Annotated in this window: 67 protein-coding genes and 1 pseudogene (2 of these 68 cut by a window edge); 23 read left to right on the forward strand and 45 right to left on the reverse strand. The window is 73.4% G+C overall.

Features of this window, described 5'->3' with window-relative positions; genetic code table 11:
* The 4 genes from FB558_RS40275 to FB558_RS43675 all read right to left on the reverse strand — a co-directional run.
* Positions 1-430, reverse strand: the 5' portion of a protein-coding gene (locus FB558_RS40275) for a RecB family exonuclease (RefSeq protein WP_142064112.1). Its footprint begins 410 nt before the window's first position; only the first 430 of its 840 coding nucleotides appear in the window; the start codon lies at positions 428-430; the stop codon falls past the left edge of the window.
* A 65-nt stretch (positions 431-495) separates the two neighbouring features.
* The gene (locus FB558_RS40280; protein ID WP_142064115.1) at positions 496-1368 is read right to left on the reverse strand and encodes a PHP domain-containing protein; all 873 of its coding nucleotides are present in this window, start codon (positions 1366-1368) and stop codon (positions 496-498) included.
* 35 nt (positions 1369-1403) lie between these two features.
* Positions 1404-1940: a PH domain-containing protein gene (locus FB558_RS40285; protein ID WP_142064118.1), complete on the reverse strand. Its 537-nt coding sequence runs from the start codon at positions 1938-1940 to the stop codon at positions 1404-1406.
* Between the two features lie 3 nt (positions 1941-1943).
* The gene (locus FB558_RS43675; protein ID WP_170231762.1) at positions 1944-2102 is read right to left on the reverse strand and encodes a hypothetical protein; all 159 of its coding nucleotides are present in this window, start codon (positions 2100-2102) and stop codon (positions 1944-1946) included.
* Between the two features lie 102 nt (positions 2103-2204).
* Between FB558_RS43675 and FB558_RS40290 the strand changes: the two genes are divergently transcribed.
* Both FB558_RS40290 and FB558_RS40295 read left to right on the forward strand, forming a co-directional pair.
* Entirely contained in the window at positions 2205-2600 is a 396-nt protein-coding gene (locus tag FB558_RS40290; RefSeq protein ID WP_142064121.1) for an NUDIX hydrolase, read from the forward strand.
* A 68-nt stretch (positions 2601-2668) separates the two neighbouring features.
* Positions 2669-3517 (forward strand): CPBP family intramembrane glutamic endopeptidase, encoded by an 849-nt coding sequence (locus tag FB558_RS40295; protein WP_142064124.1) that lies wholly within the window; start codon positions 2669-2671, stop codon positions 3515-3517.
* A 13-nt stretch (positions 3518-3530) separates the two neighbouring features.
* Here the strand turns inward: FB558_RS40295 and FB558_RS40300 are convergent, their stop codons facing one another.
* Complete coding sequence (locus FB558_RS40300) at positions 3531-4034, reverse strand: MaoC family dehydratase (RefSeq protein WP_142064127.1); 504 nt, start codon at positions 4032-4034, stop codon at positions 3531-3533.
* A gap of 283 nt (positions 4035-4317) precedes the next feature.
* Between FB558_RS40300 and FB558_RS40305 the strand changes: the two genes are divergently transcribed.
* Together FB558_RS40305 and FB558_RS40310 are read left to right on the forward strand one after the other, a co-directional pair.
* Positions 4318-5385 carry a magnesium and cobalt transport protein CorA gene (locus FB558_RS40305; RefSeq protein ID WP_425468167.1) on the forward strand — a complete coding sequence of 356 codons (1068 nt, stop codon included), beginning with the start codon at positions 4318-4320 and terminating at the stop codon, positions 5383-5385.
* A 139-nt stretch (positions 5386-5524) separates the two neighbouring features.
* Positions 5525-6505: a DUF5914 domain-containing protein gene (locus tag FB558_RS40310; protein ID WP_211367186.1), complete on the forward strand. Its 981-nt coding sequence runs from the start codon at positions 5525-5527 to the stop codon at positions 6503-6505.
* Here FB558_RS40310 and FB558_RS45035 read toward each other — a convergent pair.
* Positions 6481-6915: an EamA family transporter gene (locus FB558_RS45035; protein WP_246107114.1), complete on the reverse strand. Its 435-nt coding sequence runs from the start codon at positions 6913-6915 to the stop codon at positions 6481-6483. The genes FB558_RS40310 and FB558_RS45035 overlap by 25 nt on opposite strands.
* A 10-nt stretch (positions 6916-6925) precedes the next feature.
* Here FB558_RS45035 and FB558_RS45040 point away from each other — a divergent pair, with 10 nt between their 5' ends.
* A complete protein-coding gene (locus tag FB558_RS45040; protein ID WP_246107115.1) occupies positions 6926-7063 on the forward strand; it encodes a hypothetical protein in 138 nt (45 codons plus the stop codon).
* Here the strand turns inward: FB558_RS45040 and FB558_RS45045 are convergent.
* Together FB558_RS45045 and FB558_RS40320 are read right to left on the reverse strand one after the other, a co-directional pair.
* Positions 7031-7390, reverse strand: a pseudogene (locus tag FB558_RS45045) (EamA family transporter); the annotation flags it as partial. The gene FB558_RS45040 and the pseudogene FB558_RS45045 overlap by 33 nt on opposite strands.
* A gap of 201 nt (positions 7391-7591) precedes the next feature.
* Entirely contained in the window at positions 7592-8419 is an 828-nt protein-coding gene (locus tag FB558_RS40320) for a class I SAM-dependent methyltransferase (protein ID WP_142064133.1), read from the reverse strand.
* 47 nt (positions 8420-8466) lie between these two features.
* Here FB558_RS40320 and FB558_RS40325 point away from each other — a divergent pair, with 47 nt between their 5' ends.
* Positions 8467-9114, forward strand: coding sequence for a metallophosphoesterase family protein (locus FB558_RS40325; RefSeq protein ID WP_142064136.1), 648 nt, complete (start codon positions 8467-8469; stop codon positions 9112-9114).
* Complete coding sequence (locus FB558_RS40330) at positions 9114-9956, forward strand: ParB N-terminal domain-containing protein (protein WP_142064139.1); 843 nt, start codon at positions 9114-9116, stop codon at positions 9954-9956. The genes FB558_RS40325 and FB558_RS40330 overlap by 1 nt, the downstream gene beginning before the upstream one ends.
* Here FB558_RS40330 and FB558_RS40335 read toward each other — a convergent pair.
* Complete coding sequence (locus FB558_RS40335; protein ID WP_142064142.1) at positions 9950-10357, reverse strand: SRPBCC family protein; 408 nt, start codon at positions 10355-10357, stop codon at positions 9950-9952. The two genes, FB558_RS40330 and FB558_RS40335, sit on opposite strands and share 7 nt — an antisense overlap.
* A gap of 1 nt (position 10358) precedes the next feature.
* On the reverse strand, positions 10359-10730 hold the full coding sequence (locus FB558_RS40340) for a VOC family protein (RefSeq protein ID WP_142064145.1): 372 nt from the start codon (positions 10728-10730) through the stop codon (positions 10359-10361).
* Between the two features lie 88 nt (positions 10731-10818).
* Between FB558_RS40340 and FB558_RS40345 the strand changes: the two genes are divergently transcribed.
* Positions 10819-11652, forward strand: a complete 834-nt coding sequence (locus FB558_RS40345) for a helix-turn-helix domain-containing protein (protein WP_142064148.1) — start codon at positions 10819-10821, stop codon at positions 11650-11652.
* Here the strand turns inward: FB558_RS40345 and FB558_RS40350 are convergent.
* From FB558_RS40350 to FB558_RS40370, 5 genes are all read right to left on the reverse strand, one after another.
* Positions 11649-12857: an ABC transporter ATP-binding protein gene (locus FB558_RS40350; protein WP_142064151.1), complete on the reverse strand. Its 1209-nt coding sequence runs from the start codon at positions 12855-12857 to the stop codon at positions 11649-11651. The two genes, FB558_RS40345 and FB558_RS40350, sit on opposite strands and share 4 nt — an antisense overlap.
* Before the next feature lie 4 nt (positions 12858-12861).
* Positions 12862-13707: a carbohydrate ABC transporter permease gene (locus FB558_RS40355; protein WP_142064154.1), complete on the reverse strand. Its 846-nt coding sequence runs from the start codon at positions 13705-13707 to the stop codon at positions 12862-12864.
* Position 13708: 1 nt separating this feature from the next.
* On the reverse strand, positions 13709-14671 hold the full coding sequence (locus FB558_RS40360; RefSeq protein WP_142064157.1) for a carbohydrate ABC transporter permease: 963 nt from the start codon (positions 14669-14671) through the stop codon (positions 13709-13711).
* Entirely contained in the window at positions 14671-16029 is a 1359-nt protein-coding gene (locus FB558_RS40365) for an extracellular solute-binding protein (protein WP_142064160.1), read from the reverse strand. Before FB558_RS40365 ends, FB558_RS40360 begins: the two co-directional genes overlap by 1 nt.
* A gap of 151 nt (positions 16030-16180) precedes the next feature.
* Positions 16181-16699 carry a YflT domain-containing protein gene (locus tag FB558_RS40370; protein WP_142064163.1) on the reverse strand — a complete coding sequence of 173 codons (519 nt, stop codon included), beginning with the start codon at positions 16697-16699 and terminating at the stop codon, positions 16181-16183.
* A gap of 377 nt (positions 16700-17076) precedes the next feature.
* Here FB558_RS40370 and FB558_RS40375 point away from each other — a divergent pair, with 377 nt between their 5' ends.
* A complete protein-coding gene (locus tag FB558_RS40375) occupies positions 17077-17343 on the forward strand; it encodes a DnaJ-like cysteine-rich domain-containing protein (RefSeq protein WP_142064166.1) in 267 nt (88 codons plus the stop codon).
* A 571-nt stretch (positions 17344-17914) separates the two neighbouring features.
* Here the strand turns inward: FB558_RS40375 and FB558_RS40380 are convergent.
* The 3 genes from FB558_RS40380 to FB558_RS40390 form a co-directional block, all read right to left on the reverse strand.
* Complete coding sequence (locus tag FB558_RS40380) at positions 17915-19108, reverse strand: acyl-CoA dehydrogenase family protein (protein ID WP_142064169.1); 1194 nt, start codon at positions 19106-19108, stop codon at positions 17915-17917.
* 97 nt (positions 19109-19205) lie between these two features.
* Entirely contained in the window at positions 19206-20177 is a 972-nt protein-coding gene (locus FB558_RS40385; RefSeq protein WP_142064172.1) for an HpcH/HpaI aldolase/citrate lyase family protein, read from the reverse strand.
* A gap of 96 nt (positions 20178-20273) precedes the next feature.
* Positions 20274-21155 carry a PhzF family phenazine biosynthesis protein gene (locus FB558_RS40390; RefSeq protein WP_142064175.1) on the reverse strand — a complete coding sequence of 294 codons (882 nt, stop codon included), beginning with the start codon at positions 21153-21155 and terminating at the stop codon, positions 20274-20276.
* Positions 21156-21178: 23 nt separating this feature from the next.
* Here FB558_RS40390 and FB558_RS40395 point away from each other — a divergent pair, with 23 nt between their 5' ends.
* Both FB558_RS40395 and FB558_RS40400 read left to right on the forward strand, forming a co-directional pair.
* The gene (locus tag FB558_RS40395) at positions 21179-22444 is read left to right on the forward strand and encodes a magnesium transporter MgtE N-terminal domain-containing protein (protein WP_142064178.1); all 1266 of its coding nucleotides are present in this window, start codon (positions 21179-21181) and stop codon (positions 22442-22444) included.
* Positions 22437-22958 carry a DUF1003 domain-containing protein gene (locus FB558_RS40400; protein WP_142064181.1) on the forward strand — a complete coding sequence of 174 codons (522 nt, stop codon included), beginning with the start codon at positions 22437-22439 and terminating at the stop codon, positions 22956-22958. The genes FB558_RS40395 and FB558_RS40400 overlap by 8 nt, the downstream gene beginning before the upstream one ends.
* Here FB558_RS40400 and FB558_RS40405 read toward each other — a convergent pair.
* Positions 22936-23442: a MarR family winged helix-turn-helix transcriptional regulator gene (locus FB558_RS40405; protein WP_425468164.1), complete on the reverse strand. Its 507-nt coding sequence runs from the start codon at positions 23440-23442 to the stop codon at positions 22936-22938. The two genes, FB558_RS40400 and FB558_RS40405, sit on opposite strands and share 23 nt — an antisense overlap.
* A gap of 117 nt (positions 23443-23559) precedes the next feature.
* Between FB558_RS40405 and FB558_RS40410 the strand changes: the two genes are divergently transcribed.
* Positions 23560-24708, forward strand: coding sequence for an Mrp/NBP35 family ATP-binding protein (locus tag FB558_RS40410; protein ID WP_142064185.1), 1149 nt, complete (start codon positions 23560-23562; stop codon positions 24706-24708).
* Between the two features lie 81 nt (positions 24709-24789).
* On the opposite strand, the gene FB558_RS40415 is transcribed toward FB558_RS40410, so the two are convergent.
* Positions 24790-26037: an aspartate aminotransferase family protein gene (locus FB558_RS40415; protein WP_142064188.1), complete on the reverse strand. Its 1248-nt coding sequence runs from the start codon at positions 26035-26037 to the stop codon at positions 24790-24792.
* A gap of 202 nt (positions 26038-26239) precedes the next feature.
* Here FB558_RS40415 and FB558_RS40420 point away from each other — a divergent pair, with 202 nt between their 5' ends.
* Positions 26240-27172, forward strand: coding sequence for an NAD-dependent epimerase/dehydratase family protein (locus FB558_RS40420; RefSeq protein WP_142064191.1), 933 nt, complete (start codon positions 26240-26242; stop codon positions 27170-27172).
* A 62-nt stretch (positions 27173-27234) separates the two neighbouring features.
* Here the strand turns inward: FB558_RS40420 and FB558_RS40425 are convergent, their stop codons facing one another.
* Entirely contained in the window at positions 27235-27843 is a 609-nt protein-coding gene (locus tag FB558_RS40425) for a TetR/AcrR family transcriptional regulator (RefSeq protein WP_142064194.1), read from the reverse strand.
* A 148-nt stretch (positions 27844-27991) separates the two neighbouring features.
* Here FB558_RS40425 and FB558_RS40430 point away from each other — a divergent pair, with 148 nt between their 5' ends.
* Entirely contained in the window at positions 27992-28753 is a 762-nt protein-coding gene (locus tag FB558_RS40430; protein ID WP_142064197.1) for an SDR family NAD(P)-dependent oxidoreductase, read from the forward strand.
* Positions 28754-28917: 164 nt separating this feature from the next.
* The gene (locus FB558_RS40435) at positions 28918-29271 is read left to right on the forward strand and encodes a DoxX family protein (RefSeq protein WP_142064200.1); all 354 of its coding nucleotides are present in this window, start codon (positions 28918-28920) and stop codon (positions 29269-29271) included.
* Here the strand turns inward: FB558_RS40435 and FB558_RS40440 are convergent, their stop codons facing one another.
* The 5 genes from FB558_RS40440 to FB558_RS40460 form a co-directional block, all read right to left on the reverse strand.
* Positions 29272-29616: a cupin domain-containing protein gene (locus FB558_RS40440; protein ID WP_246107116.1), complete on the reverse strand. Its 345-nt coding sequence runs from the start codon at positions 29614-29616 to the stop codon at positions 29272-29274.
* An 88-nt stretch (positions 29617-29704) separates the two neighbouring features.
* Positions 29705-30388 carry a GntR family transcriptional regulator gene (locus FB558_RS40445; RefSeq protein WP_211367187.1) on the reverse strand — a complete coding sequence of 228 codons (684 nt, stop codon included), beginning with the start codon at positions 30386-30388 and terminating at the stop codon, positions 29705-29707.
* 12 nt (positions 30389-30400) lie between these two features.
* Positions 30401-31111, reverse strand: coding sequence for a maleate cis-trans isomerase family protein (locus tag FB558_RS40450; RefSeq protein WP_142064203.1), 711 nt, complete (start codon positions 31109-31111; stop codon positions 30401-30403).
* A complete protein-coding gene (locus tag FB558_RS40455) occupies positions 31108-31887 on the reverse strand; it encodes a maleate cis-trans isomerase family protein (RefSeq protein ID WP_142064206.1) in 780 nt (259 codons plus the stop codon). The genes FB558_RS40450 and FB558_RS40455 overlap by 4 nt, the downstream gene beginning before the upstream one ends.
* A gap of 6 nt (positions 31888-31893) precedes the next feature.
* A complete protein-coding gene (locus tag FB558_RS40460; protein WP_142064209.1) occupies positions 31894-32403 on the reverse strand; it encodes a DUF3830 family protein in 510 nt (169 codons plus the stop codon).
* Between the two features lie 154 nt (positions 32404-32557).
* Here FB558_RS40460 and FB558_RS40465 point away from each other — a divergent pair, with 154 nt between their 5' ends.
* A complete protein-coding gene (locus tag FB558_RS40465; RefSeq protein WP_425468165.1) occupies positions 32558-33466 on the forward strand; it encodes a D-2-hydroxyacid dehydrogenase in 909 nt (302 codons plus the stop codon).
* Positions 33463-34866, forward strand: a complete 1404-nt coding sequence (locus FB558_RS40470; protein WP_142064215.1) for an amidase — start codon at positions 33463-33465, stop codon at positions 34864-34866. The genes FB558_RS40465 and FB558_RS40470 overlap by 4 nt, the downstream gene beginning before the upstream one ends.
* Positions 34867-34950: 84 nt before the next feature.
* Here the strand turns inward: FB558_RS40470 and tatB are convergent, their stop codons facing one another.
* The 4 genes from tatB to sigE all read right to left on the reverse strand — a co-directional run bounded on the left by tatB (position 34951) and on the right by sigE (position 38266).
* Positions 34951-35346 (reverse strand): Sec-independent protein translocase protein TatB, encoded by a 396-nt coding sequence (tatB, locus tag FB558_RS40475; RefSeq protein ID WP_142064218.1) that lies wholly within the window; start codon positions 35344-35346, stop codon positions 34951-34953.
* 15 nt (positions 35347-35361) lie between these two features.
* On the reverse strand, positions 35362-36930 hold the full coding sequence (locus FB558_RS40480; protein ID WP_142064221.1) for a S1C family serine protease: 1569 nt from the start codon (positions 36928-36930) through the stop codon (positions 35362-35364).
* Between the two features lie 95 nt (positions 36931-37025).
* Complete coding sequence (locus FB558_RS40485) at positions 37026-37685, reverse strand: anti-sigma factor family protein (RefSeq protein ID WP_142064224.1); 660 nt, start codon at positions 37683-37685, stop codon at positions 37026-37028.
* Positions 37682-38266, reverse strand: a complete 585-nt coding sequence (sigE, locus tag FB558_RS40490; RefSeq protein ID WP_142064227.1) for an RNA polymerase sigma factor SigE — start codon at positions 38264-38266, stop codon at positions 37682-37684. The genes FB558_RS40485 and sigE overlap by 4 nt, the downstream gene beginning before the upstream one ends.
* Before the next feature lie 184 nt (positions 38267-38450).
* Between sigE and FB558_RS40495 the strand changes: the two genes are divergently transcribed.
* A complete protein-coding gene (locus tag FB558_RS40495; protein ID WP_142064230.1) occupies positions 38451-39098 on the forward strand; it encodes an O-methyltransferase in 648 nt (215 codons plus the stop codon).
* 16 nt (positions 39099-39114) lie between these two features.
* Here FB558_RS40495 and glgC read toward each other — a convergent pair whose 3' ends face one another.
* Positions 39115-40365 carry a glucose-1-phosphate adenylyltransferase gene (gene glgC / locus FB558_RS40500; RefSeq protein ID WP_246107118.1) on the reverse strand — a complete coding sequence of 417 codons (1251 nt, stop codon included), beginning with the start codon at positions 40363-40365 and terminating at the stop codon, positions 39115-39117.
* Between the two features lie 143 nt (positions 40366-40508).
* Here glgC and glgA point away from each other — a divergent pair, with 143 nt between their 5' ends.
* Positions 40509-41669 (forward strand): glycogen synthase, encoded by a 1161-nt coding sequence (glgA, locus tag FB558_RS40505; RefSeq protein ID WP_211367188.1) that lies wholly within the window; start codon positions 40509-40511, stop codon positions 41667-41669.
* On the opposite strand, the gene FB558_RS45385 is transcribed toward glgA, so the two are convergent.
* Positions 41651-42244 (reverse strand): CGNR zinc finger domain-containing protein, encoded by a 594-nt coding sequence (locus FB558_RS45385; RefSeq protein WP_142064236.1) that lies wholly within the window; start codon positions 42242-42244, stop codon positions 41651-41653. The two genes, glgA and FB558_RS45385, sit on opposite strands and share 19 nt — an antisense overlap.
* Positions 42245-42317: 73 nt before the next feature.
* Between FB558_RS45385 and FB558_RS43680 the strand changes: the two genes are divergently transcribed.
* Positions 42318-42494, forward strand: coding sequence for a hypothetical protein (locus FB558_RS43680; RefSeq protein ID WP_170231790.1), 177 nt, complete (start codon positions 42318-42320; stop codon positions 42492-42494).
* A gap of 107 nt (positions 42495-42601) precedes the next feature.
* On the opposite strand, the gene FB558_RS40515 is transcribed toward FB558_RS43680, so the two are convergent.
* The 8 genes from FB558_RS40515 to dapE all read right to left on the reverse strand — a co-directional run bounded on the left by FB558_RS40515 (position 42602) and on the right by dapE (position 47734).
* On the reverse strand, positions 42602-42769 hold the full coding sequence (locus FB558_RS40515; protein ID WP_142064239.1) for a DUF3117 domain-containing protein: 168 nt from the start codon (positions 42767-42769) through the stop codon (positions 42602-42604).
* A gap of 164 nt (positions 42770-42933) precedes the next feature.
* Positions 42934-43530 (reverse strand): DNA-3-methyladenine glycosylase I, encoded by a 597-nt coding sequence (locus tag FB558_RS40520; protein WP_142064242.1) that lies wholly within the window; start codon positions 43528-43530, stop codon positions 42934-42936.
* The gene (locus FB558_RS40525) at positions 43523-43987 is read right to left on the reverse strand and encodes an SRPBCC family protein (protein WP_142064245.1); all 465 of its coding nucleotides are present in this window, start codon (positions 43985-43987) and stop codon (positions 43523-43525) included. Before FB558_RS40525 ends, FB558_RS40520 begins: the two co-directional genes overlap by 8 nt.
* Positions 43984-44349 (reverse strand): DivIVA domain-containing protein, encoded by a 366-nt coding sequence (locus tag FB558_RS40530; RefSeq protein WP_142064248.1) that lies wholly within the window; start codon positions 44347-44349, stop codon positions 43984-43986. Before FB558_RS40530 ends, FB558_RS40525 begins: the two co-directional genes overlap by 4 nt.
* 27 nt (positions 44350-44376) lie before the next feature.
* Positions 44377-45306, reverse strand: coding sequence for a glucosyl-3-phosphoglycerate synthase (locus tag FB558_RS40540; protein WP_142064251.1), 930 nt, complete (start codon positions 45304-45306; stop codon positions 44377-44379).
* Between the two features lie 21 nt (positions 45307-45327).
* On the reverse strand, positions 45328-45882 hold the full coding sequence (locus FB558_RS40545; protein WP_142064254.1) for an LOG family protein: 555 nt from the start codon (positions 45880-45882) through the stop codon (positions 45328-45330).
* Positions 45882-46646, reverse strand: a complete 765-nt coding sequence (locus FB558_RS40550; protein ID WP_142064258.1) for an LOG family protein — start codon at positions 46644-46646, stop codon at positions 45882-45884. Before FB558_RS40550 ends, FB558_RS40545 begins: the two co-directional genes overlap by 1 nt.
* A gap of 26 nt (positions 46647-46672) precedes the next feature.
* Entirely contained in the window at positions 46673-47734 is a 1062-nt protein-coding gene (dapE, locus tag FB558_RS40555) for a succinyl-diaminopimelate desuccinylase (protein WP_142064261.1), read from the reverse strand.
* A gap of 84 nt (positions 47735-47818) precedes the next feature.
* Between dapE and dapD the strand changes: the two genes are divergently transcribed.
* A complete protein-coding gene (gene dapD, locus FB558_RS40560) occupies positions 47819-48763 on the forward strand; it encodes a 2,3,4,5-tetrahydropyridine-2,6-dicarboxylate N-succinyltransferase (RefSeq protein WP_425468166.1) in 945 nt (314 codons plus the stop codon).
* Entirely contained in the window at positions 48763-49677 is a 915-nt protein-coding gene (locus FB558_RS40565) for a CHAD domain-containing protein (RefSeq protein WP_142064264.1), read from the forward strand. The genes dapD and FB558_RS40565 overlap by 1 nt, the downstream gene beginning before the upstream one ends.
* 10 nt (positions 49678-49687) lie before the next feature.
* Here FB558_RS40565 and dapC read toward each other — a convergent pair whose 3' ends face one another.
* Both dapC and fdxA read right to left on the reverse strand, forming a co-directional pair.
* Positions 49688-50770, reverse strand: coding sequence for a succinyldiaminopimelate transaminase (gene dapC / locus FB558_RS40570; protein ID WP_142064267.1), 1083 nt, complete (start codon positions 50768-50770; stop codon positions 49688-49690).
* Positions 50767-51093, reverse strand: coding sequence for a ferredoxin (gene fdxA / locus FB558_RS40575; protein ID WP_075952372.1), 327 nt, complete (start codon positions 51091-51093; stop codon positions 50767-50769). Before fdxA ends, dapC begins: the two co-directional genes overlap by 4 nt.
* Before the next feature lie 140 nt (positions 51094-51233).
* On the opposite strand from fdxA, the gene FB558_RS40580 reads away from it, so the two are divergent.
* Complete coding sequence (locus FB558_RS40580) at positions 51234-52193, forward strand: GNAT family N-acetyltransferase (RefSeq protein ID WP_246107120.1); 960 nt, start codon at positions 51234-51236, stop codon at positions 52191-52193.
* Here the strand turns inward: FB558_RS40580 and FB558_RS40585 are convergent.
* The 3 genes in view from FB558_RS40585 to mshB are tightly spaced (each overlapping or abutting the next) and all read right to left on the reverse strand, a layout consistent with a single transcriptional unit that may run on beyond the window.
* Positions 52163-52936 (reverse strand): hypothetical protein, encoded by a 774-nt coding sequence (locus tag FB558_RS40585; RefSeq protein WP_142064269.1) that lies wholly within the window; start codon positions 52934-52936, stop codon positions 52163-52165. The two genes, FB558_RS40580 and FB558_RS40585, sit on opposite strands and share 31 nt — an antisense overlap.
* Positions 52929-53378 (reverse strand): DUF6113 family protein, encoded by a 450-nt coding sequence (locus FB558_RS40590; RefSeq protein WP_142064273.1) that lies wholly within the window; start codon positions 53376-53378, stop codon positions 52929-52931. The genes FB558_RS40585 and FB558_RS40590 overlap by 8 nt, the downstream gene beginning before the upstream one ends.
* Positions 53371-53664: the end of an N-acetyl-1-D-myo-inositol-2-amino-2-deoxy-alpha-D-glucopyranoside deacetylase gene (mshB, locus tag FB558_RS40595; RefSeq protein WP_246107121.1), read on the reverse strand. Its footprint extends 579 nt past the window's final position; 294 of the gene's 873 nt are visible here — the last part of the coding sequence; its start codon lies beyond the right edge, outside the window; its stop codon occupies positions 53371-53373. The genes FB558_RS40590 and mshB overlap by 8 nt, the downstream gene beginning before the upstream one ends.

The raw sequence follows: 53664 nt of genomic DNA on the forward strand, positions 1-53664 counted from the left end.
GGTCCGCCCGCCCCTCCGCGACGATCCGGTCGGTCGCCACCGAGACCCAGCGCTCCAGCCCGACGGTCTCCGCGTCCGGCTCGAGCTCCGCGGCGTAGTCGGCCAGCCAGCCGCGCGCCCGCTCCCGGTACTCGTCGGCCTGCGCGGCGTCGCGGAAGCCCTCGCTGCTCCAGTACCGGTCGACGAGCGCGGCCGCCGCCTCCGGCGTGCGCCGCGCGGGCGGGAGGTCGAACAGGGCCCGCAGGGCCAGGTGCACCACGGCCCCGAGGGTGCTGCCCGCCCGCGCGCCACCGCGGGACGGAGCCGGCCGGTCCAGGTAGGTGAGCCGGTAGCGGCGCGGGCAGTCGTCCCACGTGGCGAGCTTGGACGGCGTGACCCGCACGAGCCGGGTGGTCGGGAAGTCGAACCCGAGCTGCGTGCCACCGTCCACGCCGACGACGGTATCCGCCCCGGCCGACGGTCCCCTCGCCCGGGCGCCTTCGCCCACCGGGTGCCTCACCCGGTGAGGACGTCGACCCCGGTGGCGTTGTCGAGCAGCCGCTCGAGCGCCTCGGCCGCGGTCGTCTCCGCCGCGATCGGGGTGGTCTTGTTCGTGCCGTGGTAGTCGCTCGAGCCGGTGACCACCAGGCCGGTCTCGGCGGCGAGCCCCCGCAGGAGCTCGCGGTCCTCCGGTGCGTGGTCGGGGTGGTCGACCTCCACGCCGGTGAGCCCGGCCGCGGCCAGCTCGACGATGACGGACGGCTCCACGACCCGGCCCCGCTTGCGGGCGAGCGGGTGCGCGAACACGGCGACGCCGCCGGCCGCGCGGACCATCTCGATCGCCGTGCGCACCGGCGTGTCGGACTTCGGCACGTAGTAGGGGCTGCCGTTGTAGAGCAGCGTGGCGAAGGCCTCGGTGACCGACCCGACCACGCCCGCGGCCACGAGCGCACGCGCCAGATGGGGGCGTCCGGCGCTGGCACCCGCCGGGAGCTGCGCGAACACCGCGTCGGTGTCGACCGGGTACCCGTCGGCGGCCATCTTCTCGGTCATCCGGTGCAGCCGCTCCACGCGCTCGGCCCGCAGCCGCGCCTGCTCGGCGACGATCGCGGCGTGCTCGGGGTCGAACTGGTAGCCGAGCAGGTGCACGGCGACGTCACGGTCACCGCGCCCGGTGGGGCAGACGCACGAGAACTCCGCCCCCCGCAGCAGGCGCATCCCCGGAGGCAGGGCCGCCGCGGCCGCCGCCCAGCCGGACGTGGTGTCGTGGTCGGTGATCGCCAGGACGTCGATCTGCGCGGCCGCGGCGACCGTGACGAGCCGGGCGGGGTCGTCGGTGCCGTCCGACGCGGTGGAGTGGGTGTGCAGGTCGATGCGGGGGCGGGGCACGCCTGAGGTTAACCCCGGGTGGATTCCGGGCGGCTTCAGCGGCGCCAACGCGGGCGCGCCAGCATGCCGGTGGCGCGGGTCTTGCCCTTCTCCCCGAACACCAGCTCCGAGAGCGCCTCGTAGATCTCCTCGGGGCGGGGCAGGTAGTCGATCCGGTTGAGCGCCTGGATCTGGCCCGCCGACTCCACGACGATCGTGCCGTAGCCGAACAGGCGCCCGGACAGCGAGCGCCGGAACGTGAGGTCGGTGACCTTGCCCAGCGGCATCATGCCGACGTTGTGCGTGATGATGCCCTGCGCGAGCATCACCCGCTTGTCGGTGATGACGATGCGCTCGATCCACCACAGGATCGTGAGCACCGTGAACCGCAGCACCGCCACCAGCGCCAGGTAGAAGGCGAGGTTGTCGATGAGCACGCTGTCCGGCAGCATCCGCTCGCCGATGACGAGCACCAGCAGGAACAGCGCCGTGGACGTGACGTGGTTGAGCATGACGGCCCAGTGCTGCCGCACGCGGATCACCCTGCGCTCCGTGGGGAGCAGGTACTCGTCGATCTCGCGGGGGGCGAGCACGGCCTAGACGAGCTGTGTGAAGAAGCGGATGACGGAATCGGCACCGTTGCGGAGCGTGGTGCCGATGCTCTGCATCGACCCGGCGGCGCTGTCGGGCTGCGTGAAGACGAACCAGAGGAGCAGCGCGATCGCGAGCACTCCGACGATCTTCTTGACGTTCACCACAACCACCGTTCTGGACGTGACGGAGACCCGTGCACCTGATTTGTACCGCACCAGTGGTGTCCAGGGTATCCGGCACGCGGGCCCATATGATCACACCCGATGACCGAGCGTGAGCGGATCGTCCCCTGTGTGGGGGCGCTGACCTACGACCGGGGTGGACGGCTGCTCCTCGTCCGGCGGGCCAACGAACCCGGTCGCGGACTGTGGTCGCTCCCCGGCGGCCGCGTCGAGGAGGGCGAGGACGACGCCACCGCGCTCGCCCGGGAGATGGCCGAGGAGACCGGCCTGGTGGTCGTACCAGGTGCGCTGGTCGGCCGCGTCCGCCGCGGGCCCTACGACATCGCGGACTACCGGTGCCGCGTGGTCGGCGGCACCCTGCTCGCGGGGGACGACGCCGTGGACGCGCGGTGGTGCGACGCGGCCGCGATGGGAGAGCTCCCGTTGGTCCCCGACCTGTGGGAGACGCTGCGCGACTGGGACGCCCTCCCGCCCTGAGGCCGGGCGGGGATCTCCGTCCACCCCGCGGAGTTGTCGCACCGGCGCTGCCCGGCCATGCTGGCCCGGTGAGCGCCGGTGCCGCGACGACCGACAACGACGAGGGCCGGTTCGCCGCGCGGCCCGCCTGGAGCAGGCTGCTCGCTGCGGCACTGGTGTCGACCTCCGCGATCGCGCTGTTCGGCCTGCAGGAGCGCTGGATCGGGTACACGCTGATCGTCGCGGGCCTCGCCGTCGCAGCGGTCGTGGACCGCGCCCTGCTGCGGCACCTGCTCCTCATCGCCGCAGGGCTGGTGGTCATCAGCACGATGTCGCTGGAGGCGGACCTGAGCAACGCCGCGATGGCCCGGTTCGCGATCACCTTGTCGGCGGCGGTCGCCCTGCCCTACGCCATCTCCCGAATGTGGTATCGGGAAGACGTCATCAAGTTCCCGGTCCGTACCGGCAACAGGTGGAGCGGGTTCGAGTACGGCTACCTGGCGGTGGTGGTCGTCGCGGGCTACCTGATCCTGCCCGTGTACTTCCTCGGCTCGGGCGCCTACCGGAACTGGCCGGACATCGCCGGCGCCGATGAGATCGTCCGGCTGTTCATCGGGGTGAACGCGGTCGGGCTGTGGGACGAGCTGTTCTTCATCTGCGTCGTCTTCGCGCTGCTCCGCCACCACTTCCCGTTCTGGCAGGCGAACGTCCTGCAGGCCGTCGTCTTCGTGTCGTTCCTCTGGGAACTGGGATATCGCGGCTGGGGACCGCTGCTCACCGTGCCGTTCGCGCTGCTGCAGGGCTACATCTTCGCGCGCACGCGGTCGCTGCCCTACGTGGTCACCGTCCACCTGACCTTCGACCTCGTCATCTTCGGCATCCTCGTGCACGCCTACAACCCCGAGCTGGCGAACGTCTTCCTGACCGATCCGCGATAGGTCGGCTATTGCGTCAGAGCCGCGGTTCGGGACGGCCCGGCTGCTCGCCGCCACGGGTGTCGCCGTACGAACGCTTGGGCACCATCACCTTGCGGCGGAACGTGCAGACCACGGTGCCGTCCTGGTTGTAGCCGCGGGTCGCCACGTGCACGACGCCGCGGTCGTCCTTGGAGCGCGACTCCGTCTTGTCCAGCACCTCGGTCTCGCCGTAGATCGTGTCGCCGTGGAACGTCGGCGCCGTGTGCTTGAGCGACTCGACCTCGAGGTTGGCGATGGCCTTGCCGGAGACGTCGGGCACGGACATGCCCAGCAGCAGCGAGTAGATGTAGTTGCCCACCACGACGTTGCGACCGAAGTCGGTGGTCTCCCCCGCGTAATGCGCATCCATGTGCAGCGGGTGGTGGTTCATCGTGAGCAGGCAGAACAGGTGGTCGTCGTACTCGGTGACCGTTTTGCCCGGCCAGTGCTTGTAGACCGCACCGACCTCGAACTCCTCGTAGTACCGCCCGAACTGCAACGCTGCCGCCTCCCTCGCCGATGAACGGAGCAGGTGGGGGTAATCTAGCCCGTGGACCGGTCGTGGCCGCGCTGCGCGGACATGGCCCTGAACACACCGGAGGAGGTGAGCGCGGTGCAGAAGTCACCCGGATGCAGTAGTCGCCGCGTTCCCGACACGGCGATCGGCTGATCTCCCCGGTCGGGACGCGAGTTCCACACGCGCCACGAGCCCTGCTCGGCGCCGTCCCGACCGAACCCCTCGGAGGTATGCCGTGCCGCCCCTGTCCGCCCTCCGGCCTGTCATCCGCGCCCACCGCCCGTCGCTGCGGAGCCGCGACACCGTGCTGTCGAACACGCTGCGCGTCCCGATCTCGGCCTACGTCGTCGACTGCGCCGTCTACGTCGACGGCGAGCGCCTCCCCGGCCGCTGGTCGCACGAGGAGGCCCTCGCCGAGGTCCGGCTGCGCGACAACGCCTTCGTCTGGATCGGCCTCCACGAGCCCGCCGAGGAGCAGATCACCGGCATCGCCGACGTCTTCGGCCTGCACGAGCTCGCCGTCGAGGACGCCGTGCACGCCCACCAGCGCCCCAAGCTGGAACGCTACGACGACATGCTGTTCATGGTGCTCAAGACCGTCTGCTACCGCGGGCGGCCGGACCCGAGCGCCGAGCACGAGATCGTCGAGACCGGCGAGGTCATGGTGTTCCTCGGCGCCGACTTCGTCATCACGGTCCGGCACGGCGACCACTCGTCGCTGCGGGAGGTGCGCCGCACCCTGGAGTCCGACCCCGAGCAGCTCGCCCTCGGTCCCGCCGCGGTGCTGCACGCGATCGCCGACCACGTCGTCGACAGCTACCTCGACGTCACCACGGCCATCGAGGACGACATCGAGGACATGGAGACCCAGGTCTTCGCGCCGCGGTCGAGCGTCGACTCCGAGCAGATCTACGTGATGAAGCGCGAGGTGCTGGAGCTGCGCCGCGCCGTCGTCCCGCTGGGGGCGCCGGTGCGCAAGCTCACCGAGGGCTACAGCTCGCTCGTGCCGCACGACGTCCGCTCGTACTTCCGCGACGTCGACGACCACCTCGTCACCGTCACCGAGCGGATCGCCGGGTTCAACGAGCTGCTCACCACGCTGATCGACGCCGCACTGGCCAAGATCACGCTGCGGCAGAACAGTGACATGCGCAAGATCACCGCCTATGTCGCGATCATCTCGGTGCCCACGATGATCGCCGGGCTCTACGGGATGAACTTCGACGAGATGCCCGGGCTGCACTCGCCGCTCGGCTACCCGTTGACGCTCATCGCGATCGTCGCGACGTGTCTCGCGCTGTTCCGGGTGTTCCGCCGCAACGAGTGGCTCTGACCCCGCGAGTCCCCCATTCCGACAGCGCGAGTCTCCCGTTCCGACAGCGCGAGTCTCCCGTTCCGACAGCGGGAGTCTCCCGTTCCGACACGTCCGCGTCGGCGCGCGCGGCGGCCGGAGTGCTCTTACCCTTTCGCGGGTGAACGAACGCCGTCCGGTCAACCCGCTGCGGCTGCTGCACCGGCCGCGCTGGACCGAGCAGCAGCCGACGTGGGCCGACGCGAAGCCGGGTCTGATCCGAGCCGCGCTGCGGCGGGCCGAGCAACGGTCCACCGGCGGCTGGTACGTGCTCGCCGGCAGCCGCGAGGTCCGTCCGGGCCGCGCGTTCGGCCGTGTCGTGGCCGGTCAGGAGCTCGTGGCGTGGCGGGACGGCTCCGGCGGGCTGCACGTCGGCCCGGGCGCGTGCCCGCACCTGGGTGCCGCGCTGTGCGACGCCCCCGTCCACGACGGGCAGCTGGTCTGCCGCTGGCACGGGCTCGCGCTCGGTCCGGGCGGACGCCCCGGCTGGCGCACGCTGCCGGCGTACGACGACGGCGTGCTCGCGTGGGTCCGCCTCGATGACGCGGACGCCACGGCCGCCCCGGTGCTCGGGCCCCGGCCGCCCGCGGACCGCAGCCTCGCGGCCGTCGCCACCGTCATCGGCCGCTGCGAGCCCGAGGACGTCATCGCCAACCGGCTCGACCCGTGGCACGGCGCCTGGTTCCACCCCTACTCGTTCACGGCGCTGCGCGTGCTCAGCGCGCCGCCGATGGACTGCCCGCCCGCCGAGGACCGGTTCCTCGTCGAGGTGACGTTCACCGTCGGGTCCCGGTTCGGGGTGCCCGTGCGCGCCGAGTTCAGCTGCCCCGACGCCCGCACGATCACGATGGAGATCGTGGACGGCGAAGGCGCCGGCTCGGTCGTCGAGACCCATGCGACGCCCCTGCGGCCGGGCCAGGACGGCCTGCCCCGCACCGCCGTGATCGAGGCGGTGGTGGCGCACTCCGAGCGTCCGGGCTTCGCGCACGCGCAGCGCGTCGCCTCCGCCGTGCGGCCGCTCATGGGAGTGGCCGCACGGCGACTCTGGCGCGACGACATCGCCTACGCCGAGCGCCGCTACGCCCTGCGCGCCCGCTCCTGACCCCGCTCACCGCGTGCCGTCAGCACGAGCGCGACCCCGAGGAGCAGCCCGCCTGCGGTTCCGGAGGGCCCCAGCCGCTCCCCGAGCAGGACGGCGGCGAGCACGGCCGCGGTCAGCGGCTCGAGCAACGCCATCAGCACGCCCACCCCGGCCGGGGCGCTGCGCAGGCCGCGGAAGTAGCAGCTGTACGCCACTGCCGTCGGCACGAGGGCGAACGCGAGCAGCAGCCCCACCGAGGCCGGTGCCGGGGCGAACCCCACTCCGGACGTGCCCGCCGCCAGCGGCAGCAGGAGCGCTCCGCCGAGGGTGAACGCCGCGCCGGTGGTCGTCAGGGCGTCCAGCCCGGGGACGGGACGCGCGCCGAGCAGCGACATCGCTGTGAAGCCTGCGGCGGCGACCAGCGCGCACACCGTGCCGGTGATGGCCGCGCCGGTCGCCGGCCCGCCGTCCGCCGGAAACCCCGACGAGCAGCGCGAGGCCCAGCAGCGCCAGCCCGACGGCCAGCAGCCGGCGCCGGTCGACGCCGCGCGGGCGCGCGAGCAGCACGAGCACCGGTGAGGAGCCGATCGTCACGAGCGTCGCCACGCTCACCGAGGTCAGCGACACCGCGGTGAAGTAGGCGACCTGGAAGAGGGCCGCCAGCACGCCGGTCGCGGCGATGCGCGCCCACGCGGCCCGGCTCCGCGGCAGGGCGGAGCCCCTGACCAGCAGGAACCCGAGGATCAGCAGGCCGCCGACGGCGAGCCGGTAGGTGGCGACGGCGAGCGAGGACAGGCCGGCGGCGTCGCCGAAGAGGCGGCCGAGCAGGCCACCGCTCCCCCAGAGGACACCGGCGAGGACGAGGAAGGACACCCCGGAGGAGGGGGTGGTGCGAACGATGGACACGGGTGAACGCGCTCCTGCGACGAGGGGAAGGGGGTCGCGGAAGCGGGGCCGGTCACGGCCGGATTAGTGCGTCGACGGCCCCGCTAGGAGCGGGGCGGCGGGGTGATCGGGAACATCCGGTGCACGAGGCCACCCTACGCCGGCACCCATCCCGAACGAACGGCACATTCGTCGCCACCTAGCCGACGAAAGTGCCGTTCGTCACGCGGGACCGGGTTCCGGTGGGGGACCCTTTGTCATGTTGATGCCCTCTGCCGGGGTGTTCGCCTCCGGGTCGATCGCGGGCGTCGGGTCGGCGGGGCGCCTGCCCAGGAATGTGTGCACGATGTGCTGCTGCCAGCCGGGCACGGTCTGCACGCGCAGGTCCTCGAACCCGGCGGCGGCCAGGCGCTCGGTGAGCGCCGTGACGCCGTCGAAGCGCAGCGCGCTGCGCCACAGGTAGCGGTAGAGGTCACCCGAGCCGGCGCGCAGGCGTCCCATCGGGATGATCACGCCCCAGCAGACGGCCGTCCAGACGATGCGGCTGCGCAGCGAGTCGCGCACCGAGTACTCGTGGATCGCGATGGGCGCCCCGGGGCGCAGCAGGCGGTGGAACTGGCGCAACGCGGCGTCCTTGTGCACGAGGTTGCGCAGCAGGTATGCGGCCAGTATCCCGTCGAAGGGACCGACGATGCCGCTCATCGCCAGGTTCTCGGCGTTGCCGTGCACGAACCGGACGCCCCGCGGCCAGGTCTTGCGCTGCGCCTGCCCGATCATCTCGGTGGACGCGTCGACGGCGATGATCTGCGCTTCGGGGGCGGCGTCGAGCAGCGCGGCGGTGGACGCCCCGGTGCCGCACCCGACGTCCAGCAGGCGCAGGCCTGCGCCGCGGTCGGGCAGCCCCATCCGCTTCGCCGACAACCGCAGGTGCTCGTGGTAACCCGGGTTGGACCCGACGAGCTTGTCGTAGCTACGGGCGTGCGCGTCGAACGAGCGTGCCACCCCGCCACGCTCGATCGGTCCGGGTTTCGACGGAGTCACACACCGCATCCTGACGCATCCGCGGCCTCCCGTCGCGTGCCCGTACGCTGAACCGGGTGGTCCGGGCGTTGGCGGTGAGCGACGAGGTGTCGGCAGGCCTGCCCGCGGGCGGCGCCCGCCGGTGGGGTGTCGACCTCGTCATCGGCGCGGGTGACCTCCCGTTCGACTACCTGGCGGAGATCTCCGACAGCGTCGACCGACCGGGTGTCCTCGTCCCCGGCAACCACGATCCCGACATCTCCGGCTACTCCCAGCGCTCCGGGCTGTGGCTGCGCGCGGGCATGCCCGCGTCCTGGCCCGGCCCGGCCGGTTTCACCGACGCCGACGGACGCGTCGTGGACGTGGCCGGGCTGCGGTTCGCCGGGCTCGGCGGGTGCGTGCGCTACCGGCCCGGCCCGAACCAGTGGACGCAGGCGCAGCAGGCGCGGCGGGCCCGGCGGCTGGTGCGCGCGGCGCGGCGCCGTACCCGGGCCGACGGCAGGCCCGTCGACGTCCTGCTCACCCACGCCCCACCACGGCACTGCGGGGATCGCGCCGACCCGCCGCACCACGGCTTCGAGTGCCTGCACGACGTGGTCGCCGCGCTGCGCCCGCGGCTGCTGGTGCACGGCCACATCCATCCCCACGGCGAGGCGGTTCCGGACCGGATGATCGGGAACACCCGGGTCGTGAACGTCGTGGGCCGGCGCGTCCTGGAGCTCTAGTGGCGGACACGGGGTTCCCCGCCGCCGACGCGGAGCACGACTTCCTGCGGATCCGGCGCAAGCAGGTGCTCTCGCGGCTGGCGGGCTGGCTGCGTCGCGAACCGGACGACGTCTCCGAGGTGCTGCCGTTCGACGAGGTCGTGGCCGCTCTGGGCCAGACCGGCGAGCGGCGGCGGGGGCTGCAGGTGATCCCGCTGGACTCGATCGTGGGCAGCGTCGACCGCACCCGCGACTTCGACCGCTGGTTCCGCCCCCGCTCGGGCCGCAGCCGGGAGCGGTGGGAGCGGCTGGCCCGGGCGCAGCGCCGAGGCGAGGCCATCCCGCCGATCGACGTCTACCGGGTGGGCGACCTGCACTTCGTCCGCGACGGCCACCACCGCGTCTCCGTGGCGCACGCGCTCGGGTTCCGCTCGATCGACGCCTACGTCACCGAGGTCACCACGAAGATCGACGCCACCGGCATCGCGCGCCGCGGCGACCTCATCACCAAGGACCTGCGGCGGGTGTTCCTCGACCGGGTGCCGTTGCCCGGCCCGGCGCTGGCGACGATCCTCGTCACCCGCGCCTGGTCCTACGCCGTGCTCAGCGAGGTCGTCGAGGCGTGGGGGTTCCGGCTCATGCAGCAGGAGGGGCGCTTCCTCGACCGCCCGACGGTGGCGCGCCGCTGGTACGCCGAGGAGTTCCGGCCGGTCGTGCGGATGCTCGCGCAGGCCGACCTCATCGGCGACCGCACCGAGGCCGAGGCCTACCTGCACCTCGCCGGGCAGCGCTACCGCCTGATGCGCACCCACCGCTGGGACGACGAGGTGATCGACCGCCTGCGCAGCGATCCCGGTCAGTGATCACCGGGCACGGGGAACACCCGGCGCATCGCCGCGGCCCCCTCCTCGACCAGTGCGTTCACGGCGGGCGCCACCTCGTCGGGCAGCAGGTCGGTGACCCAGACCAGCCGGCATCCCGCCTCGGCGGGGAGCACCTGCATCGACGCCTGGTGGTGGGCGAACGGGAACGGGCTCTCCGCGACCGCGTAGACGAGGCGCCGCTCCTCGGGCTCGACGGCCACCAACGTCTCGCGGACGACCGGTCCGGCGGCGAACGTCACCACGCGCCCCCCTGGACCCGGGCGGGAGTCGACGAGGACGCCGGGGCAGAGCCGCTGGTGCACGGCGGTGAAGTCGCGCAGGGCCTCCCATACGTCGGCGGCGTCCGCTCCGAGCACGACGTCCTTGCGCACGGTCGCCACGTCAGACCTCCGCCGCGATGCAGCAGGGGTGGCCCTCCGGGTCCAACAGCACGATCCACTCGCCGCCACCCGGCTGGAAATCCGGCACCCGGGCACCGAGCTCGACGAGCCGTGCGCGGGCAGCGTCGAGGTCCGGCACCGCGACGTCGAGGTGCAGTCGTCGTCCCCCGTGCGGCCACGCGGGTGGGCCCCCGTCGGCCACGACCTGGAACGCGAGTGCCACCCCGTCGGCGGCGAGGGCCACGTAATCGTCACCGCTCTCGGTGATCTCACCGCCGAGAACGCTGCGGTAGAACTCGGCCAGGGCGGCCGGCCGTTCGCTGTCGAGCACGACCGCCTGGACGCGGCCTGGGGATGTGTGGTTCGTCGTCATGGCGCCTACGCTGCCCGCCGCGGCCGCGCCGGTCTTGATGATCCTTGCGCCCCGGGAACCGTCGGTGTGCCGCCGTAGCCTGCGGCGCATGCTCTCCGCGGTCACGCTCGCCGATGGTGGCTCCTTCACGCTCACCGCCGTGGCGTGCGCCCAGGAGCACCGCGATTGGTCCGAGGTCGAGGTCCAGCAGGACGTCCGGCTGGTCCTGGTCCGGCGGGGGCGGTTCCGGCGGCAGGCCGACGGGCTACTCACCGATGTCGACCCCACCGTGGCCTACCTCGGCTCACCCGGCGAGGAGGAGAGGTTCGCCCATCCCACAGGGGGCGACCGGTGCACCTCGATCAGCATCGTGCCGACCCTCTGGCGCACGCTCGCCGGCGAGCAGGCCGCACCCGTGCAGGCAGGGGTGTACGTCGACGCCCGGCTGGAGCTGGCTCACCGGCGCCTCCTCGCTGCGGCGCGAACCGGCGACACCGCTTTCGAAGTGGCCGAGGAGTTGCTCGGCATGATCGCTTCGACGGTCGCCCGGGTCGTCGACCGGACCACGCCCGCCGCCGGGGCGGCTCGCGCCGGGCGCGCGGCGCTCGTTGCACGGGCCCGGGAGGCGATCGTCGCCGGGCACCCCGCAGCCGAGGGACTGCTCCCCCTCGCCGCGCTGCTCGGCGTGTCGCCATACCGGCTGAGCAGGGCGTTCACGGCCGATCTCGGGGTATCGCTCACCTGGTACCGCAATCGGGTGCGCGTGGGGCAGGCGCTCGGGCGTCTGGCGGACGGCGAGGACAGCCTGGCCGTGCTCGCCGCCGACCTCGGCTTCGCCGACCAGGCCCACTTCACCCGCACGATCCGCGCCCATCTGGGACACACGCCCACAGCCGTGCGCCGGCTGCTGCATGCGCGGCAGCCGGCGCAGGCTCGCGGCTAGCGGGCGGCCGCGGCGGGAGCCGCCTCCCGCGCCGTGAGGTTCCGACCGCTCGAGGGGTCGAACACCTGGATCTTGCCGGTGTCCACCCACACCTCGGAGCGCTCGCCCTCGCGCACCCCGGACTCCGCCGACAGGCGGGTGACCAGCGTCCCCGAGTCGCCGCCGGGCACGTCCGCGGTGCCGGCGTCGGCGGCCAGGTCGGCCAGGTCGTCGGACATGGCCTGCTCGCCCTCCACGCTGAAGTAGGCGAACTTGTCCGACCCCATCGACTCCAGCACGTCGACCTGCGCGGTGAACAGGGCGCCCCGGGACTTCTGGTGCTCCTCCACGAGCGCGGCGTCCTCGAAGTGCTCCGGCCGGATGCCGATGATCACCTCGCGGGGCGCGTCGCCGCCCTCGAGGGCGCGGCGCAGCTCGTCGGAGAGCGGCAGGTCGCCCAGCGGGGTGCGGAACGTCCCCTCCTCCGCCTTCGCCGGCAGGAAGTTCATGGCGGGCGAGCCGATGAACCCGGCGACGAACAGGTTGGCCGGGGTGTCGTAGAGGACCTCGGGCGAGCCGATCTGCTGGATCTTCCCGCCGCGCATCACGACGATGCGGTCGCCCAGCGTCATGGCCTCGGTCTGGTCGTGGGTGACGTAGACCGTGGTGGTCTGCAGCCGCTGCTGCAGCTTCGACACCATCGTGCGCATCTGCACGCGCAGCTTGGCGTCGAGGTTGGACAGCGGCTCGTCCATGAGGAACGCCTTGGGGCTGCGGACGATCGCGCGTCCCATCGCCACCCGCTGCCGCTGGCCGCCGGACATGTTGGCCGGCTTGCGGTCCAGGTGCTGGGTGAGGTCGAGGATCTTCGCCGCGTCCTCGACCTTGCGGTTGATCTCCGCCTTGTCGACCTTGGCGAGCTTGAGCGGGAAGCCCATGTTCTCCCGCACCGTCATGTGCGGGTAGAGCGCGTAGGACTGGAACACCATCGCGATGTCGCGGTCCTTCGGCGCCTTCTCGTTGACGCGCTCGCCGCCGATGCGCAGCTCGCCGTCCGAGATGTCCTCGAGCCCGGCGATCATGTTGAGCGTCGTCGACTTCCCGCAGCCGGACGGGCCGACCAGGATGATGAACTCGCCGTCGGCGATCTCGAAGTTCGCGTCGTCCACGCCGACGGTTCCGTCGGGGTAGCGCTTGGTGATGTGGTCCAGGACGATGTCAGCCATTGGTTCAGCCCTTCACTGCGCCGGAGGTCAGGCCGGCGACGATGCGCCGCTGGAAGAACAGCACGAAGATGATGATGGGAATCGTGAGCAGCACGGCGGCCGCGGCGATCGAGCCGGTCGGCTCGGCGAACTCGCTCGCCCCGGTGAAGTTCGCGATCGCGACGGGAGCCGTCTGCGAACGCTCGGTCGAGGTCAACGAGATCGCGAAGAGGAAGTCGTTCCAGCAGAAGATGAACACGAGGATGGCCGTCGTGAACACGCCGGGCGCGGCCAGCGGCACGATCACCGAGCGGAACGCCTGCAACGGCGTGGCGCCGTCCATCTTCGCGGCCTTCTCCAACTCCCACGGGATCTCGCGGAAGAACGCCGAGAGCGTGTAGATCGCCAGCGGCAGCGAGAACGTGATGTAGGGCAGGATCAGGCCCGGCCAGGTGTCGAACAGCCCGATGCTGCGCTCGATGTCGAACAGCGGGCTCACCAGCGAGATCGGCGGGAACATCGCGATCAGCAGCGAGACGCCCACCAGCAGGCCCTTGCCGGGGAACCGCAGCCGGGCGATCGCGTAGGCCGCCATCGTGCCGATGACGACGGCGAGCACGGTGGCGATGATCGCGATCCCGATCGAGTTGATCAGGGCGCTGGTGAACAGGCTGACCCCGAACACCTGCGTGTAGTTCTCGAGCGTCCACTCGCGCGGGATGAAGTTGCCGTCGGTGATGCTGCTCGCCGGCTTGAACGACAGGCTGACGATCCACAGCACCGGCACGAGGGCGTAGATCAGCACGAGGGCGTTGGCCACCGCCCACTTGCTCTTCCCCGCGGTGCCGGTGGTGCCGGGTTGACCCGCCATGTCAGCGCCTCCCCTCGGTGTCCGAGCCCGGCGCCGCGGCGCCGAACAGCTTGATGAAGATGAAGGCGATCAGTGCGACGGAGATGAAGATGAGCACGCTGATCGCCGACCCGATGCCGAGGTTGAACGCCCGGAACAGGTTGTTGTAGCCCAGCATCGAGACCGAGCCGGTGCCGTTCGAGCCGCCGGTCAGGATGTAGATGTTGTCGAAGATGCGGAACGCGTCGAGCGTGCGGAACAGCAGCGCCACGAGGATCGCGGGCTTCATCATCGGCAGGATGATCTGCGTGAGCCGCTCCCACGGCCCCGCGCCGTCCACCTGGGCGGCCTTGAGCAGGTCGTCGGGCACCAGCGCGAGGCCGGCCAGCAGCAGCAGCGCCATGAACGGCGTGGTCTTCCACACCTCGGCGATGATGATCAGCGTGATCGCCGATGCCTGCCCGGTGAGCGGGGCGCTGCCCTCCGAGAGCATGTTGGCCAGGTAGCCGGTGTCCGGCGTCCAGGCGAACTGCCAGCTGAACGCCGCGACGACGGTGACGATGCCGTACGGGATCAGCACCACCGTGCGGGTGAGCCCACGCCCGATGATCGTGCGGTGCATCACCAGCGCCAACGCGAGACCGAGCACGAACTCGATCGCCACCGAGATCACGGTGATCAACAGCGTGATGCCGAACGCGCTCCACCAGTACCCCGACGTCAGCACGACGATGTAGTTGGAGAGGCCGATGAACGCCTGATCGTCCGGGAAGCGCAGGTCGTAGCGCTGCAGCGACAGCCAGACGGCGTAGCCGATGGGGTAGGCCGTGACCGCGATCATGATGATCACGGCCGGGGCGCAGAGCAGGAACGCGAGCTTGCGCTCGGCCCGCGCCCCCTCCGACAGCGGCGGCTTGCCGCGGTGCTTCGGCGCCTGCGCCGAGGTCTCGACCTCAGCGGCAGGGGCCGTGCTCGAGACGGACATCAGGGCACCAGTCCTTCCGAGTTCACGGCCCGTTCGACCTCTTCGGCCATCCGCGGGACGATCGCGTCCGGGTTGATCTGCGCGGGCGGGTTGAGCAGGTCGGCGAGCACGATCGAGATGCTCGTGTACGCCGGGGTCTTCGGCCGCACGCTCGCGTTCTGCAGGGAGTCGCGGATGGCCTCCCACGCCGGGTACTCCTGCTGGAACGCGGGGTCGTCGTAGAGCCCGGCGAGCGTCGGCGGGACGCCGGCCTCGGTGGCGTTGGTCAGCTGGTTCTCCCGGTTGCGCAGGCACTGTGCCGCCTCGAACGCGAGGTCGGTGTCGCCGCCGGTGGTGCTGACACCGATGTTGAAGCCACCGATCGTCACGCTCGCAGGCCGGTCCGGGTCGACCCGCGGGTACGGCGCCCAGGCGAAGACGTCCACGATCCGGCGCCCGGTGTCCTCTGCGGTCGGGCGGCCCTGCTCGTCGATGAAGGTGCCGCCCCCTCCGCCGTCCGGCGGCGGGGTGTTGATCGAGGCGTTCACGAAGGGGTAGTTCACCTGGAACGCCGCCAGCCCGGCCTCCATCTGCAGGCGGCCGTCGTTCTCCTGGGCCACCGACAGCGACGGGTCGCTGGCGGGCGAGGACGCGACGCGCTGCATGATCGACGTCGCCTGGTGGGCGGCGTCGCCGTCGTCGACGAGCACCTCGCCGTCCTCCGAGACGAGCTGGCCGCCGGCGCTGGTGAGCAGCGTGTTGAACCACACCGAGATGCCCTCGTACTGCGCGGCCTGGGTCTCGATGTAGGACGGTAGGCCCTGCTCGTGCAGCGCCTCCGACATCTGGATCATCTCGTCCCATGTCTGCGGCGGCTGCGGCGCGAGGTCCGTGCGGTACCAGAGCAGCTGGGTGTTCGTGTTGAGCGGCGCTCCCCAGAGCTGCCCCTGGTAGCGGGCCGTCTCGAGCGGGCCCTCGAGGGTGCCCTCGGCGACCTGCGCCGCGCGGTCCTCCGGCCACGGCTCGATCCACCCGGCCTCCGCGAACTCCGCGGTCCAGGTGACGTCCATGGTCATGAGGTCGACCTCGGAGTCGCCCGCGACGAGCCGGCGGGCGAGCTGCAGCCGCTGGTCGTCCGCGGCCTTCGGCAGCGTCTGCTGCACGACCGTGTAGCGGCCGTTCGCCGCTTCGGTGCAGGCCGCGGCACCGGCCGCGTAGGCGCTGGCGCCGTCGGCCGCCGTGTAGAAGTTGATCACTGGCGGCCCGGGCGGGGCCGAGCTGCACCCGGCCACCGCGGCGGCGGCGAGTAGCCCGCAGGCCGCCACGGCGAGCGGTCGTCCGCGTCGCCGCCGGAGCGTCGAATGGACCGGCTCCCCCATGTAATTCTCCGTCCCGAGAGCGCGGACGACCAGGCGACGGCGCCCGCAGGTGTGACACTGATCACGGCCAGTGGCCGGTGATCAGAACCTATGCGCGTCGGGGTACCGCCGCAATCGCTGACGGGCGGAATGGGGGAACCGCAAGCCCGATTTAGGCCGGGCTTGAGCCCATGGCCAACTTCGCGAGGAGCTCGCGCGCCTTCTCGGCGTTGCGGGGCTGGCAGAGCACGTCGTACCGGCCTGCGACGAGCTGGCTCACCGACTGGAAGTCGCGCCGGCCGCGCGAGAGCCGGTAGGTGACCGCGGCGAAGATCAGACCGAAGACGAGACCGAAGCCCAGGCCGAGCAGGATCGGGGCGAACGAGGTGCCGCCCTGGCTGACGAGGCTGAGCAGCAGACCCACGAAGAGGCCGAACCAGGCGCCGGACGCGGCGCCGGACGCGAGGACGCGACCCCAGGTGAGCCGGCCGATCACCCGCTCGACGAGCATCAGGTCGACACCGACGATGGTGACGTCCCGGACCTGGAAGTTGGAGTCGGCGAGGTGGTCGACGGCCCGCTGCGCCTCCTCGTAGGTGGCGTAGGACCCGACCGGCCACCCGGTGGGCGGCGTGGGCAGGTTGGGCAGTCCGGGCGCGGTGCGCGCGGGGCCGCCGAACGGTGTGGTCACGGGGCCTCCTCTTCCTCGAATGTCGGGACTCCAGGCCTTGACGGCGTCCCCATCATGTCAACGCGGAGACCCGGGACGAAGTGCCCATACCGACGATCATCACACCGATGTCCCGCCGCCGCCGGGCGCGGGACACCGCACGAGACCGCTGACCGGCGCACACGGGACTGCGCAACCGCCGCCGCCGCGGCTCCGACCGGGCGGCACACGCCCGTTCGGCCGCCTGCCGGTTGGGGTTTGTTGCGCCGTTCGGTCGCCGGATTCATAGCCTGTTCAGCGGCTCACGTTGGTGCTACTGCTCCGTAACCTGATCAGTGGCCGGGGACGGACGGCAGGGGCCGCAAGGGGGCGCTCCCGGGGATCGGAGGTGTCTCGCCATGCCGTTCCTGCCCACCACCGCGCTGCTCGCCACAGCTGCCGACCTGTCCGGGACGGGCATCCTCACCCTCGCCGGGGCCGGCCTGCTCGTGGCCTGGATCCTGTCGCTCCTCCTGCACCCGTTCACGGCATGCTCGTCGTGCAAGGGCACTCCGCGGTCGTACGGCGCGATCGCCACGCGCTCGTTCCGGCTCTGCCCGGCATGCGGGGGCTCGGGGCGGCAGCTCCGGATCGGAGCGCGGATCTGGCCGCAGAACCGCGACTGAAGCGGTGGCCACGAACCCCGACCGGGTCCTCTGCCGGCGGTGCGACGGCCCGCACCCACTCACGCACCCCTTCTGCCGCCATACGGGGGCGTGAGCACGCGTTGCGGGGACCTGAGCTGCACCCTGCAGCACATGTCCCGATCCCGCCGATCACGAGCGCCTGGACGGCCGCGGACCGGTCCGATGATCACCAGGAGGGGGTGCAGCGGGACCACCGCAAGGTGCGCACGCACCCGACAGGGACGCGCTCGTCCAGAGCAGGCCTGGGCCCGGTCGGGGACGGCCGCCCACCCAGCCACAACATTCGGTAGTTGACCCAACCCGGCCACCTCGCCGACGGGTGGAGGCAGGGGAGCGGCCGACTGCGCCGAGGACCGCGCCGAGGCGGGCGGCAGTGGCCTCGAGCCGGGAACGGCGCGCCCACAGGAGGTTTCCATGATCAGCAGAAGTGGTACCAGAGCGACAGATCTGTCGCCCTCCCACCACTTCTGGCGATCACCCTCGGCGAGAAGCACGAGAGCGCGGTCGCAAGGCCTCCGACGCGCGCCTCGCACCGATCACGGCCGCCATCTCAGCGCAGCTTGTACTCCTTCAGCAGCCCCCGACTGATGATCGTCTTCTGGATCTCCGAGGTGCCCTCGCCGATCAGCAGGAACGGCGCCTCGCGCATGAGCCGCTCGATCTCGTACTCCTTGGAGTAGCCGTAGCCACCGTGGATGCGGAAGGACTCCTGCGTGACCTCGGCGCAGTACTCGCTGGCCAGCAGCTTCGCCATGCCCGCCTCGACGTCGAAGCGCTCACCCGAGTCCTTCATCCGGGCGGCGTTGACCATCATCAGGTGGGCCGCCTCCACCTTCGTGGCCATCTCGGCGAGCTTGAACGCGATGGCCTGGTGCTGGGCGATGGGCTTGCCGAACGTCTTGCGCTGCTGCGCGTACTCCACCGCGAGCTCGAAGGCCCGGATGGCGATCCCGCAGGCCCGGGCGGCGACGTTGACCCGCCCGACCTCGACGCCGTCCATCATCTGGGCGAACCCGCCGCCCCGCCGGTCGCCGAGGATCTGGGTGGCGGGCACCCGGTGGCCGGAGAACACCAGCTCCGTGGTGTCGACGCCCTTGTAGCCCATCTTGTCGATCTTGCCGGGGACCGTGAGCCCGGGCGCGACCTCGCCGTAGCCCTCCGGCTTGTCCACGAGGAAGCACGTGAGGTTCTGGTGCGCCCGCTCCGCGCCCTCGTCGGTGCGCACGAGCACCGCGGTCAGGTTGGAGGTGCCGCCGTTGGTCAGCCACATCTTCGCGCCGTCGATCACGAAGTCGTCCCCGTCGGCGACCGCCTTCGTGGAGATCGCGGCGACGTCCGAGCCCAGGTCCGGCTCCGACATCGAGAACGACCCGCGCACCTCCCCCGCCGCCATCCGCGGCAGGTAGCGCTGCTTCTGCTCGTCGGTGCCGTGATGGGTGATCATGTGCGCCACGATGAAGTGGGTGTTGATCACGCCGGAGACGCTCATCCAGCCCCGCGCGATCTGCTCGACGACGAGCGCGTAGGTCAGCAGCGACTCCCCGAGCCCGCCGAACTCCTCCGGGATGGTGAGCCCGAACAGGCCCATCTCCTTCATCCCGTCGACGATGTCCTGCGGGTAGGTGTCCTCGTGCTCCAGCGCGGTGGCGTGGGGGAGGATCTCCTTGTCCACGAACGAGCGGACCGTCGACAGGATCTCCTGCTGGATCTCCGTGAGACCGGCGGTCTGGGCGAGCTTGGCCATCGGACGTCCTCCCGACGCTGGGCGAGTTACCGGGCAGTATCCCCCGCGCTCGGTGATGCACGCTGTGAACGTCCGCACACGGTGAGCGCGACGCGCGTCACCCCTCCGGGGGCGTCCAGCGGTCGGAGCGCTGCATCCCCGCGGCCCGGCCCTTACCGGAGATCACCAGCGCCATCTTGCGGCTGGCCTCGTCGATCATCTCGTCGCCGATCATCGCCGCGCCGCGCTTCCCACCCGCCTCGGAGGTGTAGTACTCGTAGGCGTCGAGGATGTTCTCGGCGTGGTCGTAGTCCTCCTGGCGCGGGCTGAAGGTCTCGTTGGCCGCGTCGATCTGGCCCGGGTGCAGCACCCACTTGCCGTCGAAGCCCAGCGCGGCCGAGCGGCCGGCGACCCGGCGGAACCCGTCGACGTCCTTGATCTGCAGATACGGGCCGTCGATGGCCTGCTTGTCGTGGGCGCGGGCGGCCATGAGGATGCTCATCAGGATGTGGTGGTAGGCGTCGCCGACGTCGTAGCCCGGGGGCTGCTCCCCCACCACCAGGGACTTCATGTTGATCGAGGCCATGAAGTCGGCAGGGCCGAAGATGATCGTCTCGACACGCGGGGACGCCGTCGCGATCGCGTTGACGTTCGTCAGGCCGAGGGCGTTCTCGATCTGCGCCTCGATACCGATCTTCCCGACCTCGTACCCCATGGCCTTCTCGATCTGCGTGATCAGCAGGTCGAGGGCGACGACCTGCTCCGCGGTCTGCACCTTGGGCAGCATGATCGCGTCGAGGTTCGCGCCCGCGCCCTCGACGACCTCGGTGACGTCGCGGTAGGTCCATTCCGTGGTCCAGTCGTTCACCCGGACCACGCGGATCCGCTCGCCCCAGCCGCCCTCGTTCAGCGCCTCGACGATCGTCTTGCGGGCCCCGGGCTTGGCCAGCGGCGCGCAGGCGTCCTCGAGGTCGAGGAAGACCTGGTCGGCGGGCAGCGTGCGGGCCTTGTCGATGAACTTCTGGCTCGATCCCGGGACGGCGAGGCAGGAGCGGCGGGCACGCAGCTGGGTCGTCTGGGTCGTGGTCACGGGCGGACTCCTCGTCGAGTGCGGCACGGGGCGTTGGGCCGATGCTGGCACGCGACCCCGCCCGCGGCCGTGCGAGGTGAGGAGGTTCTCAGCCCCTCAGGGGAGGGCGAGCAGCTCGCCGCGGGCCACCCGCGACACCCCGCCCTGCACCGAGGTGGCGACCGCCGCGCCACCGCGCGCGGTGACGACGACTGCGAGCTGGGACGGGCGCCCCATCTCCGCGCCCTGCGCGACCACGAACCCCGTCTGCCCGTCGGCGGCCAGCAGGCCCCGATCGGCCAGGAAGACGCCGAGCGCGACGGCGGCCGAGCCGGTGGCGGGGTCCTCGACCACGCCGGCCTCCGGCGCGAACATCCGCAGGTGCGCCCGCCAGGCGGCCCGGTCGAAGGCGACCACGGCGATGCCGACGAGGTCGGGTACCCGGGACAGCTCACGGCCGAGTGCCACCGGGTCGACCTGGACCCGCGCGACCGCGTCCGGGCGCACCGGCAGGAACGCGAACGGCACGCCCGCCGCGGCGACCCCGGCCGGCACGTCCGCGTCCGGGTCGGCGGCGCCGAGCCCGACGGCGGCCGCGAGCGCCGCGCCGTCCAGCACGGGTCCGACCTCGGGCCGGCCCCCGTCGACGCGCGCCCCGTGGGCGTTCACCTGCACGGGCAGCAGCCCCGCCCCGCACTCCTGCACGACCTCGCCGGTGCGGATCAGTCCCGCCTGCGCCAGCACCCACGCGGCCCCGACGCTCGGGTGCCCGGCGAAGGGCAGCTCGCGCGCAGGGGTGAAGATCCGCAGTCTGTAATCAGCATCCGGGGTCGTCGGCGGCAGCGGGAACGCGGTCTCGGAGAGCCCGAACTCCGCCGCGATCGCCTGCATCTGCGCGGTCTCGAGCACGGTCGCCCCGTGCACGACGGCCAGCGGGTTGCCGGTGTAGGCGCCGTCCGCGGTGAACACGTCCACCACGTCGTACCGGAGGGGATCCACAGCGGCACCTTAGGCTTCCGCGCATGGGCGTCGAACGGGTCTACGTCGCACGGCTGGTGGGCCTCGCCGTGTTCGGGCCCGACGGCGAGCGCATCGGGAAGGTGCGCGACCTCGTCGCCACCCTGCGGGTCGACGCGAGCCCGCCGCGGGTGCTCGGCGTGGTCGTCGAGCTCGCCACCCGGCGGCGCATCTTCGTGCCGATGCTGCGGGTCACCGCGATCGACCCCGGCGCCGTCACCCTCGCCACCGGCTCGGTGAGCCTGCGGGGTTTCGCGCAGCGCCCGAACGAGGCGCTGCTGGTGGGGCAGATGCTCGACGCCCCCGTCCGGATCGTCGAGAGCGGGGAGGACGCGGTGGTCGTCGACGCGGCGATCGAGCCGACGCGCTCCCGGGACTGGGTCGTCGGCCGGCTGGCCGTGCGCGTCCGCCGCCACCGGATCGGGCGGCGTGAGCCCGTGCAGGTGCTGCCCTGGCGCGCGGTCACCGGCCTCTCGCTCACCGACCGGCAGGGCACCGAGGGCCTGCTGTCGGTGTTCGAGACCATGCGACCGGCCGACGTCGCCGCCGCGCTGTCGGAGCTGCCCGAGAAGCGCCAGTTCGAGGTGGTCGACGGCCTCGACGACGAGCGGCTCGCCGACGTGTTCGAGGAGCTGTCCGAGGCCGACCAGCGCAACCTGCTCGCCCACCTGTCGCCCGAGCGGGCCGCGGACGTCCTCGAGGCGATGTCCCCCGACGACGCGGCCGACCTGCTGCACGAGCTGCCCGACGCCGAGTCCGACGCGCTGCTCGCGCTGATGCAGCCTGAGGAGTCGGCACCGGTGCGCCGGCTGATGACCTACTCGTCGGACACCGCGGGCGGTCTGATGACCCCGGAGCCGGTGATCCTGCGCCCGGACGCCACCGTGGCCGAGGCGCTCGCCCGCATCCGCAACCCCGACATCCCACCCGCGCTGGCCAGCATGGTGTTCGTCTGCCGGCCCCCGTCGGAGACCCCGACGGGGCGCTACCTCGGGTGCGCGCACGCGCAGCGGCTGCTGCGGGCGGCGCCGTTCGAGCTGGTGGCGGGCGTCGTCGACAGCGAGCTCGCGCGCCTGTCCCCGCACGCCAGGCTCGGTGAGATCACCCGGTACTTCGCGGCCTACAACCTGGTGGCCGGCCCCGTGGTCGACAGCGAGGACCACCTGCTCGGCGCCGTCACCGTGGACGACGTCCTCGACCACCTCCTCCCGCCGGACTGGCGCGACCGCCTGACCGACCCCGACCAGACCAGCGAGGTGTCGGATGCCTGAGAACACCACCTACCGACGGCTCGACCAGCCGCTCCTGGGCCGCGCCCGGTTCGAGGTCGACCCCGAGTGGTTCGCCCGCTTCTCCGAGCGGATCGCCCGGTTCCTGGGCACCGGCCGGTTCCTCGCGATCCAGACCGTGATCGTCATCGTGTGGATCGCGCTGAACCTCACCGCGTGGTTCGGCAGCTGGGACCCCTACCCCTTCATCCTGCTCAACCTGGCCTTCTCCACGCAGGCCGCCTACGCCGCGCCGCTGATCCTGCTCGCGCAGAACCGCCAGGACGACCGCGACCGGGTCTCGCTCGAGGAGGACCGCGCCCGCGCCGAGCGGACGAAGGCCGACACCGAGTACCTGGCCCGCGAGCTCGCCGCGCTGCGCATCGCGGTGGGCGAGGTGGCCACCCGGGACTACCTGCGCGGCGAGCTCGACAAGCTCTGCGAGCGGCTCGGCGCCGAGCCGGACCCGGCCACCGAGCGGGCTCGGGCGAGGCTCAGTCGGCGAGGCGACGGCTGATCCGGTCCAGCACGTGCAGGTCGGCGTCGTCCAGCCGCGCCACGAAGTGCTGCGCCACCCCGCGCAGGTGGGTGCGCGACGCCGTGCGCAGGCGGCCGAGCCCGGCCTCGGTGAGCAGGGCGGCGACCCCGCGCCCGTCGCCCTCGACCCGGCAGCGGGACACGAGCCCGGCCTTCTCCAGCCGGTCGACCAGGCGCGTGACGCCGGAGCGGGACAGCAGCACCGCCTCCGCGAGCTCGGTCATCCGCAGCCGCCGCCCCGGCGCCTCGGCCAGCTGGACGAGCACGTCGTAGGAGGCGAGCGAGAGGTCCTGCTCACCCACGAGCTCCGCCTCGAGCGCCCGCGTGATCGCGGCGTGCGCCCGCAGGAACGACCGCCACGCCGCCAGCTGCTCGCGCGTCGGCCCGGACCGCTGGCGCGGTGCGGCGGGCTCGGCATCTCCGTGCCCCTGCGTGGGCGCGCTGGGAGCGGCGGTGTCCGTCACGGGCCACGATGCTACGGACGCGGGGCGACGAGGGCACGGACGTACAGTGGGTGGAGGGTGTGGGCAGCCGCACCCGGCAGCGTCGCGCCGTCGATGGAAGGTCCAGCGGAACCCCTGATGTCCACCACCGAGAGCACCAGCACCGTCGAGCAGGCCGTGCGGGCCGCGCTCGCCACCGTCGACGACCCCGAGATCCACAAGCCGATCACCGACCTGGGGATGGTCAAGGGCGTCGCGGTGTCGCCGGAGGGGCGCGCCCACGTGGGCGTGTACCTCACCGTCGCCGGGTGCCCCATGCGCGAGACGATCACCGCGCGGGTCACCGAGGCCGTCTCGAAGGTCTCCGGGATCACCGCGGTCGAGGTCGAGCTCGACGTCATGAGCGACGAGCAGCGCACGGAGCTGCGCCGCAGCCTGCGCGGCGACGCGGCGGAACCGGTGATCCCGTTCGCCCAGCCCGGCTCGCTCACCCGCGTCTACTGCGTGGCGTCGGGCAAGGGCGGCGTCGGCAAGTCGTCGATCACCGTGAACCTGGCCGCCGCGATGGCGGAGAAGGGCCTCTCGGTGGGCGTGGTGGATGCCGACATCTACGGCCACTCGGTGCCCCGCATGCTCGGCACCACCGACCGGCCCACCAAGGTCGAGAACATGATCATGCCGCCGCAGGCGCACGGTGTGAAGGTCATCTCGATCGGGATGTTCACCCCGGGCAACGACGCCGTCGTGTGGCGCGGCCCGATGCTGCACCGGGCGCTGCAGCAGTTCCTCGCCGACGTGTACTGGGGCGACCTGGACGTCCTGCTGCTCGACCTGCCCCCCGGCACCGGCGACATCGCGATCTCCACCGCGCAGCTCGTGCCCAACGCCGAACTGCTGGTGGTCACCACCCCGCAGACCGCGGCGGCCGAGGTGGCCGAGCGGGCAGGCTCGATCGCGCTGCAGACCCGTCAGCGCCTCGCCGGCGTCGTCGAGAACATGTCGTGGATGGAGATGCCCGACGGCACCCGCATGGAGGTGTTCGGCTCCGGCGGCGGCCAGACCGTGGCCGACTCCCTCACCCGCACCATCGGCGCCCCGGTCCCGCTGCTCGGGCAGGTGCCGCTGGAGCCCCGGCTTCGCGAGTGCGGCGACTCCGGCAACCCGATCGTGCTGGCCGAGCCGGAGAGCGCGTCGGCGCAGGCCCTGCGCGCGGTGGCGGAGAAGCTGACGGTCCGCTCCCGCGGCCTGGCCGGCATGAGCCTGAACATCAGCCCCGTTCGCAAGTAGCGAACCAGGGCGCACGTTGGAGCCATCCTGCAGGTTGTGAGCGTTCTCAACGCGCAGGATGGCTCCAAGGTGCGGGGGGGCCTATGCGCGCACCGCCTCCGCCCAGATCGCCACGGCCTCGTCCACCTGCTCGGCCTTCACGATCAGCGGCGGGATCATCCGCACGACGTTGCCGTGCGGGCCGCAGGTGAGCAGCAGCAGGCCCTTCTCCGCCGCGGCGGCGTGGGCGCGGGTGGCCGCGGCCGTGTCCGGCGCGCCGTCGGGGGTGCAGAACTCGTTGCCGACCATCAGCCCGAGCCCGCGGACGTCGGCGATGCCCGGGTGGTCGGCCGCCACCTTCTGCAGACCGTCCCGCAGGCGCAGGCCCTGCTCCGCGGCGTTGGCGACCAGGCCCTCCTCCTCGATGACGTCGAGGGTGGCGAGCGCGGCGGCGCAGGCCACCGCGTTGCCGCCGTAGGTGCCGCCCTGCGACCCGGGCCACGCCTTGGCCATGAGCTCCTCGCTCGCCGCGATGCCGGACAGCGGGAAGCCGCTGGCCAGGCCCTTCGCCGTGATCAGGATGTCCGGGGTGGCACCCTCGGCGTGCTGGTGGCCCCAGAACTTGCCCGTGCGACCGAACCCGGTCTGCACCTCGTCGGCGATCAGCAGGATCCCGTGGGCGTCGGCGCGCTCCCGCAGCCCGGCGAGGAACGCGGGCGGCGTGGGCACGTAGCCGCCCTCGCCCAGCACGGGCTCGATGATGAACGCGGCGACGTCCGCGGCCGGCGCGGCGGTGATGAGCAGGCGGTCGAGCTCCCGGAGGGAGAACGCCACGGCCTCGTCCTCGCTCCAGCCGTAGCGGAACGCGTACGGGAACGGCGCGAACGCGACGCCGCCCATCAGCGGTCCGATCCCGGCGCGGATCTTCGACCCGGACGTCGTGAGCGCCGCGGCACCCATCGTCCGGCCGTGGAACCCGCCGTCGAACGCCACGACCATCGAGCGGCCGGTGGCCTGGCGGGCCAGCCGCACCGACGCCTCGACGGCCTCGCTGCCGGAGTTGAGGAAGAAGACGCGGTCCAGGGCGGGCGGCAGCACGTCGCCGAGCCGCTCGGCCAGGCGCAGGAGCGGCTGGTGCATCACCGTCGTGTACTGGCCGTGGATGAGCGTGGCCACCTGCTCCTGCGCGGCCGCCACGACCTTCGGGTGGCAGTGCCCGGTGCTCGTGACGCCGATGCCGGCGGTGAAGTCGAGATAGCGCCTCCCCGCGGTGTCGACGACGTGGACGCCCTCGCCGCGCGCCACCTGCACGGGCGTGGCCTGCTTCAGGGCCGGGGACAGCTGCGCCATGACGCTCCTTGCCTTGTCGTCTCGCTTGTCAGATTGTCGACAATCCCTGTCGATGGAAGCACGCGAGGCCGCCGCGGGGCAAGGGCGTCGCCCCGCCCGCCCCGCGGACCGTACCCCGGGTATGACGTGGGCCACTGCTGCGCGTGTCACGCCAACGCCCGGCGCGTCGTCCCTGGGGGAGGAACGAACCGAGGAGGAGATCGTGGACGTCGTCGTCGCGGGGGCGAGCGGTGCGCTGGGCACCGTGCTCGTCCCACAGCTGGTCGCCGCGGGGCACGCCGTGACCGGGCTGAGCCGCTCACCGTCGGGGCTGGCCCGGATCCGGGCGGCCGGGGCCCGCGCCGTGCGCGCCGACCTCCTCGACGAGCCGGGGCTCCTGCGCGCGCTCGCGGACGTGCGCGCCGATGCCGTGGTGCACCAGGCCACCGCGCTCGAGCGCACCCCCACCCGCCACCGGCACCTGCACGCGACGAACGCGCTGCGCGACCGGGGCACCGCGCACCTGCTGCGCTGCGCGGCGCAGATCGGCGCGCGCCGGTTCGTCACGCAGTCGTTCTTCCTCGGGTACGGCTACCGCGACCACGGCAGCGCCCCCGTGACCGAGGACCGGCCGTTCGGGGAGCTCACGGGCGACGCCTTCGACGTCCACCTCCGCTCGATGCGCGCCAACGAGGACCAGGTCCTCGGCGCGACCGGCGTCGAGGGGATCGCGCTGCGCTACGGCCTGTTCTACGGCTCCGACCGCAGCACGGCGGCACTGCTGGACCTCGCTCGCCGCAGGCGCCTCCCGGCGCCGGCTCCCGCGGGCGTCACCTCGCCGGTCCACCTCGAGGACGCCGCTGCCGCGACCGTCGCCGCACTGGAGCGGGGCAGGCCGGGTCAGGCCTACAACGTGGTGGACGACCACCCGGTCGGCTTCGACGAGTTCGTGGACGCTCTCGCGGCCGCGGTGGGCGCCCCACCCCCGCGCCGAGTGCCCGCCTGGGTCCTGCGGCCGCTGCCCTACCTGCATGCGCTGATGGCCCGCACCCGGATCCGGGTCTCCAACGCCAAGGCGCGCGAGGAGCTCGACTGGGCCCCGCGGCACCCGTCCTGCCACGAGGGACTGGCCGAGGTGGCCGCGGCGCGGGCCTGAGGGTCGCGCGTCAGGTCGCGGCGGGCGCGAGGTGGGCGAGCCCGTCCGCGCCGGTGATGACCTCAGTCATGGTGAGCTCCTTCTGGTCGCTGTCGGGTCAGGTCGGTGCTGCCTGGTTGCACGATGCGCGTCACGGCGGTGATGACGGCGTCCCGGTGCGCCGCGATCCGTTCCGGAGCCTGCGGGTCACCACCGTCGGCCTTCAGCAGGCCGACGGGTGTCAGGTACCAGGCTTGTGAGACGGCGTAGATGAAGACGAGAAGGTCGACGGCGGTCAGCGGGGCACTGTCCGTGCCGGCGACCGCGGTGGTCTTCGCGAGGTAGCTCTCCAGCGGCTCGGACGCCGCCTGGGGGCGTTCGAGCTGTGCCCACATGTTGATCCGGAGGGCCGCGGGTTCGCGCTGGTGGTAGTCGAACAGCTCGCCCGCCCAGGCGGGTAGATCGTCCGGTCGGGGTGGGACCCTCGCGGCCATGGACTGGATCGCGCTGGTGAGCGCGGCGTCGAAGAGCCCGTCCTTGTTGCCGAAGTAGGCGTAGATCATCCGGATGTTGGTTCCGGCCTCCCGAGCGATCCGTTCGACACGGCCGCCGGCGTGGCCGTGCTCGGCGAACTCCGCGACTGCCGCCTGGAGGATCCGGGCCTTCGTCGCCTGAGCGTCGCGTGGGGGCATGTGGTCTCCGTCTCGGTGCGTGCGTTTGACGCCGGGCAGGAGCGACCCTACATTGAAGTAAATCAGTAATTACTTACTTGGCTGCAGCCGAAGATCGAGAGGCAGGCAGCCTGCTCGTCCGGGTCGACGTCGTCGAAGGAGCACGCTCATGGCAGAACACCGGATCGCCTTGGTCACGGGCGCGAACCGAGGGCTCGGGCGCAGCACCGCGCTCGCACTCGCCCACCGTGACGCGAAGGTCGTGGTGACCTACCGGGACGGCGCGGCGGGGGCCGCGGAGACCGTGCAGATGATCCAGGAAGCGGGCGGTGACGCGGTCGCGAAGCGGCTCGACATCAGCGACGTCGGGTCGTTCGCGACCTTCACCACCGAGCTGACCGACGAGATCCGCGCCCGGTGGGCGAGCGGGAAGCTCGACGTCCTGGTCAACAACGCCGGCATCGGGCTGTTCGGTCGGCTCGAGGACGTGACGGTGGAGAGCTTCGACGCGCTCGTGCACACCAACCTCCGCGGCACGTTCTTCCTCATCCAGGCGCTCGTGCCGCACCTCGCCGAGGGCGGCCGCATCATCAACGTGTCGACCTCCCTGACCCGTCACGTCAGCCCGGGAACGTCGGTCTACTCGGCGTCGAAGGCGGCGGTCGAGGCCTTCTCCCGCAGCCTGGCCGCCGAGCTCGGCCCGCGCGGCATCCGGATCAACGCGGTCGCACCCGGCCCGAGCGCCACCGACTTCAACGGCGGCGCCATGCGCGACGACCCCGAGCTGCGGGGGGCCCTCGCCGCGCAGACCGCGCTCGGCCGGGTCGGCAAGCCCGAGGAGATCGGCGACGCCATCGCCGCGCTCACGTCCGCGGACATGCGCTGGATCACGGCAGAACGCATCGAGGTCTCCGGAGGAGCCCTCCTCTGACGACCGACCGGTGAGTCGAAGCACGCCGGATGGAGAAGCCGCTGCCGCCGGCCCGCCGTGACGGGCGCACCCGCGAGTGTGTCCCGGCTCACGCCCCTGCACGTCACGACCGCGGTCCCCGCCACGTCCGTAAAGCGTCCAGGAGGAACGACCGAGGAGTAGACATGATCGACCCGTGGTGGCCGCTCGCGGCGCTGGCCCTCGTCCAGGTCGGCGACGCCGTCATGTGCCGCAGGCCGCTGCCCTTCATCCGCCAGTGCCTCGTCGACGTCGGCTTCCCGCAGCGGTACTGGTGGGTGCTGCCGCCGCTGAAGCTCGCCGCCGCCGCCGGGCTGGTCGCCGGGATCTGGTTCCGGCCGCTCGCGATCCTCACCAGCGCCGCGCTGGTGGCCTACTTCCTCATCGCGCTGGCCGCGCACCTGCGCGCGGCCGACTACGGCCGCAACCTGTTCCTGAACTGCACCGGCATGCTGCTCGCGTGCAGCGCCACCCTGGCGTTCACGCTCGTCGCGGCGTGATCAGGGCTCCTCGAGCCACTCCGTCACGAACTCGTCGTTGGCGTGGATGTTCGTCATCACCAACCGGTCGGTACCGGTGTTGACGAACTTGTGCGGTGTCCACGGGGGCACCACGACGACCTGGCCCGCGCGTGCGGTCAGGCGCTCGGCCGCCACGGTGAACTCCGCCTCTCCGCTGTGGAGGACGAAGGTCTCGTCGTAGGGGTGCCGGTGCAGGCGGGGCCCGGCCCCGGGGACGTCGGTGTCGACGAGGATCACCGAGACGGTGCCGCCGTGGTCGCGACCGGCGAACTGGCCGGTCATGGTGCCGTCGACGAGGAAGGACAGCACGTCGGGCGTGGCCATGGCGTCGATGATGACCGACTCCACCCGCGGCCACCAGGGGTCGGAGCCCCTCGGCCTGCAGGCGTCGCCGCGGCGGGGCGCGGCAGGGTCAGGCGGGGACGGCGGGGGCTCCGGGCGAGGCCTCCGGGGCCAGGATGCGCTCCACCGCGTCGGTCATGTGCGCCTCCAGCACCGAGGTGAGCCGCGCCGTGTCGCCGTCGCGGACCGCGTCGCGCAGCTCCCGGTGCTCGGCGATCAACGCCGGTGCCGGCGGCAGCGTGTCCTGCAGCGCGGCGAGGCACATCCGGGTCTCCACGAGCAGCGCGTCGGCCATCCGGCGCAGCCGCGGGCTGCCCGATGCGGCCACGAACTCGTGGTGGAAGGCGTGGTCGGCGTCGGCGAGCGCGACCGGGTCGTCCGCGACCTCCTCCATCCGCTCCAGGGCGGCGGTGAGTCGCTCGGCCGCAACCGCCCGGTCGCCGGTCAGCAGCAGGAGGCCGGCGGCCCGCTCGACGGCGGCGCGGGCCGTGTAGACGTCGCGGACGTCGGCCTCGTCCAGGTCCCGCACGAACAGGCCCCGGTGCCGCTCGCTGCGCAGCAGTCCTTCGGCGACCAGGCGCTGCATGGCCTCCCGCAGCGGACCGCGGCTCACGCCGAGCCGGGCCGCGAGCTCCACCTCGCCGAGCTGGGTGCCCGGCGGGAAGGTGCCACGCATGATCGCCGTGCGGAGGCGGTCGGCGACGATCGCGGCCGTCGACCGCCGCTCCACCGGTTCCAGCTCGCTCAGGTCCAAGGTTCCTCCTGGTCAGGCCGCGAACAGGGCGCCGAAGCCCGCCCGCGGGGTGTCCGCGCCCGCCAGCCGCAGCCCCTGCCAGATGCTCACCTGGTTGGCCGTCAGCACCGGCTTGCCCACCCGCGCGTCCAGCCGGTCGAGCAGCCCGACCGTGTGCAGCGCCGTGTCGGGCAGCAGCACGGCCTGCGCGTCGGGGTGGTCGGCGGCCGCGGCGAACTCGAGCACGGTGTCCTCGGGCAGCGTGCCGACCTCGGCCGCGGTGATGATCCCCTTCGCCGACAGCGAGAGGACCTCGATGCCGGCCACCCCGAGGAACGCGACGAACCGCTCCGCCACGTCGTCGGGGTAGGTGGCGCCCACCGCGACGCGTGTGACGCCCAGCCGCGCGCACGCGTCCACGAACGCGAAGGACGTGCTCGACGCGGGAACGCCCGCGGTCGCCGCGAGCGCCTCCACCTGCGACGTCGCGCCGTCCCAGCCGAACACGAAGCTCCCGCTGGTGCAGGCCCACACCACGGAGTCGAGCGGGGCGTCGATCGCGCGGACGCCATCGGCCAGCACGTCGTCGCCGCCGATGTCGAGCAGCGCGTCGACGCGGTGCGCGTCCTCGCGCATCTCGGTGTGCACGAGCGGCAGCCGCGGGCCGCCGAGGAGCTTCTCGGCGAGCGGGTAGTCGTCCTCGGCCGAGAAGCCCGGGTAGAGGATGCCGACGGTGGGTGTCATACGACTCCTGGTGTGAGGTGTCCGGGTGCGTGCTGGTCCTTCGCGGTCAGCAGGCTGCCGCCGCCCACCGCCTCGCGTCCCAGTGCCCGCAGCGCGGCCCACATGGTGACCTGGTTGGCGGTGAGGACCGGTTTGCCGAGCGCCTGCTCGAGGGGCTCGATGAGGTCGTAGGTGGGCAGGTTGGTGCAGCTGATGAACAGGGCGTCGGCGTCGTCGCGGTCCGCGGCGCTGACGACCTCGACGACCTCGGCGTAGCTGACCCGCCAGATGTTGCCCAGCAGGCCCAGCCCCTCGCTCGCCACCGTGCGCACGCCGTGCTCGGCCAGGTACGCGACGAGCCGGCGCGTCACCGGCTCGACGTAGGGCGTGGCGATCGCCAGCCGCGCGATGCCGAGCACCCGCAACGCGTCGATCAAGGCGCCGGACGTGGTGGTGGCGACCGGTGCCCCCGCGTCCTCGATCGTGCGGCGCAGCACCTCCTCGCCGGTGGCACCCTCGACGAAGCTGCCGGACGTGCAGGCGTAGGCGACCACGCCGGGCTCGGGGGTCAGGACGTCGCGGGTGGCGCGACGGACCGCCCGCCGGTCGCCGCAGGCCACCGCCATCTCGACGGTGACGGGGGTGGTGAAGAACGGCAGCCGGGTGAGGTAGAGCGACACGTCCTCGGGCGCCCACCGCCACAGCTCGCGGTCGAGGGCGAAGTCGAACGGCGCGACGACGCCGATCCCCTGCTGCCGGGCCGGCTCCGTGAGGCCGACCGAGAGCTCCGTGGGCACCGGTGGCTACCGGGCGTCTGCGGGGTCGAGCCGCTCGTACACCAGCCGCTCGCCGACGCTGCCGGAACGCCAGACGTCGTGGCAGGCCTCGGCCATGCCGTCGAGACCCTCGACGATCGTGGCGTAGACGTTGCCCGGCACCCAGCCGACATCGCCGTTGATCAGTAGGTTGTTGCGGCCGTAGAAGATCGCGAGGTCGATGCCGCCCTCGTCCTGGTCGATGCCCTGGTCGGCCTTGAACGCGCTGTCGAGCACGCCGCCTGCGAAGTCGAACAGCACGACGTCGCCCGGGATCGGCGTGATCGTGGTGTTCTCCCTGGCGATCTGCGCGAACCGCGGCACGATCGTGTAGACCTCGTTGCGCGCGTACTTGGCGTGCTGCGCGTCGCCGCCGAGCGGACCGCCCTCGAGCGCCTGCCAGACGGCGGCGCTGGTGCGCGGGGCGTCCTTCTCCAGGAGCTCGGCCACGCAGGACACAGCACGACGGGCGAGGGTGATGCGGATGAACTTCGACATGAGCCGCTCCCGGCGTCCGAGGGGTACCGCAGCGCCGCGGATTGTTGACAATAGTACGAGCGCTTCCTAGCGTGTCAATGGTCGTGCCCCGGCTCGGGAAGGTCTCGCCGAATTGCCCGTTTCTGCAGGTCAGCGTGCCACCCCGACGATCACCGTGTTGCACGGTGACGATCGTCCGCCGGGCCTCGAGGAAGAGGGCCTGCGCTTCGCCACCGCCGACACCCTGGCCCAGGCCCTGCCCGGCACCGAGGTGCTGCTCGTCTGGGACTTCACCTCCGACGCCGTCCGCGACGCCTGGCCGGCCGCCGACTCCGTGCGCTGGGTGCACACCGCCAGCGCCGGCGTCGACCGGCTCACCTTCCCCGGCCTGCTCTCCGCGCCCGTCACCCTGACGAACTCGCGCGGGGTGTTCGACGCGCCCATGGCGGAGTACGTGCTCGGACTGGTCCTCGCCATGGCCAAGGACCTCCCCGGCACCCTCGCCGCGCAGGCGCGGCGCGAGTGGCGCCACCGCGAGACCGAGCCCGTCGCCGGCCGCACCGCCGTGGTCGTGGGGGGCGGCCCGATCGGGCGCGCGATCGCCCGCCTGCTCGAGGCCGTCGGGATGGTGGTGGAGCTGGTCGGGCGCCGCGACTTCGACGGCCTGCCCCGGCTGCTCCCCCGCGCCGACTGGCTCGTGCTCGCCGCGCCGCTCACCGACGCCACGCGCGGCATGCTCGACGCCGACGCGCTCGCGCTGCTGCGACCCTCGGCCCGGGTGATCAACGTGGGCCGGGGAGCCCTGGTCGTCGAGCCCGACCTCGTCGAGGCGCTGCGGGCGGGCCGCATCGCAGGCGCCGCGCTCGACGTCTTCGCGGCCGAGCCCCTCCCGGCGGGCTCACCGCTGTGGGAGCTGCCCGGGGTGATCGTCTCGCCCCACATGTCCGGGGACCTCATCGGCTGGCGCGAGTCGCTGGTGGAGGTCTTCCGCGACAACCTCGCCCGCTACCGCGCGGGCGAACCGCTGCGCAACGTCGTGGACAAGTCCCTCGGCTACGTGACGACCTCGGGAGCATCGGCATGACCACGCAGCACACGACGGACCGCATCGCGGACCTCACCGCGACCGAGCTCGTCGCCGCCTACCGCTCCGGGGAGCTCTCGCCGGTGGAGGCCACCGAGGCCGCGCTGCGCCGCATCGAGCGCCACGACGGGGATGTCAACGCGTTCTGCCTCGTCGACGCGGACGGGGCGCTCGAGAGCGCGAAGGCGTCGGCGGACCGCTGGCAGCGCGGCGAGCCCGTCGGGGTGCTCGACGGCGTCCCGACCTCGATCAAGGACATCCTGCTGACCCGCGGCTGGCCCACCCGGCGCGGTTCGCGCACCGTGGACCCGGCGGGCCCGTGGGACGTCGACGGCCCGCACGTCGCGCGGGTGCGCGAGCAGGGCGCCGTGCTGCTGGGCAAGACCACCACGCCCGAGCTGGCCTGGAAGGGCGTCACCGACAACCCGCTCACCGGCGTCACCCGCAACCCGTGGGACACCACCCGCACCGCCGGTGGCTCGTCGGGCGGGAGCGCGGCCGCGGTGGCGTTCGGGATGGGCCCGCTGAGCCTGGGCACCGACGGCGGCGGCTCGGTGCGCATCCCCGCCGCCTTCACCGGGACCACCACCCTCAAGCCCACCTACGGGCGGGTGCCGCACCACCCGGCGAGCCCCTTCGGCACGCTCGCGCACGTCGGACCGATGACGCGCACGGCCGCCGACGCGGCGCTGCTGCTCGACGTCGTGTCCGGCGCCGACACCCGCGACCCGTGGGCGCTGGCCCCCACCGACCCGGCCGTGGCCGCGCTGGAGGGCGGCGTGGCGGGGCTGCGGATCGCGGTGAGCCCCACGCTGGGCTACGTCGACGTGCACCCCGGCGTCGCGGCGGCGTTCGCGGCCGCGGTGCGGGTGTTCACCGAGCTGGGCGCCGACGTCGAGGAGGCCGACCCCGGGTTCACCGACCCGGTCGAGGCGTTCGAGCTGCTGTGGTTCGCCGGCGTGGCGAAGTCGCTCGAGAACACCGGCCCCGCCGCGCGGGCGCAGATGGACCCGGGGCTCGTCGCCGTCGCCGAGCAGGGCGCGCGGGCCTCGGCCGTGGAGTACCTGGGCGCGATGGCGGTGCGCAACGACCTCGGCGCCCGCATGGGCGAGTTCCACAGCCGCTACGACCTGCTGCTCACCCCGACGGTGCCGATCCCCGCCTTCGAGGCCGGGGTCGAGGTGCCCGCGGGCTGGCCCCGGGAGCGCTGGACGTCCTGGACCCCGTTCACCTACCCGTTCAACATGACCCAGCAGCCGGCGGCGAGCGTGCCGTGCGGGTTCACCGCCGGCCTCCCGGTGGGCCTGCAGATCGTCGGCCCCCGGCACGCCGACAACGCGGTGCTGGCTGCGGCCCACGCGTTCCAGCAGGCGACGGACTGGCACACCCACCGCCCCTGAACCACGCACCACGCACCTTGGAGCCGTACTGCTGTTCCTGAGACGCCAGGACAGCGCTATGGCTCCAAGGTGCGGCAGTGTGGGTTAGGTGGCGTCCGGGTCGACCGGGGGGACCTCGTTCTTCGTGAGGATCGGGGGCGTCGGCGCCGGGGGTGGGGTGCTCTTCGTCATGTTCGGCTTCGGGGCGTGGCCGTTGGGCTTCGGCGCGGGCGGGTCGTCGTCGAACAGGGTGCGCTGGACCGCCGTGCGGGGGTTGAAGTTGCGCAGGCCCCGCAGCTCCTCGAGCGGCTTGCGCAGCTCGTCGAACTCCGGGCCGAGCTCGCCGCGCAGCTGCTCCCGCGCCCCGGTGGCGTAGTCGCGGACCTGGCGGATGGCGCGGGCGGCCCACGCGGCCGCGGACGGCAGGCGCTCGGGGCCGAGGATGAACAGCCCGGCCACGATCAACACGACGATCTCGCCCCAGCCGATGCTGTCGAACACGATGCCAGCCTACTGTCAGTCCGAGCCGAGGACGACCGACACGGTGAGCGGCCTGCCCTCGCGGATCAGCTCGACCGCCACGGTGTCGCCGGGGTTGTGCTCGCGGTAGGCGACGACGAGCTCGTCGGCGCCGGCGATCGGCCGCTCCCCGAGCCGGACGATCACGTCGCCCTCGATGATGCCCGCCGCCTCGGCCGAGCCGCCCTGCTGGACGTTCTGCACCTGCGCGCCGTCGGTGGTGCCGTCGCTGACGGAGCGGGCGTTGATGCCGATCTCGGCGTGGGTGACCGCGCCACCGCGGATGAGCTCCTCGGCGATGCCGCGGGCGTCGTCGATGGGGATCGCGAACCCGAGACCGATGGAGCCGCCCTCGCCCATGCCGAGGCTGCGGATCGCGGTGTTGATGCCGACGACGGCGCCGGTGGAGTCGACCAGGGGCCCGCCCGAGTTGCCCGGGTTGATGGCCGCGTCGGTCTGGACGGCGTCGATCACCGCGTTGGTGTCCGTGCCGGCGCCGTCCAGGCGCACCGGGCGGTTCACGGCGCTGACGATGCCCTCGGTGACGGTGCCCGCCAGGCCCAGCGGGGAGCCGATGGCGATCACCCCGTCGCCCACGGCGAGCTCGCTCGAGGACCCGATCGTCGCCACGACCGGGTTGGCCACCTCCACCTTGACGACGGCGAGGTCGGTCTTCGGGTCGCGGCCGACGATCTGCGCGCCGGTGCGCGTGCCGTCGTGGAACACGGCCTCGATCTGGGCGCCGCTCGCCTCGGCCGCCGGGGCGACCACGTGGTTGTTGGTGAGCACGTAGCCGGCCGGGTCGATGATGACGCCCGAGCCGCCGCCGCCCTCGTCCCCCACGCGGATCTCGAACGAGACGACGGCGGGCACGGTGCGGCGGGCGATGTCGGCGACCGAACCCGGCGGCCGCTCCCGCGCCTCGACCGACTGCGTGATGGTGGGATCGGGGTCGGTGAGCCCGTCGGCGCCCTCGGCGGTGAAGCGGCCGACGAGGCCGCCCGCCGCGCCGACGAGCACCGCGATGACGCCGAGCGCGATGAGCGCCTTCGGGTCGACCCGCTTGCCGAAGAGCACCTCGCGCAGGCTGAGCCGCGCGCCCTCCCCCCGGACGGCCGAGCCGTTGCGGGACGGCGGGCCCGCGGGCGGTCCGAGCGCGGCCGCGCTCTCCGGGTCGCGCCACGGGTCGCGTTCGGCGCCGTCGGTCCAGAACGCGTCGTCGCCGTGCGCACCGCCGCCCCGTGCGCCCGCGCCGTTCTCGGGGCGCTGCAGCGACGGCGCGGAGGGGTCTGGCCTGCCGAACGCGCTCGCCAGCGCGGCGGGCGGTGGGGCCACGAGCGTGGTGCGCGAGGGCGGCGTGGAACCGTTGCGCGGCGCGGCGAAGCCGCCGTCGATGCCGCCGGGCCGCCCGAACACCGCGGCGACCGCGGGATCGACGGCCGGGCGTTCGATCGGTCGTGGTCCGAGACGCGGCACCGCGTCGTCCCCGGCCGGTGGCTGCGGCGTCTCGGCGTCGGGGTCCTGGCGATCACCCGAACGCTCCGCGGGAGTGCTGCGCTCGTTCATCGCTCGACGGGCTCCTGGACTGGGTGGACCGGACCCCACCAGCCTGCCTCAGCGGCGGTGAAGTCTGCGTAGCCGGCGGGCCGCGGGTAGGCGGTTCAGGGTCGGTCGGGAACCGGGCCGGGAACGTGGTCGAGCGGCGGCGCCGTGGTGGGCGCGACGGGCGTGGGAGTGGCCGACGGAGCCTGCGGGGGCGGCGGGAGCTGCAGCCGCGCGTCGACGGGGACCGCGCCGCCACGCACCTCGCCCGGCCGGCTCGGCACCGGGTCGGGCTGGCCGTCCGCCGCCGTGGGGAGGGCGAACGCGATGGCACCGATGGCGAGCCCGGAGACGGCGACACCGGTGCCGAGCCGCAGCCCCCGGTGCGGGCGCCTGCCGTGCACCGACGGGGTGAACGTGTCGGAGCGCTGCGGCGCGACCCGCTCGGGGCGCAGCACGGAGACGAACTGGCCCTCGGGCGTGACCGCGAGCCCCGCCGGCGGGGCCGGGAGGTCGGTGTCCTGCGGGATGGAGCGCAGGCTGGAGAGCAGCGAGGTGGGCAGGCTGGGGCAGTCGGCAGTGCGGAGCGCGGCGCGCGCCTGCCCCTGGGCGACCACCTGGGCGGCGCATTCGCGGCACTGGGAGAGGTGCTGGGTGGCCCGCAGCTGCGGACCGGGCGCGAGCTCGTCGTCGACGTAGGCGACGATGGCGTCGGACGACAGGTGATCATGACCCCAGTCCGGGGTGGTCACCGAGATGCGCCAACGCCCTGAGCTCACGCGCGAACCTCCTCGACTTCCGCCCGGCGACGCTCCAGCGCACTGCGCAGCGCAGCCCGGCCACGGTGGATCCTGCTCCTCACCGTACCCAGCTTCACGCCGAGGGTGGCGCCGATCTCCTCGTAGGAGAGCCCTTCCACGTCACACAGCACGACCGCCGCACGGAACTCCGGGGGCAGCTCGTCCAGGGCGGCCTGCAGCTTGGGGTCGAGGTGGGTGTCGGAGAACACCTTCTCCGGCTCGGGCCCGCTACCGGGAAGCCGGTCGGTGTCCTCGGGCAGCGCCTCCATCCGGATGCGGGAGCGGCGGCGCACCATGTCCAGGAACAGGTTCGTGGTGATGCGGTGCAGCCAGCCCTCGAACGTGCCGGGCTTGTAGGAGGCCAGGGAGCGGAACACCCGGACGAACGTCTCCTGGGTGAGGTCCTCGGCGTCGTGCGGGTTGCCGGTGAGCCGGTAGGCGAGGCGGTAGACGCGGTCGGCGTGCTCGCGCACCACGTCGTCCCAGCTCGGAGGCGTCCAGTCGGCCCCGTCACCGGGCAGCACGGTACTGCTCGACAACGCGGCTGAGCCCTCGCTCATGGTCGGGTGCCACCTCCTGCGGCGGGTCGTGCCTCCGGTCAACGGAGCACCGGAGCGTGAAGTTCCCGGTACCCCCACGGCCGACGACCCCGACCGATGGCCCCTACGGTGCCCGATACCCGTGAAAGTCGGGTGAGAACCGGCTGAGAGGAGCCTGATAGAACGGGCTCGGTAGCCTTCAACCATGTGGGTCCCGGACGCAGCCACCGACCTGTGGGCGCTGCGCGACCACGTCGCATCCTACCTGGCGGAGGACGACGCGCTACTGGCCGCGCGAGCGGCTGCGGCCCGGGCGGGCTGCGTGCCCGTGGAGCCGGACGCGGGGGCCGCCCTGCGGTTCCTGGCCGCCACGATCGGCGCGCGCGCCGTCGTGGAGGTCGGCACGGGCACCGGGGTGAGCGGGCTGTGGCTGCTCCACGGGATGGCCGTCGACGGGGTGTTGACCTCGATCGACGTCGACCCGGAGCACCAGCGCGTCGCCCGGGGCGGGTTCACCGAGGCCGGGTACGGGCCGTCCCGGTTCCGGCTGATCAACGGGATGGGGCTCGAGGTGCTGCCCCGGCTCACCGACGCCGGGTACGACCTGGTCTTCGTCGACGCGGGTGCGGCCGACCACGCGCGCTACCTCGACGAGGCCGTGCGCCTGCTGCGCCCCGGCGGGATCGTGGTCCTCGCGGGAGTACTCACCGCGAACGTCCTCGACCCGGAGGCCGACGACACCGTGACGCTGGCGCAGCGCGAGGTGTCCCACCAGGTGCGGCAGGACGAGCGGCTCGTCCCGGTGCTGCTCCCCCTCGGTGACGGGCTCCTCGCCGCGCTGAAGCGCGGCTGACGCACCGGAACCGGGCTCAGAGGGCCGTGGCGCCCTTGCCCAGCACCACGACGCCGCCCTGGCTCACCGTGTAGCGGGCGCGGTCCAGCGCGAGGTCGACGCCCACGAGGGCGCCGTCGGGGATCACGACGTTCTTGTCCAGGATCGCCCCGCGGACCACCGCACCCCGCCCGACGCGCGCGCCGGGGAGCACGACGGAGTCCGACACCTCGGCCCCCGCGTCGATCCGCACGTTGGGGCTGATCACCGAGCGGCGCACGATCGCCCCGGAGATGATCGTGCCGGCCCCGACGATCGAGTCCTGCGCGATGCCGCCCTCCACGAACTTCGCCGGGGGCAGCGGCGCCATCGCCGTGCGGATCGGCCAGTTCTGGTTGTAGAGGTTGAAGATCGGGTGGACCGAGACGAGGTCGGTGTGCGCCTCGTAGAACGCGTCGACGGTGCCGACGTCGCGCCAGTAGCCGGCGTCCCGGTCGGTGGCCCCGGGCACGACGTTGTCGGCGAAGTCGTACACGGCGGCGTCGCCCTGCCCGACCAGGCGCGGGATGATGTCGCCGCCCATGTCGTGGTCGGAGTCGCCGTCCTCCGCGTCGGCGCGCAGCGCCTCGAGCAGCACCTCGGTGGTGAAGATGTAGTTGCCCATGGAGGCGAACGTCACGTCGGGGTCGTCGGGCACCGACGGCGGGTCGGAGGGCTTCTCCAGGAAGTCGGTGATCCTGCCGTCCGGATCAGAGTTGATCACGCCGAACGCCTTGGCCTCCGCGCGCGGCACCCGGATCCCCGCGACCGTGACGCCCGCGCCGCTCTCGATGTGGCGGGCGAGCATCTGGCCGGGGTCCATCCGGTAGACGTGGTCGGCGCCGAACACCGCGATGTAGTCGGGCCGCTCGTCGTAGACGAGGTTGAGGCTCTGGAAGATCGCGTCGGCGCTGCCGGTGTACCAGCGGCGGCCGAGCCGCTGCTGGGCAGGCACCGTGGTGATGTACTGGCCGAGCACGCTGGACAGGCGCCAGGTGGTGGAGATGTGGCGGTCCAGGGAGTGGGACTTGTACTGCGTGAGCACGCAGATGCGGTGCATCCCCGAGTTCACCAGGTTCGACAGCACGAAGTCGATCAGGCGGTAGTTGCCGCCGAACGGCACTGCGGGCTTGGCGCGGTCGGCGGTGAGCGGCCACAGCCGCTTGCCCTCACCCCCGGCGAGCACGATCCCCAGGACGTTGGCGCCCATCACGAGCCGTGAGGCGGGCGACATCCGCGCCGCCGTCATGCGTGTGCTCCGATCGCGGCCCGTGGGGCCGGGCTCGCCGGCAGGGTCGTCACGCAGCCGACCCTAGTGCTCCCCGACGGTGTCGGGCCACCGGAACGGTGGGTGACACCGCGAACGGGCCGCCGATGCCCTACCGTTCGCGCGTGCGGATCGGCCTGCTCACCCGCGAGTACCCCCCGGACGTCTACGGGGGTGCCGGCGTGCACGTGGAGCACCTCGTCCCGGCGGTGCGCCGCCTGGTGGACGTCGACGTGCACTGCTTCGGCGAGCCGCGCAGCGGGCAGCCGGACACCCACGCGCACCTGCCACCCCCGTCGCTGGCCGACGCCAACCCCGCGCTGCAGACGCTGGGCGTGGACCTGTCGATGGTCGCCGCGCTCGGCAGCGTGGACGTTGTCCACTCCCACACCTGGTACGCGAACATGGCGGGCCACCTCGCGAAGGTGCTGCACGGCGTGCCGCACGTGGTGACCGCGCACTCGCTGGAGCCGCGCAGGCCGTGGAAGGCCGAGCAGCTCGGCGGCGGGTACCGGCTCTCGTCCTGGGTGGAGCGCACCGCCTACGAGGCCGCCGACGGGGTCATCGCCGTCAGCGCCGGGATGCGCCGCGACGTGCTGGACTGCTACCCCGCCCTCGACCCGGGCCGGGTGCACGTGGTGCACAACGGCATCGACACCGCCTTCTACCACCCCGACCCGGCGCGGGACGCGGTGCGCGCGGCGGGGGTCGACCCGGACCGGCCCAGCGTGGTGTTCGTCGGTCGCATCACGCGCCAGAAGGGGCTCGCCCACCTCGTCGCGGCCGCGCACCGGATCGACCCGAACGCCCAGGTCGTGCTGTGCGCGGGCGCGCCCGACACACCGGAGATCGCCGCGGAGACCGAGGCCGCCGTGGCGGAGCTGGCCGCCGCCCGCCCCGGCGTGGTGTGGGTGCGCCGGATGCTGCCCACCGCCGAGGTGCGCCAGCTGCTGTCCGCAGCCACCGTGTTCGTCTGCCCGTCGGTGTACGAGCCGCTCGGCATCGTCAACCTGGAGGCGATGGCGTGCGGCACCGCCGTGGTCGCCTCCGACGTGGGCGGGATCCCCGAGGTGGTCGCCGACGGCGAGACCGGCCTGCTGGTGCACCTGGACGAGGGCGACGAGGCCGGGTTCCGCGATGGGCTCGCCGACGCCGTGAACGCGCTGCTGGCCGACCCGGCCCGCGCCGACGCGATGGGCGCCGCCGGCCGGGCGCGCGCCGAGCGCGAGTTCAGCTGGGCGCAGGCGGCGGACCGCACGGTGGAGATCTACCGCGCGCTGGGCTGAGCGGTCCTGCGGGCCTCGCCGGGTGCCGCACCGGCCGCCCGGGCCCGTGCCCGCGCGCGGTGCGCGGCCACCGCGGAGCGGTTGGCGCAGGCCGCCGAGCAGTAGCGGCGCGCGGCGTTGCGGGAGGAGTCGGCGAACACCTTGGCGCACCCGTCGGCGGCGCAGCGGCCGTGGCGGGAGATGCCGTACTCGGACACGAGCATCGCCAGCGCGAACGCGGTGGTGGCCCGCATCCGGTCGACGAGTCCCGCCTCCGGCGCCGCGTAGTGCAGGTGCCAGCCCTCGGTGTCGTCGTGGCAGGTCAGGTGCGGCTCGACGGAGACGTCGACCAGCAGGGCGTTGATCGCGGCCGCCGCCTCCTCGACCGTCGAGACCTCGAACGCGGTGCGCAGCCTGCGCGCCCACGCCCGCAGCGCCGGTTCGATGCTGTCCGGGGCGTCCATCGCGTGGTAGGCGTGCGCGACGAGCACGCCGCGCAGCTGGTCGGGCACCCGCCCCTCGGGGTCCTCGATCACCGCGTTCACCAGGTCGACGGCCGCACCGAGGGCGTCGCTGCGGTAACCGATGAAGTCCACTGGGCTATTACTACCACAGCCTCCTGCGGTAAGGTCCCAACGGAGTAGAGCTATTACCGAGGGGAGGCGCGCCATGCGGTGCGCGCAGTGCGGGTGGCCCAGCGACGAGACCGAGGTGCTGTCCACGCACCCCACGTCGCAGGGGTGGGTGCGGTACCGGCGCTGCGTGTGCGGCAGGGTCGCCATCGAGGTGGTGACGCCGGGCGGGGCCGGGGGGCCGCAGGTGGCGGGGGCCGACGCGCGGCAGTAGCCGCGCGAGCCGGCAACAGGGGCGACGAAGAACGGCACCGGCGGACGACTGCGGTCGTCCGCCGGTGCCGTTCGGGGAACCGGGCCCGCACGAGGCGGGCGGCGCGCTCAGCCGGAGGCGGCCTTGAGTGCGTCGCCGAGGTTGCTGGCCTCCTCGGCGGACATCTCGACGACCAGGCGGCCGCCACCCTCGAGGGGGACGCGCATCACGATGCCCCGACCCTCCTTGGTCACCTCCAGGGGACCATCACCGGTCCGGGGCTTCATCGCCGCCATCTCCTGCCTCCTCCATCTGTAGTGGCCAGAGCCGTTGGCATCGCGGAACGTTGCCGCTGCGCCGGGGAGAGCGCGCGGCGAGGATGCTGGGAACATCTTTCCTCATCGACCGGACAGGAGTGAAACCGGAGCGATCTACCTCGCGCCGTGTTCACCCTGCGAAGTCACGGGGTCGCAGCCCGCCAGCACTCCGCGATGTGGTCGTCCACCATCCCGGTGGCCTGCATGAGCGCGTAGCAGGTCGTCGGTCCGACGAAGCGCATACCGGCCCGCTTCAGGGTGCGCGCCATCGCGACGGACTCCGGCGAGGTCGCCGGCACGTCCGCGAGCGTGGCCGGCCGCCGGTGCGCTGCCGGGCCCGGGGCGAAGGACCACAGCAGCTCGTCGAGCGGCCGGTCGAGATCCAGGACGCTCCGCGCGTTGGCGATCGTCGCCTCGATCTTCGCGCGGTTGCGCACGATCCCCGCGTCCGCGAGCAGCCGCGCGACGTCGGCGTCGCCGAACGCCGCGACGGCGGCCGGGTCGAAGCCGGCGAAGGCCGCCCGGAACGCCGGTCGCTTGCGCAGGATCACCAGCCACGACAGACCGGACTGGAAGCCCTCCAGGCTCATCCGCTCGAACAGCGCGGTGACGCCGTGCAGCGGGCGGCCCCACTCCTCGTCGTGGTAGGCGACGTACTCGGGGGCCGAGCCGGCCCACCCGCAGCGGACGCGCCCGTCCCCGCCGGTTGCGGTCGTCGACGCGGAGGACGGTTCAGCCACGGCTGCTGTGCTCCTGCTCGCACTGGCGGGCCATGCGGCGCAACGAGTGCGCGACGCCGGCCCCGAACGCCGGGCGCAGCACCCGCCAGCCGAGCGCACCGAGGCGCCCCAGCGGCAGGTCCAGCAGCTCCGACCACAACACCCGGGCCCGGTCGGCGCCGACCGGGACCACCTCGAACACCCCGTCGCCGCGCACCACGCGACCGAGGTGGCGCACGACGCAGCGCCGCGGCGGCAACCACTCCACGATCTCCATGCGGTCGGTGACGCCGAGCGGCCCGACCCCGGTGACGGCCTCCAGGCGGGCGCCCATCCGCCTGCCGTCACCCTCGCCGAGGGTGCGCACGCGGGTTCCGAGCATCCAGTCGCCCTGCCGTTCCCAGTCGGTGACCTTCCGCCAGACGGCCTCCGGGGGCGCCGCCACGTCGACCGGCACCGTGAGCTCGACGCGCGTCACCGCTCCCCCTCGCGGACGGTGCCGTCGGGGTACCCGCTCGCGTGGGTGGGCCGCCGCTGCGACTCCAGCTCCGCGACGCGGGCCGCGAGCCCGTCGCGCTGCGCGCCCGTGCGGTCCAGCTCGTCGGCGAGCCGGTCGAGGACCCAGTCGACCTCGTCCATCCGGTAGCCGCGGACGGCCTGCTGGAAGCGCAGCCCGCGCACGTCGTCACCGGCGATGGCGCCCGCGGGCAACCGGGTGGGCGTGACGCCGGGCGGCAGCGGCGCGAGCTCCTCGCCGCGGCCGAACACGAGCGAGGCCAGGCCGAAGATCGCGGCCCCCACCGCCGCGACGACCAACAGGTAGATCAGCGCGGTCCCCACCCGGCCCATCCCACCACGGCCACGGGGTCACCGCACCAGCACCTCGCGCATGGGTGGTCGATCGGCGGTCCCGACCGTCGTGGTGCTGGGGAGCCACTCCCCGTCGAGCTGCACGAACTGGGTGAGCGCGCCGCCGGCGTCGGGCACCGCGCAGCGGGCCAGCGCCGCGGCGAGGATCTCCCGCGCCATCACCCCGAGCTGCAGCAACGACCGGTTGCGGTGCTTGCGCACACCCAGGTTCACCTGCGCGATGCCGTCCAGGCCCCGCTGGGAGACGGTGTCGAGGAGCAACCCGATCTCCACCCCGTAGCCGGGCGCGAACGGCACCGACTCCAGCAGCTCGCGGGTGCCCGCGTACTCGCCGCCCAGCGGTTGGACGACGCCGGCGAGCTCGGGCCGCAGCGCGGCCAGCAGCGGGCGCACGAGCAGCTCGGTGACCCGGCCGCCGCCGGTGTCGGCATCCACCGTCTCCAGCCGCAGCGGACGCCGGTAGAAGCCCTTGACCAGCGCGACGTCGGGCTCGGTGAGCAGCGGCCCGAGCAGGGCGGGGACGAAACCGGGGTCGAAGTCGACCAGGTCGGAGTCGAGGAAGCAGACGAGGTCGCCGGTGGTGGCCGCCAGCGAGCGCCACAGCACCTCGCCCTTGCCCGGCACCGGCTCCAGATCGGGCAGGACGTCGCCGCGGTGCACCACGCGCGCACCTGCGGCCGCCGCGACCCGCACGGTCGCGTCGGTGGAGCCGGAGTCGACGACCACCAGCTCGTCGACGAGCGGAGCGGGCCCGCGCGTCAGCGGCACGATCGCCGCGACGATCGCGCCCACGGTGGCCTCCTCGTCGAGGGCGGGCAGCACGACCGAGACCCGCCTGCCGGCCTTCGCCGCCGCCAGCTCCCGGACGCTCCACGCCGGGTCGTGCCAGGTCCGACGGGCGAACCACCGCGCGGTGACCGGGTCCACGGCCTCACCCCTCCACGGAGGTCAGCGCTCCACGCGCCGCGCGCAGGCGTCGAGCGCCTCGTCGACGTCGCCGGCGACCACCAGCCGGCTGATCGCCTCCGGGCGCACGAACCCGCGCTCCCCGAGCCCGTGCACCCACTCCAGCAGGCCCGTGTAGTGGCCGTCGGGGTCGAGCAGCACGACCGGCTTGTCGTGCATCCCCAGGTACCCGGCCGTCCACACCTCGAACAGCTCCTCGCAGGTGCCGACGCCGCCGGGCAGCGCCATGAACGCGTCGGCGTGGGCCTCCATGAGCGCCTTGCGCTCGCGCATCGTGTCGACGACCAGCAGCTCGTCGGAGTCGTGGTCGGCCCACTCGAGGTCGACCAGCGCCTGCGGGATCACGCCGGTGGTGCGGGCCCCGCCCGCCCGGGCCGCGGCGCCCACCGCGCCCATCATCGCCGCCTTCCCGCCGCCGGAGACGAGCTGCCAGCCCCGCGCGGCGATCCCCCGCCCCACCTGCGCGGCCAGCTCGAGGTAGTGCGCGGGCAGCCCCTCGATGGAGCCGCAGTACACGCAGACGGCCAGCGGACCCATCAGTGCGCCTCCTCCCACGCGCGCCACGCCTCCTGCACGATCCGGACCGCGTCGTCGACGTCGTCGGTGAGGTGCAGCAGCGCGAGGTCCTTCTCGCCGATCTTGCCGCTGTCGAGCACGGTCTTGGCGATCCAGTCGTAGAGCCCGCCCCAGTACTCGGTGCCCAGCAGCACCACGGGGAACTTCGTGACCTTCTTGGTCTGCACGAGCGTGAGCGCCTCGAACAGCTCGTCGAGCGTGCCGAACCCGCCGGGCAGGCACACGAACGCCTGCGAGTACTTCACGAACATGGTCTTGCGGGCGAAGAAGTAGCGGAAGTTGATGCCCAGGTCGACCCAGTCGTTGAGGCCCTGCTCGAAGGGCAGCTCGATGCCCAGCCCGACGGAGAACCCGCCCGCGTCCGAGCAGCCCTTGTTGGCCGCCTCCATCACGCCGGGGCCACCACCGGTGATCACCGCGAAGCCGGCCTCGGCCAGCGCGGTGCCCAGCGCCCGGCCCTGCGCGTACTCGAGGTGGTCGCGCGGGGTGCGCGCGGATCCGAAGACGGTGACCGCGCGGGGCAGCTCGGCGAGCATGCCGAAGCCCTCCACGAACTCGGCCTGGATCCGCATGACCCGCCAGGGGTCGGTGTGCACCCAGTCGCTCGGGCCACGCGAGTCCAGCAGCCGCTGGTCGGTGGTGGTGGGCTCGTTGCGCCGCTCCCGGCGCAGCACCACCGGGCCCCGTTGCTTCTCCTCGGGACGCCGGTCACCGTTCGTGCTCATGCTGCTCACAGTAGTGAGCGCGGGTGTCAGCCGAGGAAACGGCGGAGGACGTCGACGGCCTCGGCGATCTTCGCGGGCTCGACGTGCTCCTCGCGGGTGTGGGCGAGGTTCGGGTCACCGGGGCCGTAGTTCAGGGCCGGGATGCCCAGCGCGGCGAAGCGGGAGACGTCGGTCCAGCCGTACTTGGCCGAGGGCCGCGTCCCCGTGGCGGCGAGGAACTCCTGCGCCGCGGGCGCGCCCAGGCCGGGCAGTGCGCCGGGCGAGAGGTCGGTGACGGCGAGCTCGAAGCCGTCGAACACCTCCCGCACGTGCTGCTCGGCCGCGGCCGCGTCGCGGTCGGGCGCGAACCGGAAGTTGACGGTGACCACGCACTCGTCGGGCACGACGTTGCCGGCCACCCCGCCGGCGATCCGCACCGCCTGCAGACCCTCGCGGTAGCGGCACCCGTCGATGTCGACGTCGCGGGCCGCGTACCCGGCCAGCCGCCGCAGCACGGGCTCGGCCGCGTGCACGGCGTTCTCGCCCAGCCAGGAGCGGGCCGAGTGGGCCCGCCGCCCGCGCGTGGTGATCTCGGCGCGCAGCGTGCCCTGGCACCCCGCCTCGACGGCGCCGTTCGTCGGCTCGCCGAGGAGCGCGAGGTCGGCGGCGAGCCAGTCGCGGTGCTCGCGCTCGATGCGCCCGAGCCCGTTGCGGTCGGCCTCGACCTCCTCGCAGTCGTAGAACACGAAGGTCAGGTCGTGGCGCGGCTCCGGGAGGGCCGCGGCGAGGTGGGCGAAGACGGCGTCGCCGGCCTTCATGTCCGACGTGCCGCAGCCGTAGAGCCGGTCACCGTCGCGGCGGCTCGGCACGTTGTCGGCGATCGGGACCGTGTCGATGTGCCCCGCGAGCAGCACCCGCCGCTCCCGGCCCAGTTCCGTGCGGGCGAGCACGGAGTGGCCCGAGCGCAGCACCGACAGGTGCGGGGCCTGCGTCCGCAGGGCCTCCTCGAGGGCGTCGGCGAGCGGCCCCTCCTCCCCCGAGACGCTGGGGACGTCCACGAGCGCGGCGCAGAGGTCGACGGGGTCGGCGGTGAGGTCGAGGTGCGGCACGGCGGCGACGCTACTGGGCGAGCGCCGTCCGGCGGCCCGGCGGCACCGCCCCGGCGGCTCCGGGAGACGCCCGGGCCCGTTAGCGTGGGATGCGTGAGCACCGCACCGCGCATCGAGGGCGCCTCCGGCACCGGCCTGGCCACCGTCACCGCCGACGGCACCGTCCTCGACACCTGGTTCCCCGCCCCCGCTCTCGGTTCCGACGCGCCGGACGTCGCGGCCGATCTGGAACCCCTCACCGGCTCGGACGACGACCGCGGCGTGCGCACGGTCGTCGTGCGCACGGCGATCGCCTCGCTGGCCGACCCGCCCGCCGACGCCTCCGACGCCTACCTGCGGCTGCACCTGCTCAGCCACCGGCTGATCGCGCCCCGCGAGGCGAACATGGACGGCGTGTTCGGCGTGCTCGCCAACGTCGTGTGGACCAACCAGGGCCCGTGCCCCGTTCCGGGCTTCGAGCTGACCCGGGCGCGGCTGCGCGCCCGCGGCACGGTCACCGTCTACGGCGTGGACAAGTTCCCGCGCATGGTCGACTACGTGGTGCCCGAGGGCGTCCGGGTCGCCGACGCCGACCGCGTCCGGCTGGGGGCGCACCTGGCGGCCGGCACCACGGTGATGCACGAGGGCTACGTCAACTACAACGCGGGCACCCTCGGCTCCTGCATGGTCGAGGGGCGCATCTCCGCCGGTGTGGTGGTCGGTGACGGCTCGGACGTCGGCGGCGGCGCCTCGATCATGGGCACGCTGTCCGGGGGCGGCAAGGAGGTGATCTCGGTCGGGAAGCGGTGCCTGCTCGGCGCGAACGCCGGGATCGGCATCTCGCTGGGCGACGACTGCGTCGTCGAGGCCGGGCTGTACGTCACGGCGGGCACCAAGGTCACGCTGCCGGACGGGCACACCGCCATCGCCCGCACGCTGTCCGGGCAGAGCGGCATCCTGCTGCGGCGCAACTCGCTCACCGGGGCCGTCGAGGCGCTGGCGCGCACCGGCGAGGGCATCGCGCTCAACACCGCGCTGCACGCGAACTGATGACGCGGCCCGTGCTCGACCTCCCGGCCCCGGTGTCGGCGGCGCCGTCCGACCCGCCCGCGCACCACGTCCGCGCCGCGCTGGACCTGCGCCTGCGGGCTCTCCTGCGCCACGACCCGGGCACCCGCAGCGGCGCCGACATCGAGGACCTGCACCAGATGCGGGTGGCGGTGCGCCGGATGCGGGCCACGCTGACCGCCGCCCGCCCGCTGCTCGACGCGGGCTGGGCCGGCGTCCTGCGCACGGAGCTGGGCTGGCTGGGCCGCGGGCTCGGGCCGGTGCGCGACCTCGACGTGCTGCTGCTGCGGTTGCGCGCGGAGATCGCCGGGCTGCCCGACCGGGAACGCGCCGCGGGAGGCGTGCTCGTCGAGGCGCTGGAGGCGGAGCGGGTCGAGGCGCGCGCGACGATGCTCGCGGCCCTCGACGACCCGCGCTACACCGCGCTGCTGGAGCGGCTCGCCGACGCGGTCCGGCTCCCGCTGCCCACCCCGTCGGCCACCCGGTCCCAGCCCGACCTGCTCGACCTGCCCCGCACCGAGCTGCGCAAGCTGCGTCGCGACGTGCAGCGGGCGGGCGAGGAGCCGCCCGACGAGGTCCTGCACGCGCTGCGGATCCGCGCGAAGCGCGTGCGCTACACCGGTGAGCTGGTGCGCCCCGCCCTGCGCGGCGAGGCGGCACGCCGAGTGAAGCAGCTGGTCGCCGCGGCGAGCGCCCTGCAGGAGGTGCTCGGCGACCACCAGGACGCGTGCGTGGCCGAGCACCGGGTCCGCGAGCTCCTGGACGGGCTCGGCGAGGTCGTCGACGCCCACGTCGTGTTCGTCGCGGGCCGGCTCGTGGAGCGCGAGCGCACCCGCGCCGAGGCGAAGCGCGCCGAGTGGCGGGCGGCGTGGGCGGAGGTCGACGCGGCAGGCTGAGCCTCGGGCGTCAGGGCTTCAGGCGCGCGACGGCCTCGTCGATCCGCTCGTCGGTGGCGGTGAGCGCCACCCGCACGTGCTGCTCCCCGGCAGGACCGTAGAAGTCGCCGGGGGCCACGAGGATCCCGGACTCGGCCAGCCGGCGCACCGTGGCCCGGCCCAGCTCGCCCGCGGTGGCCCACAGGTACAGCCCGGCCTCGGAGTGGTCGATCCGGTACCCGGCGGCCTCGAACGCGGCCCGCAGGCGGCCCCGGCGCCGGTCGTAGACCCGGGCCTGCGCGCCGACGTGCGCGTCGTCGCCCGCCGCCGCCTCCATCGCCGCCTGCACCGGCCGGGGCACGATCATCCCGGCGTGCTTGCGCACCTCCAGCAGTGCCGCGACGAGCCGCGGGTCGCCCGTGACGAAGCCCGCCCGGTAGCCGGCGAGGCTGGAGGACTTGGACATGGAGTGGACGGCGAGCAGCCCCTCGTGCGAGCCACCGCAGACGTCCGGGTGCAGCACCGAGGGCGCGCCCTGGGACAACGAGAGGTAGCACTCGTCCGACGCCACGACGGCACCGCGCTCGCGGGCCCAGTCGACCACCTTGCGCAGGTGCGCCGCCGGCAGCACCCGCCCCGTGGGGTTGGACGGCGAGTTCAGCCACACCAGCGCGACCCGGCGTGGCCCGAGCGCCGCGGTGGAGTCGGACCGGACGTGCTGCGCGCCGGCGAACCGGGCCCCGACCTCGTAGGTCGGGTAGGCGAGCTCCGGGATCACCACCGTGTCGTCCGCGCCGAGCCCGAGCAGCGTGGGCAGCCAGGCGACCAGCTCCTTCGACCCGATCGTCGGGAGCACCGCGACCGGGTCGACGGTGACGCCGAACCGGCGCCGCAGCGACCCGGCGACCGCGGTGCGCAGGGACTCGGGGCCGTGCGTCGTGGGGTAGCCCGGGACGTCGGCGGCCGGCCCGGCCAGCGCGTCGCGCACGACCGCGGGGACCGGGTCCACCGGGGTGCCCACCGAGAGGTCGACGATCCCGCCGGGGTGGGCGGCCGCCAGCGCCTTGTCCTCGGCGAGGCTGTCCCAGGGGAAGTCGGGGAGCGAGAACGTCACTCGTCGTGCTGCTGCGGCGGCAGGCTCAGGGCCGGCTCGACGTCCCGGTTCACCTTGCCGACCTTCGAGGCGCCGCCGGGCGAGCCCAGCTCGTCGAAGAAGTCGACGTTGGCCTTCGTGTAGGCGCTCCACTGCTCGGGCACGTCGTCCTCGTAGTAGATCGCCTCGACCGGGCACACCGGCTCGCAGGCGCCGCAGTCGACGCACTCGTCGGGGTGGATGTAGAGCATCCGCCCGCCCTCGTAGATGCAGTCGACCGGGCACTCCTCGATGCACGCCTTGTCGAGCAGGTCGACGCAGGGCTCGGCGATCACGTAGGTCACGGACGATCCTCCACGCGGGCGAACTAGGGACGTCCCACAGTATGTCCCGCGCTCCGCGCAGATCGGGAGCGGGGGCGGTGTGACCCCCGTCGTAGGGAAGTCGATCGCCGCGGCGCCGCCCGCGCGGGCACGATGGGCCCGTGGAGATCCCGGACGCGCTGGTGGGAGCGCGGGTGGCGCTGCGGCACCGCGTCGGCGAGCGCGACGGCCGTCCGCTGTTCACCGACGCCGTCGGCGAGCTCGCCGCGGACGGTCCCCGCGCCGTCGTCGTGCGGACCCGGCGCGGGCCCGTGCGCGTCGAGCGCGCCGCCGTCGTCGCGGTGCGGGCGGTGCCGCCCGCGGCGCCCCGGCGCGCCCCGCTCGCGGCGGTCGCCCGGCTGGAGGGGTTGTGCGCCGACGCCTGGCCCGCGCAGGTCGAGCGGCCGCTGGGGGCGTGGCGGCTGCGTGCCGCGTCCGGCTACACCGGACGCGCCAACGCCGCGCTCGCGCTCGGCAGTCCCGGCGTGCCGGTTCCCGCCGCGCTCGACGCGCTGCGCGGCTTCGCCCGCGAGCACGGCGTCGCCCCCCGCGTGCACGTGCCGGTCGGCTCCCCCTGGGACGGCGCGGTGGCCGCGGCGGGCTGGGTCCTCGACGTCGGGCACGCGCGGGGCGCCGAGGTGTCGGTGCTGGTGGCCCCGGTCGCCGAGGCGCCGCCGGGCCCGGCGATCGAACTGCCCGCGCACCCGTCGCCGGACTGGTGGCGGCTCGCGGTCGGCGGCCCGCCCACGCCCGCCCAGCGCCAGGTCCTCGCCGGGGCGCCGGACACCGCCTTCGGGGCGCTGCGCGATCGGGACGGCGCGCTGCTCGGACAGGTCAGGGCCACCGTCGTGGCCGACCACGTGCACGTGTCGACGCTCGCGGTCGTGCCCGCCGCCCGCCGCCGCGGCCACGCCACCGCGCTGCTCGCCGCGGCGGGGGCGTGGGGAGCCTCGAGGGGGGCGCGCTGGGCGGTGCTGCAGGTGGCGTTGCAGAACGACGGCGCCCGCGCGCTCTACGACCGGCTCGGCTACGTCGAGCACCACCGCTACCGCTACCTGGTGCCTCCCGCCGAGTGGTCCTGACGCCGGAGGCGCTTCTCGGCCTCGCGGGCGGCCTTCTTCAGGCCGGACCACTCGCCCAGGTACTTCCCCACCGCGCCGACCACCGGGAGCATGCCCAGCCCCTCGTGCAGGAAGTTGCCGTGCGGGCGCTTGTCGAGCTCGTCCTCCACGGCGAACAGGGCGCGACCCAGCCGCCACACCGCGCGCCCGACGCGGGCGAGCGTGGGCGCGGAGCCCGCGTCCACGAGGTCACCGGTCAGCTCCGCCGCCCGGGCGTCGGCGGCGGCGTCCTCGGCGCCCGTGGCCGCGGCGACGTGCAGGTCGCGGTCGAACAGCACCGCCCCGAGCAGGTTGACAAGACCGTCCTCGTCGCGCACGCCGTGCTCGCCCGCGATGGCCACGAGCAGCAGGCCCTGCCCGGCCGCGCCGACCGCCTTCGACACGGGCAGCCGGTTGGCCAGCGCCCCGCCCAGGCCCGGCACCGCCGCGATCAGGGTGGTGAACCGGCCGACGCGGCGCACCCACCAGCGCGAACGGGCCGGCACGTCCATGGCCGCCCACGCCGCCGTACCCGGCACCTCGACGGCCGCGAGCGCGTCGAGGACCCGCTCGCGCAGGTCCCGGTCCGCACCGCCGGCCGCCGCGGCGCGCGTGCGCAGGCCGAACGGGTCCGACTCCCGCAACCCGTCGAGCACGGGCCGCGTGGCCCGGACGAAGGGCCGGAGGACCGCGACGATCGCCCGGTCCGGGATGTGCTCAGCCACCGGAACGCTCGCGGTGGGCCTGCTCGCGATAGGACTGTTCGAGCACGGCGCGCACCGCCCACAGCCCGACGCCGATCCCGCCGACGAGCAGCAGCAGCGACTGCCAGTTCGCGGCCAGCATCGCGTCGCCACCCGGCCCGAACAGGCCCAGCACGACCACGGCGACGACCCACGCCGTCAGCGGCGCGCTCGCGACGGCGGGCCTGCCGTCGATCTCACCCGCGCGGCGCACGAGCCACGGGAGCAGGAGCATCGACAGCACCGCGCCCATCGGCACCGGGATGCCGTTCGTGTAGAGCGGCGTGAAGACCAGGCCGAACGCGCCGAGCAGCAGCCCGTCGACGACGAGCAGCGCCAGCAACGCACCGGCGGGTACCAGCGGCTCGGGCGCGTCCGGCACGAGCATCCGCTCCCCGGCGTCCTCGGCCGTGCGCTCAACCATCGTCGCTCTCCCCGAACAGGTCCTCGGCCGGTGCCCCCCGTCCGTCGGCCGGGACGTACTCCTCGACGTCGAGGAACGGCTGCGCGACCATGTTGCTCACCGCGAAGGCCGTGGCCCCCTCCCCCTCCCACACCGCCACCTGCGTGGCGTGGGCGCGCAGGGCGCGCAGGCGCGCGTCCCGCTGGGACGTGACGTCGATCCTCGTGCCGATGGTGCCGTCCGGCACGCTGGGCAGCTCGTCGGGCCCCGGCATCCGGAACGGCAGCCCGGGCGCGTCGGCGAGCCG

Origin of the sequence: Pseudonocardia kunmingensis (assembly GCF_006716445.1) — a bacterium.
Taxonomy (GTDB): domain Bacteria; phylum Actinomycetota; class Actinomycetes; order Mycobacteriales; family Pseudonocardiaceae; genus Pseudonocardia; species Pseudonocardia kunmingensis.

What these genes read in the sequence shown, in the direction of transcription:
- sigE (WP_142064227.1), bottom strand. Translation starts at nt 38,266, where the DNA reads ATGAGCGAGGGCTCAGCCGCGTTGTCGAGCAGTACCGTGCTGCCCGGT.
- FB558_RS40365 (WP_142064160.1), bottom strand. Translation starts at nt 16,029, where the DNA reads ATGGGGGAGCCGGTCCATTCGACGCTCCGGCGGCGACGCGGACGACCG.
- FB558_RS40480 (WP_142064221.1), bottom strand. Translation starts at nt 36,930, where the DNA reads ATGAACGAGCGCAGCACTCCCGCGGAGCGTTCGGGTGATCGCCAGGAC.
- FB558_RS40340 (WP_142064145.1), bottom strand. Translation starts at nt 10,730, where the DNA reads ATGACGACGAACCACACATCCCCAGGCCGCGTCCAGGCGGTCGTGCTC.
- FB558_RS40360 (WP_142064157.1), bottom strand. Translation starts at nt 14,671, where the DNA reads ATGTCCGTCTCGAGCACGGCCCCTGCCGCTGAGGTCGAGACCTCGGCG.
- FB558_RS45040 (WP_246107115.1), top strand. Translation starts at nt 6,926, where the DNA reads ATGGCCGCGCCGGTCGCCGGCCCGCCGTCCGCCGGAAACCCCGACGAG.
- FB558_RS40460 (WP_142064209.1), bottom strand. Translation starts at nt 32,403, where the DNA reads ATGTCGAAGTTCATCCGCATCACCCTCGCCCGTCGTGCTGTGTCCTGC.
- FB558_RS40495 (WP_142064230.1), top strand. Translation starts at nt 38,451, where the DNA reads ATGTGGGTCCCGGACGCAGCCACCGACCTGTGGGCGCTGCGCGACCAC.
- FB558_RS40350 (WP_142064151.1), bottom strand. Translation starts at nt 12,857, where the DNA reads ATGGCTGACATCGTCCTGGACCACATCACCAAGCGCTACCCCGACGGA.
- FB558_RS40440 (WP_246107116.1), bottom strand. Translation starts at nt 29,616, where the DNA reads ATGGCCACGCCCGACGTGCTGTCCTTCCTCGTCGACGGCACCATGACC.
- FB558_RS43680 (WP_170231790.1), top strand. Translation starts at nt 42,318, where the DNA reads ATGCGGTGCGCGCAGTGCGGGTGGCCCAGCGACGAGACCGAGGTGCTG.
- FB558_RS40430 (WP_142064197.1), top strand. Translation starts at nt 27,992, where the DNA reads ATGGCAGAACACCGGATCGCCTTGGTCACGGGCGCGAACCGAGGGCTC.
- FB558_RS40565 (WP_142064264.1), top strand. Translation starts at nt 48,763, where the DNA reads ATGACGCGGCCCGTGCTCGACCTCCCGGCCCCGGTGTCGGCGGCGCCG.
- FB558_RS40375 (WP_142064166.1), top strand. Translation starts at nt 17,077, where the DNA reads ATGCCGTTCCTGCCCACCACCGCGCTGCTCGCCACAGCTGCCGACCTG.
- FB558_RS40415 (WP_142064188.1), bottom strand. Translation starts at nt 26,037, where the DNA reads ATGGCGCAGCTGTCCCCGGCCCTGAAGCAGGCCACGCCCGTGCAGGTG.
- FB558_RS40545 (WP_142064254.1), bottom strand. Translation starts at nt 45,882, where the DNA reads ATGGGTCCGCTGGCCGTCTGCGTGTACTGCGGCTCCATCGAGGGGCTG.
- FB558_RS40450 (WP_142064203.1), bottom strand. Translation starts at nt 31,111, where the DNA reads ATGACACCCACCGTCGGCATCCTCTACCCGGGCTTCTCGGCCGAGGAC.
- FB558_RS40425 (WP_142064194.1), bottom strand. Translation starts at nt 27,843, where the DNA reads ATGCCCCCACGCGACGCTCAGGCGACGAAGGCCCGGATCCTCCAGGCG.
- FB558_RS40435 (WP_142064200.1), top strand. Translation starts at nt 28,918, where the DNA reads ATGATCGACCCGTGGTGGCCGCTCGCGGCGCTGGCCCTCGTCCAGGTC.
- FB558_RS40590 (WP_142064273.1), bottom strand. Translation starts at nt 53,378, where the DNA reads ATGGTTGAGCGCACGGCCGAGGACGCCGGGGAGCGGATGCTCGTGCCG.
- FB558_RS40355 (WP_142064154.1), bottom strand. Translation starts at nt 13,707, where the DNA reads ATGGCGGGTCAACCCGGCACCACCGGCACCGCGGGGAAGAGCAAGTGG.
- FB558_RS40380 (WP_142064169.1), bottom strand. Translation starts at nt 19,108, where the DNA reads ATGGCCAAGCTCGCCCAGACCGCCGGTCTCACGGAGATCCAGCAGGAG.
- FB558_RS40345 (WP_142064148.1), top strand. Translation starts at nt 10,819, where the DNA reads ATGCTCTCCGCGGTCACGCTCGCCGATGGTGGCTCCTTCACGCTCACC.
- FB558_RS40290 (WP_142064121.1), top strand. Translation starts at nt 2,205, where the DNA reads ATGACCGAGCGTGAGCGGATCGTCCCCTGTGTGGGGGCGCTGACCTAC.
- FB558_RS40320 (WP_142064133.1), bottom strand. Translation starts at nt 8,419, where the DNA reads ATGCGGTGTGTGACTCCGTCGAAACCCGGACCGATCGAGCGTGGCGGG.
- FB558_RS40400 (WP_142064181.1), top strand. Translation starts at nt 22,437, where the DNA reads ATGCCTGAGAACACCACCTACCGACGGCTCGACCAGCCGCTCCTGGGC.
- FB558_RS40515 (WP_142064239.1), bottom strand. Translation starts at nt 42,769, where the DNA reads ATGGCGGCGATGAAGCCCCGGACCGGTGATGGTCCCCTGGAGGTGACC.
- FB558_RS40395 (WP_142064178.1), top strand. Translation starts at nt 21,179, where the DNA reads ATGGGCGTCGAACGGGTCTACGTCGCACGGCTGGTGGGCCTCGCCGTG.
- FB558_RS40410 (WP_142064185.1), top strand. Translation starts at nt 23,560, where the DNA reads ATGTCCACCACCGAGAGCACCAGCACCGTCGAGCAGGCCGTGCGGGCC.
- FB558_RS40550 (WP_142064258.1), bottom strand. Translation starts at nt 46,646, where the DNA reads ATGAGCACGAACGGTGACCGGCGTCCCGAGGAGAAGCAACGGGGCCCG.
- glgC (WP_246107118.1), bottom strand. Translation starts at nt 40,365, where the DNA reads ATGACGGCGGCGCGGATGTCGCCCGCCTCACGGCTCGTGATGGGCGCC.
- FB558_RS40470 (WP_142064215.1), top strand. Translation starts at nt 33,463, where the DNA reads ATGACCACGCAGCACACGACGGACCGCATCGCGGACCTCACCGCGACC.